At 68.9% G+C, this 56,431-nt stretch carries 54 protein-coding genes; 18 read left to right on the top strand and 36 right to left on the bottom strand.

Annotation, left to right across the window (positions count from 1 at the left end):
* Positions 1-4: 4 nt before the first annotated feature.
* The 6 genes from ACFULV_RS22930 to ACFULV_RS22905 all read right to left on the bottom strand — a co-directional run bounded on the left by ACFULV_RS22930 (position 5) and on the right by ACFULV_RS22905 (position 6,399).
* Positions 5-820 (bottom strand): ABC transporter permease, encoded by an 816-nt coding sequence (locus ACFULV_RS22930; RefSeq protein WP_378631293.1) that lies wholly within the window; start codon positions 818-820, stop codon positions 5-7.
* A gap of 29 nt (positions 821-849) precedes the next feature.
* Positions 850-1,803: an ATP-binding cassette domain-containing protein gene (locus ACFULV_RS22925; protein WP_378659820.1), complete on the bottom strand. Its 954-nt coding sequence runs from the start codon at positions 1,801-1,803 to the stop codon at positions 850-852.
* Positions 1,800-3,056 (bottom strand): glycosyltransferase, encoded by a 1,257-nt coding sequence (locus ACFULV_RS22920; protein ID WP_378659817.1) that lies wholly within the window; start codon positions 3,054-3,056, stop codon positions 1,800-1,802. The genes ACFULV_RS22925 and ACFULV_RS22920 overlap by 4 nt, the downstream gene beginning before the upstream one ends.
* 2 nt (positions 3,057-3,058) lie before the next feature.
* Positions 3,059-4,477 carry a condensation domain-containing protein gene (locus ACFULV_RS22915; RefSeq protein ID WP_378659815.1) on the bottom strand — a complete coding sequence of 473 codons (1,419 nt, stop codon included), beginning with the start codon at positions 4,475-4,477 and terminating at the stop codon, positions 3,059-3,061.
* A gap of 255 nt (positions 4,478-4,732) precedes the next feature.
* On the bottom strand, positions 4,733-5,671 hold the full coding sequence (locus tag ACFULV_RS22910; protein ID WP_378659812.1) for a hypothetical protein: 939 nt from the start codon (positions 5,669-5,671) through the stop codon (positions 4,733-4,735).
* Positions 5,672-5,724: 53 nt separating this feature from the next.
* On the bottom strand, positions 5,725-6,399 hold the full coding sequence (locus tag ACFULV_RS22905) for a TVP38/TMEM64 family protein (RefSeq protein ID WP_378659810.1): 675 nt from the start codon (positions 6,397-6,399) through the stop codon (positions 5,725-5,727).
* A 173-nt stretch (positions 6,400-6,572) separates the two neighbouring features.
* Here ACFULV_RS22905 and ACFULV_RS22900 point away from each other — a divergent pair, with 173 nt between their 5' ends.
* The 4 genes from ACFULV_RS22900 (at position 6,573) to ACFULV_RS22885 (ending at position 12,399) form a co-directional block, all read left to right on the top strand.
* Positions 6,573-8,444: a methylmalonyl-CoA mutase family protein gene (locus tag ACFULV_RS22900; RefSeq protein ID WP_378659808.1), complete on the top strand. Its 1,872-nt coding sequence runs from the start codon at positions 6,573-6,575 to the stop codon at positions 8,442-8,444.
* Positions 8,444-10,708, top strand: coding sequence for a methylmalonyl-CoA mutase (scpA, locus tag ACFULV_RS22895; RefSeq protein ID WP_378659805.1), 2,265 nt, complete (start codon positions 8,444-8,446; stop codon positions 10,706-10,708). Before ACFULV_RS22900 ends, scpA begins: the two co-directional genes overlap by 1 nt.
* 70 nt (positions 10,709-10,778) lie before the next feature.
* The gene (meaB, locus tag ACFULV_RS22890; protein WP_378659803.1) at positions 10,779-11,876 is read left to right on the top strand and encodes a methylmalonyl Co-A mutase-associated GTPase MeaB; all 1,098 of its coding nucleotides are present in this window, start codon (positions 10,779-10,781) and stop codon (positions 11,874-11,876) included.
* 226 nt (positions 11,877-12,102) lie between these two features.
* Entirely contained in the window at positions 12,103-12,399 is a 297-nt protein-coding gene (locus tag ACFULV_RS22885) for a hypothetical protein (protein WP_378659800.1), read from the top strand.
* 13 nt (positions 12,400-12,412) lie between these two features.
* On the opposite strand, the gene ACFULV_RS22880 is transcribed toward ACFULV_RS22885, so the two are convergent.
* The 8 genes from ACFULV_RS22880 to ACFULV_RS22845 all read right to left on the bottom strand — a co-directional run bounded on the left by ACFULV_RS22880 (position 12,413) and on the right by ACFULV_RS22845 (position 20,365).
* A complete protein-coding gene (locus ACFULV_RS22880) occupies positions 12,413-13,540 on the bottom strand; it encodes a magnesium and cobalt transport protein CorA (RefSeq protein ID WP_378659797.1) in 1,128 nt (375 codons plus the stop codon).
* 110 nt (positions 13,541-13,650) lie between these two features.
* On the bottom strand, positions 13,651-15,192 hold the full coding sequence (locus tag ACFULV_RS22875; protein WP_378659794.1) for a molybdopterin-dependent oxidoreductase: 1,542 nt from the start codon (positions 15,190-15,192) through the stop codon (positions 13,651-13,653).
* Between the two features lie 48 nt (positions 15,193-15,240).
* The gene (locus ACFULV_RS22870) at positions 15,241-15,972 is read right to left on the bottom strand and encodes an anti-sigma factor domain-containing protein (RefSeq protein ID WP_378659791.1); all 732 of its coding nucleotides are present in this window, start codon (positions 15,970-15,972) and stop codon (positions 15,241-15,243) included.
* Entirely contained in the window at positions 15,969-16,616 is a 648-nt protein-coding gene (gene sigK / locus ACFULV_RS22865; RefSeq protein ID WP_378631317.1) for an ECF RNA polymerase sigma factor SigK, read from the bottom strand. The genes ACFULV_RS22870 and sigK overlap by 4 nt, the downstream gene beginning before the upstream one ends.
* Positions 16,617-16,729: 113 nt before the next feature.
* Positions 16,730-17,377: a fasciclin domain-containing protein gene (locus ACFULV_RS22860; RefSeq protein ID WP_378631319.1), complete on the bottom strand. Its 648-nt coding sequence runs from the start codon at positions 17,375-17,377 to the stop codon at positions 16,730-16,732.
* 120 nt (positions 17,378-17,497) lie between these two features.
* The gene (locus ACFULV_RS22855; RefSeq protein ID WP_378659788.1) at positions 17,498-18,403 is read right to left on the bottom strand and encodes an alpha/beta fold hydrolase; all 906 of its coding nucleotides are present in this window, start codon (positions 18,401-18,403) and stop codon (positions 17,498-17,500) included.
* 61 nt (positions 18,404-18,464) lie between these two features.
* On the bottom strand, positions 18,465-19,775 hold the full coding sequence (locus ACFULV_RS22850; RefSeq protein WP_378659786.1) for a cryptochrome/photolyase family protein: 1,311 nt from the start codon (positions 19,773-19,775) through the stop codon (positions 18,465-18,467).
* A complete protein-coding gene (locus tag ACFULV_RS22845) occupies positions 19,772-20,365 on the bottom strand; it encodes a lipocalin family protein (RefSeq protein ID WP_378659783.1) in 594 nt (197 codons plus the stop codon). The genes ACFULV_RS22850 and ACFULV_RS22845 overlap by 4 nt, the downstream gene beginning before the upstream one ends.
* A gap of 172 nt (positions 20,366-20,537) precedes the next feature.
* Here ACFULV_RS22845 and ACFULV_RS22840 point away from each other — a divergent pair, with 172 nt between their 5' ends.
* Positions 20,538-21,374 carry a MerR family transcriptional regulator gene (locus ACFULV_RS22840; protein ID WP_378631325.1) on the top strand — a complete coding sequence of 279 codons (837 nt, stop codon included), beginning with the start codon at positions 20,538-20,540 and terminating at the stop codon, positions 21,372-21,374.
* 194 nt (positions 21,375-21,568) lie between these two features.
* On the opposite strand, the gene ACFULV_RS22835 is transcribed toward ACFULV_RS22840, so the two are convergent.
* Positions 21,569-22,921 (bottom strand): TIGR01777 family oxidoreductase, encoded by a 1,353-nt coding sequence (locus ACFULV_RS22835; RefSeq protein WP_378631326.1) that lies wholly within the window; start codon positions 22,919-22,921, stop codon positions 21,569-21,571.
* A gap of 13 nt (positions 22,922-22,934) precedes the next feature.
* A complete protein-coding gene (locus tag ACFULV_RS22830) occupies positions 22,935-24,437 on the bottom strand; it encodes a multicopper oxidase family protein (RefSeq protein ID WP_378659780.1) in 1,503 nt (500 codons plus the stop codon).
* A 250-nt stretch (positions 24,438-24,687) separates the two neighbouring features.
* On the opposite strand from ACFULV_RS22830, the gene ACFULV_RS22825 reads away from it, so the two are divergent.
* The 3 genes from ACFULV_RS22825 (at position 24,688) to ACFULV_RS22815 (ending at position 27,725) form a co-directional block, all read left to right on the top strand.
* On the top strand, positions 24,688-25,842 hold the full coding sequence (locus ACFULV_RS22825; protein ID WP_378659777.1) for a sensor histidine kinase: 1,155 nt from the start codon (positions 24,688-24,690) through the stop codon (positions 25,840-25,842).
* Entirely contained in the window at positions 25,839-26,471 is a 633-nt protein-coding gene (locus tag ACFULV_RS22820) for a response regulator (RefSeq protein ID WP_378659775.1), read from the top strand. Before ACFULV_RS22825 ends, ACFULV_RS22820 begins: the two co-directional genes overlap by 4 nt.
* 204 nt (positions 26,472-26,675) lie before the next feature.
* Entirely contained in the window at positions 26,676-27,725 is a 1,050-nt protein-coding gene (locus ACFULV_RS22815; RefSeq protein ID WP_378659772.1) for an alpha/beta hydrolase, read from the top strand.
* Here the strand turns inward: ACFULV_RS22815 and ACFULV_RS22810 are convergent, their stop codons facing one another.
* From ACFULV_RS22810 to ACFULV_RS22800, 3 genes are read right to left on the bottom strand one after another with little or no spacing between them, the layout of a single operon-like run.
* A complete protein-coding gene (locus tag ACFULV_RS22810) occupies positions 27,726-28,607 on the bottom strand; it encodes an amidohydrolase family protein (RefSeq protein WP_378659770.1) in 882 nt (293 codons plus the stop codon).
* Entirely contained in the window at positions 28,604-29,644 is a 1,041-nt protein-coding gene (locus tag ACFULV_RS22805) for a nucleoside hydrolase (protein ID WP_378659768.1), read from the bottom strand. The genes ACFULV_RS22810 and ACFULV_RS22805 overlap by 4 nt, the downstream gene beginning before the upstream one ends.
* A 54-nt stretch (positions 29,645-29,698) precedes the next feature.
* The gene (locus ACFULV_RS22800) at positions 29,699-30,913 is read right to left on the bottom strand and encodes an FAD-dependent monooxygenase (RefSeq protein ID WP_378659766.1); all 1,215 of its coding nucleotides are present in this window, start codon (positions 30,911-30,913) and stop codon (positions 29,699-29,701) included.
* A gap of 105 nt (positions 30,914-31,018) precedes the next feature.
* On the opposite strand from ACFULV_RS22800, the gene ACFULV_RS22795 reads away from it, so the two are divergent.
* On the top strand, positions 31,019-31,588 hold the full coding sequence (locus ACFULV_RS22795) for a TetR family transcriptional regulator (RefSeq protein WP_378659763.1): 570 nt from the start codon (positions 31,019-31,021) through the stop codon (positions 31,586-31,588).
* Positions 31,589-31,597: 9 nt separating this feature from the next.
* Here ACFULV_RS22795 and ACFULV_RS22790 read toward each other — a convergent pair whose 3' ends face one another.
* On the bottom strand, positions 31,598-32,974 hold the full coding sequence (locus ACFULV_RS22790; protein ID WP_378659761.1) for a CoA transferase: 1,377 nt from the start codon (positions 32,972-32,974) through the stop codon (positions 31,598-31,600).
* A 42-nt stretch (positions 32,975-33,016) separates the two neighbouring features.
* Here ACFULV_RS22790 and ACFULV_RS22785 point away from each other — a divergent pair, with 42 nt between their 5' ends.
* Positions 33,017-33,769: a thioesterase II family protein gene (locus ACFULV_RS22785; protein WP_378659758.1), complete on the top strand. Its 753-nt coding sequence runs from the start codon at positions 33,017-33,019 to the stop codon at positions 33,767-33,769.
* On the opposite strand, the gene ACFULV_RS22780 is transcribed toward ACFULV_RS22785, so the two are convergent.
* Together ACFULV_RS22780 and ACFULV_RS22775 are read right to left on the bottom strand one after the other, a co-directional pair.
* Complete coding sequence (locus tag ACFULV_RS22780) at positions 33,750-34,124, bottom strand: DUF2784 domain-containing protein (protein ID WP_378659756.1); 375 nt, start codon at positions 34,122-34,124, stop codon at positions 33,750-33,752. The two genes, ACFULV_RS22785 and ACFULV_RS22780, sit on opposite strands and share 20 nt — an antisense overlap.
* Before the next feature lie 69 nt (positions 34,125-34,193).
* Complete coding sequence (locus tag ACFULV_RS22775; RefSeq protein ID WP_378659753.1) at positions 34,194-35,624, bottom strand: SDR family NAD(P)-dependent oxidoreductase; 1,431 nt, start codon at positions 35,622-35,624, stop codon at positions 34,194-34,196.
* Between the two features lie 235 nt (positions 35,625-35,859).
* Here ACFULV_RS22775 and ACFULV_RS22770 point away from each other — a divergent pair, with 235 nt between their 5' ends.
* Positions 35,860-36,429, top strand: coding sequence for a TetR/AcrR family transcriptional regulator (locus ACFULV_RS22770; RefSeq protein ID WP_378631343.1), 570 nt, complete (start codon positions 35,860-35,862; stop codon positions 36,427-36,429).
* Here the strand turns inward: ACFULV_RS22770 and ACFULV_RS22765 are convergent.
* The gene (locus ACFULV_RS22765) at positions 36,426-36,779 is read right to left on the bottom strand and encodes a hypothetical protein (RefSeq protein ID WP_378659750.1); all 354 of its coding nucleotides are present in this window, start codon (positions 36,777-36,779) and stop codon (positions 36,426-36,428) included. The genes ACFULV_RS22770 and ACFULV_RS22765 overlap by 4 nt on opposite strands.
* A 256-nt stretch (positions 36,780-37,035) precedes the next feature.
* On the opposite strand from ACFULV_RS22765, the gene ACFULV_RS22760 reads away from it, so the two are divergent.
* Positions 37,036-37,749: a hypothetical protein gene (locus ACFULV_RS22760; RefSeq protein ID WP_378659748.1), complete on the top strand. Its 714-nt coding sequence runs from the start codon at positions 37,036-37,038 to the stop codon at positions 37,747-37,749.
* 4 nt (positions 37,750-37,753) lie between these two features.
* Here the strand turns inward: ACFULV_RS22760 and ligD are convergent, their stop codons facing one another.
* The 3 genes from ligD to ACFULV_RS22745 form a co-directional block, all read right to left on the bottom strand.
* Positions 37,754-38,752: a non-homologous end-joining DNA ligase gene (gene ligD / locus ACFULV_RS22755; RefSeq protein WP_378631346.1), complete on the bottom strand. Its 999-nt coding sequence runs from the start codon at positions 38,750-38,752 to the stop codon at positions 37,754-37,756.
* Entirely contained in the window at positions 38,749-39,828 is a 1,080-nt protein-coding gene (locus ACFULV_RS22750) for an ATP-dependent DNA ligase (RefSeq protein ID WP_378659746.1), read from the bottom strand. The genes ligD and ACFULV_RS22750 overlap by 4 nt, the downstream gene beginning before the upstream one ends.
* Before the next feature lie 183 nt (positions 39,829-40,011).
* Entirely contained in the window at positions 40,012-40,398 is a 387-nt protein-coding gene (locus tag ACFULV_RS22745) for a cold shock domain-containing protein (RefSeq protein ID WP_378631467.1), read from the bottom strand.
* Between the two features lie 286 nt (positions 40,399-40,684).
* Between ACFULV_RS22745 and ACFULV_RS22740 the strand changes: the two genes are divergently transcribed.
* Positions 40,685-42,133 (top strand): condensation domain-containing protein, encoded by a 1,449-nt coding sequence (locus ACFULV_RS22740; protein WP_378659743.1) that lies wholly within the window; start codon positions 40,685-40,687, stop codon positions 42,131-42,133.
* On the opposite strand, the gene ACFULV_RS22735 is transcribed toward ACFULV_RS22740, so the two are convergent.
* The 6 genes from ACFULV_RS22735 to ACFULV_RS22710 all read right to left on the bottom strand — a co-directional run bounded on the left by ACFULV_RS22735 (position 42,134) and on the right by ACFULV_RS22710 (position 48,220).
* Positions 42,134-43,447, bottom strand: coding sequence for a pyridoxal-phosphate dependent enzyme (locus tag ACFULV_RS22735; protein ID WP_378659741.1), 1,314 nt, complete (start codon positions 43,445-43,447; stop codon positions 42,134-42,136).
* Positions 43,447-44,856 carry a decarboxylase gene (locus tag ACFULV_RS22730; RefSeq protein ID WP_378659739.1) on the bottom strand — a complete coding sequence of 470 codons (1,410 nt, stop codon included), beginning with the start codon at positions 44,854-44,856 and terminating at the stop codon, positions 43,447-43,449. The genes ACFULV_RS22735 and ACFULV_RS22730 overlap by 1 nt, the downstream gene beginning before the upstream one ends.
* Positions 44,853-46,106, bottom strand: a complete 1,254-nt coding sequence (locus tag ACFULV_RS22725) for a heavy-metal-associated domain-containing protein (protein WP_378659737.1) — start codon at positions 46,104-46,106, stop codon at positions 44,853-44,855. The genes ACFULV_RS22730 and ACFULV_RS22725 overlap by 4 nt, the downstream gene beginning before the upstream one ends.
* A gap of 39 nt (positions 46,107-46,145) precedes the next feature.
* The gene (locus ACFULV_RS22720; protein ID WP_378659734.1) at positions 46,146-47,423 is read right to left on the bottom strand and encodes an aminotransferase class V-fold PLP-dependent enzyme; all 1,278 of its coding nucleotides are present in this window, start codon (positions 47,421-47,423) and stop codon (positions 46,146-46,148) included.
* An 86-nt stretch (positions 47,424-47,509) separates the two neighbouring features.
* Entirely contained in the window at positions 47,510-47,944 is a 435-nt protein-coding gene (locus ACFULV_RS22715; RefSeq protein ID WP_378631357.1) for a CBS domain-containing protein, read from the bottom strand.
* 87 nt (positions 47,945-48,031) lie between these two features.
* Complete coding sequence (locus ACFULV_RS22710) at positions 48,032-48,220, bottom strand: hypothetical protein (RefSeq protein WP_378631358.1); 189 nt, start codon at positions 48,218-48,220, stop codon at positions 48,032-48,034.
* A gap of 351 nt (positions 48,221-48,571) precedes the next feature.
* On the opposite strand from ACFULV_RS22710, the gene ACFULV_RS22705 reads away from it, so the two are divergent.
* Complete coding sequence (locus tag ACFULV_RS22705; RefSeq protein WP_378659731.1) at positions 48,572-48,805, top strand: DUF397 domain-containing protein; 234 nt, start codon at positions 48,572-48,574, stop codon at positions 48,803-48,805.
* An 18-nt stretch (positions 48,806-48,823) separates the two neighbouring features.
* Complete coding sequence (locus ACFULV_RS22700; RefSeq protein WP_378631360.1) at positions 48,824-49,708, top strand: helix-turn-helix domain-containing protein; 885 nt, start codon at positions 48,824-48,826, stop codon at positions 49,706-49,708.
* A gap of 101 nt (positions 49,709-49,809) precedes the next feature.
* On the opposite strand, the gene ACFULV_RS22695 is transcribed toward ACFULV_RS22700, so the two are convergent.
* From ACFULV_RS22695 to ACFULV_RS22680, 4 genes are all read right to left on the bottom strand, one after another.
* A complete protein-coding gene (locus ACFULV_RS22695; RefSeq protein ID WP_378659728.1) occupies positions 49,810-50,064 on the bottom strand; it encodes a hypothetical protein in 255 nt (84 codons plus the stop codon).
* Positions 50,065-50,418: 354 nt separating this feature from the next.
* Positions 50,419-51,072 carry an SDR family oxidoreductase gene (locus tag ACFULV_RS22690; RefSeq protein ID WP_378659725.1) on the bottom strand — a complete coding sequence of 218 codons (654 nt, stop codon included), beginning with the start codon at positions 51,070-51,072 and terminating at the stop codon, positions 50,419-50,421.
* A 12-nt stretch (positions 51,073-51,084) separates the two neighbouring features.
* Complete coding sequence (locus ACFULV_RS22685; RefSeq protein ID WP_378659722.1) at positions 51,085-51,570, bottom strand: DUF2599 domain-containing protein; 486 nt, start codon at positions 51,568-51,570, stop codon at positions 51,085-51,087.
* Positions 51,571-51,650: 80 nt separating this feature from the next.
* A complete protein-coding gene (locus ACFULV_RS22680) occupies positions 51,651-51,902 on the bottom strand; it encodes a hypothetical protein (protein ID WP_378659719.1) in 252 nt (83 codons plus the stop codon).
* Between the two features lie 274 nt (positions 51,903-52,176).
* Between ACFULV_RS22680 and ACFULV_RS22675 the strand changes: the two genes are divergently transcribed.
* The 3 genes from ACFULV_RS22675 (at position 52,177) to ACFULV_RS22665 (ending at position 56,387) form a co-directional block, all read left to right on the top strand.
* Entirely contained in the window at positions 52,177-53,406 is a 1,230-nt protein-coding gene (locus ACFULV_RS22675) for a lipase family protein (protein ID WP_378659716.1), read from the top strand.
* A 250-nt stretch (positions 53,407-53,656) separates the two neighbouring features.
* Positions 53,657-55,021, top strand: coding sequence for a lipase family protein (locus tag ACFULV_RS22670; RefSeq protein ID WP_378659713.1), 1,365 nt, complete (start codon positions 53,657-53,659; stop codon positions 55,019-55,021).
* Between the two features lie 184 nt (positions 55,022-55,205).
* Positions 55,206-56,387: an esterase/lipase family protein gene (locus tag ACFULV_RS22665; protein ID WP_378659710.1), complete on the top strand. Its 1,182-nt coding sequence runs from the start codon at positions 55,206-55,208 to the stop codon at positions 56,385-56,387.
* Positions 56,388-56,431 lie beyond the last annotated feature (44 nt).

Genomic DNA, 56,431 nt, shown 5'->3' with positions numbered 1-56,431 from the left:
ACTCCTAGCGGGAACGGAGAGTGCGCACGGTCAGCGGCGCGAAAACGGCGACCACGACCACCGAGGCGACCAGCGACCACCAGGCATCGGCGCCGACGGTGCCTTCCGCGGCGAGGGTGCGCACAGCGGAGACCAGGTAGGACACCGGATTCAGGTCCGAGACGTGCCGCATCCAGGTCGGCATGGATTCCTCGGGGACCAGGGCATTGGAGGCGAAGCCGAGAAAGGTGAGCACCAGCATGGACATGCCCTGCACGGCGGCGGGGCGGGCGATGGTGGCGCCGATGAACGCGAACAACCAGCTGATGGCGGTGGTGGCGAACACGACCAGCACCGCGCCCGCCAGGAATCCGGCGGTGTGCGCGGGTTGGTAGCCCATGCAGAAGCCGACGATCACCACGGTGGTCGCGGCGATCAGGTAGCGCACGGCCCCCGCCAGCAATGCCCCGGCAACCGGGGCGGACCGGGCGATCGGCATGGCGACGAAACGGTCGAAGACACCGGAGTGGATGTCCTCGGACAACTGCACACCGGTGGCGACCGAGGAGGTGAGCACGATCTGAACCAGCACGCCCGGGATCATGATCGGCAGATACGCCGCCATGCTGCCGGCGATGGCGGTGCCGAAGATGCTGCCGAACAGCACCGGACCGACGATCGGCAGCAGAATGGCGTCGTAGAGCAGTTGCGGGCTGTGCCGGAAGGTGAGCAGTCCGCGCCAGGCCATCATCAGCGAATGACGCAGGGCGGCAAGCGGACCGACACGGGTCACGCGCGGCGCGCGCACCACCTGGAGCGGTTTCTCGACCGTGTGGGTCATGGTGGTCCTCGAACTTTCGCGAAGGGTGCTCATGCCGCGTCCACGGTGCGCGCGTGCCCGGTCAGCGACAGGAACACCTCGTTGAGATCGGGCCTGTCCACCGCGAATCCACGCAGGGTGATGCCCCCGGCGCGGCAGGCGGCGACGATATCGGCGCCGCGCGTGACATCGTGCAGTGCCACGGTCAACGTCCCCGTGGACGACCCTTCCGGGACGTCGCCGGTGATCTCCTGGATCAGCGCCTCGGCCCGGCGCAGGTCGGCGGTGTCGGGGATGTCCAGGCGCAGCACCTGCTCACCGATCGAGGACTTGAGTTCGGCGGGAGTGCCGTCGGCGACGAGCGAGCCACGGTCGATGACCGCGATCCGGTCGGCGAGTGCGTCGGCCTCCTCCAGGTACTGGGTGGTGAGCAGCACGGTGGCTCCGCGGGCGACCAGTCCGCGCACGATGCCCCACATGCGGTCGCGGGTGTGCGGGTCGAGGCCGGTGGTCGGCTCGTCGAGGAAGATCAGCGGGGGCACCGTGATCAGCGTCGCGGCCAGATCGAGTCGACGTCGCATGCCGCCGGAGAACGCGCTGACGCTGCGGCGCGCGACGGCCGAGAGCTCGAATTCCTCGAGAAGTTCCTCGGCCCGGCCGGCGGCGGCGCGCCGCGACAGGCCGAGCAGCCGTCCGAACAATCGCAAATTCTCACCGGCGGTGAGGGTTTCGTCGACGGAGGCGTACTGGCCGGTGAGCCCGATCATCGAGCGCACCGCGGTCGCCTCGCGCACCACGTCGTAGCCGAATACCTCGGCGCTGCCCCGGTCGGGTCGCAGCAATGTGGCGAGCATGCGGACGGTGGTGGTCTTGCCCGCGCCGTTGGGGCCGAGCATCGCGAACACCGATCCTGCCGCGATGCTGAGGTCGACGCTGCCGACGGCGGTGAAGTCGCCGTAGGACTTACCGAGGCCACTGGTGCGGACGGCGATATCGGTGCTCACTGCGGCCTCCCGGCGTGGATGGACAAACTACTCGGGAATGTCAGGGGGACAAGGGATTCCACCTCGTCGGCAGCGCGTGCGACCCCGGTGCCCGCGAACCGGCTCGCGTACGCGGCCGCTCGCGAGACGACGTTCGGGTCCGCGACGCGGTCGAGCAGGGCGGTGAGCTCGGCCTCGGTGAGCTCGGCGGCGCGCACGGTACCCGCCATCTCGAGCCGTTCCAGTGCCCTGCCCCAATACGGCTGATCGGCTTGGACCGCGCAGATCACCTGCGGGACACCGGCTCTCAGCGCGGCGGCGGTGGTGCCCGCGCCGCCGTGGTGCACGGCGGCGATACAGCGCGGGAACACCGACGCGTGATCGACCTGCTCGACGATCGCCATCTCGGGCGACAGCACAGGTGCGATGCCCGCCCACCCCGCGGCCAGCAGCAGCCTGCGACCACGACGGGCGCAGACCGCGCGCAACATCGCCACCAGCGCGGCCGGGTCGTCGACCGCCATCGAGCCGAAGCCGACATAGATCGGCGCCGAACCGGCGTCGAGCCACGCGGTCAGCGCGGGATCGGCCGCGGCGCTGAGGAATCCGTCGGCATCGACGGCGAAGCCGGTCACCGGGTGCCGATCCGGCAGCTCGGCGGCCAGCCCGGGAAACAGGTCGACGTCATAGGCCTGGATCGCCACCCGATCGGGCAGTTGATGTTCGACGATCCCGAACTCCGACAGCGGCTGCTCCAGCGCGGCGTCGCGTGCCCAGCGCAGCGCCGACCAGATCCGCCGGTTGAGCGCCTTCGGAATCCGGGCGCCCCACGCGGTGGGGACCACCGGGACCGACCGATTCGGATGGATCGGAAAGAAGTGCACCGCGGCCAGCGGCAACCCGACGCGCCGCGCGGCCTTCTCGGCCGCCTCCTCGCCCGCCATCCCGGTCACGAGCACATCGTGACCGGGGGCGAGAACGAGCAGATCGCGCACCGCCTCGACGACGCCGCGCCGTTGCAGATCCAGCACCGCGCGCACCCGCTGTCGCGGATTCGGGCTGCGAAAGCGGTGATCGTCGTGCTGGGTGCGCAGCAGTTCGGCGCTGTCGCGGCCGAAACCCACGGCGGCGACGCCGTGGGCGGTGGCGAAGTCGACGAGATTGGGCGACAGTGCGAGCGTCACCGAGTGCCCGCGAGCCAGCAGCTCGCGGGCGAGGAGGATGCCGGGCTGGGCGTCGCCCCGGCTCCCGGTGAAGGCCAGCAGTGCACGCATTCTCAGCCCGCGCTCAGCGCTGCCGCGGCATCGGTGACCGGTGCGGGTGCGGGCGCCACCATGGTCACCGCGTACATGGCCCTGGCGAACTCGGTGAGGAAGCGTTCCATGACCTCGCCGGGCAGGCCCGCGGGGTGACGGGTGGAGACATAGAGCCCGTCGGGGCCGCGCACGACCCAGAAGTACACCTCGTCGGTGGAGTACGACACCGCCCGCAGGGTGCGTCCGCGCAGGTCGGCGACCAATTCGTAGTCCGGAAGCATGCGGATGTCGAGGAAGGACGCACCGTAGGTCGGACCTTCCACGGCGCCGACCATCGCCAGGGAACGGCCCCAGGACGCGTCGTTGCAGAGGTGGGCGCGCTTGAGCGAGGCGCGGGTGGCCTCCAGCGCGACGGTCATGTCCGCGCCCGGCGGCAGCGTCACGTCGACCGGGACGACATTGACGAACCAGCCCATCGACTCGAGCCAGGTGAGGTCGGGCCTGGTCGCGATCGGCATCACGGTGCGGAACCGGTCGTCGCCGAAGGTTTCCCGGGAGGCCATCGCCAGGGCGGCGAACACGGTCACCGACAGCCGGTGCTTGAGCCGATCGAGCGCCGCCTCGACTTCCTCGAGCTGTTCGATGCTGAGCAGGGTGCGCGAGACGCTGGGCTGGGCGTGTTCACCGTCGAGGACGGCGACCTGATCCGCGGCGAAGCGGGGCATGGGCGAGCCCGGCGCGCCGAGGAACTCGCGCCACACCGCGACGGCGGGGGAGTCGGGATCGAGTTCCTCGGCGGCGGCGCGCTCGATGACGGCGTAGTCGGCCGGGCTGCCGAAGGTGGCCGAGTCGCGGATCTCGCCGCCGGTGGTGACCGCGGTGTAGAGGGTGCGCAGCTCGAGGATGAGCACGGCCTGGGAGTAGGCGTCGAGCACCGAGTGGTCGGCGCCGACCAGGACGGTGAAGTCGTCGGTGTCGTGGGCCACCGTGGCCACCAGCAGGTGCGGCCACATCAGTGCGGACAGGCGCAATTCCAGTGCATCGCAGAGGTATTCGTTGATCTCGTCGCCGTCGCAGAGATCGGCGACCGGGGCGCCGGTGACACGAACGGTGCCGGGGGCGGTGGTCACACGGTGGTAGCCGCCGTCGCCGGTGGGGGCGACGGTGGTGCGGAAGCCCTCGTGGCGGTCGTGCCACAGCCGCAGCGTCGTCGCCCAGGCGTCGGCGTCGAGTGGGGCGTCCATCTCGAAGATCGTGCCGATCCAGCGGCCGCGGCCGGGACGGGCGTCTTCGGGGTCGAGGAACCCGAGGTACTGCTCGTGGACGCTGGCGAGGGGACGCTCGTCGTCGCGCCAGGCGTCGGCGGAAATGAGTTCGGGGGTCCAGATCACCAGGTCACCGGAGCGGATCCGGAATTCGGAGAGATGGGTGTATTCCATGGCGGGTCACCTCATGGGGAGTGCAAGCCGAGAACGGCGCGACGGGGATTCGGTGATCGCGGGCGCGTCACCGGATGTTGCTCTGGATCCCGCACCGGATGTAGCTGGCGAACCCTGGGCTATCCCGAGTCTATAACTCTGAGAGTTTTCTGAAATATTACTTCTTCACAACTGGGCGGTGTGAAGAAGCTCACTTTCAAATTTGTTGCGAATCACAACCTAGACCAGGTGCCCCTGGAGTAATGGGGTTTTAGTTCAGATCGCCGAGCTGAACTCGGTCAGGACCGTGCCGTGCCGGATGAGCCCCGATACCCCTGGCAGTTCGACCTGCGGCGACCACGTGCGGAAGCCGTCGTAACTGTCGCTGAAGTAGTACCGGCCCTCGGTGTAGGCGTCCAGGTAGATGCGGTGCCCGCCGTCGGGAAGCCGGACGATCGACTGTCCCTCCCGTGGCCCGCCCCACCCGGCCCAGTCGCCGGTGGCGACGAAGCTGTACGGCCCGAGCGGCCGGTCGGCGACGGCGAGCTCGATCAGCTTGGAGTCCTCGTTCTTCACGAACGCGAACAGGCGTCCGTCCAGGCGCACCAAGGTGGTGTCGATATGGCCGAGTGAGCCGGGCCCGGCGGGGCCCAGCCCGAGCATCGGCACCGGCGGCGCCCAGACGGTGAGCCCGGCATCGAGCGGGATGAGCAGGTGCGGGGTGAAGCCGTGCCCCCAGGTCAGCGACACGATGATGCCGACCCGCCCCGCCGCGTCGGCGTACCACTCCGGCGCCCACGTGCCTTCGAGCCTGCCCGCCACCAGCATCGGCACAGCGGCGAGGAACGTCCAGGTGATCCGGTCGCGGCTGCGCGCCAAGCCGATCGCGGTGGCGTCACCGGCGATCGTGTATGTGAGGTAGTAGTGCCCGTCGGTGTGCAGCAGCACGCTCGGGTCGCGGACCAGGCCGGCCGGCGGTGTGTACGCGTGCTCACTGACCGGGGTGAAATCGGTGCCGTCCGCGGACTCGTAGACCGCGAGGGTGGTATCGCTGTCGGCGCGAAAGGCCGTCATCGTGTACCGGACCGGAGTGCGGTGGGGGTCGATGCCCACCCCCGGGCCGAGCGAGGACTGCGCGCGGGCCGTGCCCGCTGCCAGTAGTGGGAGTCCCGCCAGAAGTGCGAGTGCCGATCTGCGTCCCACTGTGATCGCCATGACCTGGGATTATCCGCGCGGATCGCGACGGCTCGGGGTAGGCGCGCCGTCGGTCAGGAGGTGGCGGCCTCCGGCTCCGGGGCAGCCGTGTCGACCGGTAGCCGCAGGTCCACGATCAGCCCGATCAGCCCGACCGACAGACAGATGGCCGACACGGTGATCGCGATCGGGTGGCTGTCGCCTGCCAGGGAACCGGCCAGTACCACCGTCGAGATCGTGCCGGGGGCCGAACCGGCCACTGTCGCAGCGAGATACGGGGCCAGGCGGACCGACGACAGGCCGCAGCAGTAGTTGAGGATCGAGAAGGGGACGACGGGGATCAGCCGCAGCGCGGCCACCGCGAGCCAGCCGCGGCGGGCCAGCCGGTCGTCGACCGCCCGCACCGCCGGGTGTGTGAGGTGTTCGGCGACCCGGTCGCGGCCCAGCCTGCGTACCCCGAGCAGCGCCACGGTCGCGCTCACCGCCGTGGCGGCCATGGCGATGACCGAACCGAGGATCGGACCGAATAGAACACCGCTGGTCACGGTGAGTACGGTGCGCGGAACGGGCGCGACGGCGACCACCGCGTAGAAGAGGAAGAACAGCAACGGCAACAGCGGCCCGGCATCGCCTGCCCAGTCCCTGATCTGCTGCGGGCCCGGCAACGGAACCAGCATCGCCACCACGAACAGTGCGGCGAGCCCGGCCAGAGCGATGAGCAGGCGCGGGGAGCGGATCAGTCGAGACACCCGGGTAAGCGTACCGGCCGGTAGGGGATGGCCCGGGTGGCCGGACACCCTGTCACAGATAGCATCATGAGGGAACCGGATACATCCTGGTTCGCTGTGGGCCCGTTTGTGGGATTTCACGGACCGGCAGCACACCGGGGTGCGGTCGTCGAATGGAAGAGAGAACAGCAGCTATGCCGATTGGTTCAGAGTCCGGGGCGGGGCTCGCACCGGATCCGGTGCCCGAGTACGCCGCGTGGCGCAAGGGCGTGGCGGGTGTGCTGGCGAAAGCGCGACGGGTCGAGGCTTCCGAGCTCCCCGCCGAACCGGAACATCTGCTCGACGAGACCACCTATGACGGGCTCACGATCGCCCCGCTCTACACCCGCCGCGACGAGCTGCCCGAGCAGCCGCTGCCCGGCGCCTTCCCCTACGTGCGCGGTGGCGACGCCGCGCGTGACCCGCAGCGCGGCTGGTTCGTCGGCGCGTTCGCCGGTGAGAACGACGCCGAGGCCACCAACCGGGCGATCCTGACCGGTCTGGAGAACGGCGTGAGCGCGATCGCGCTCGGAGTGGGCACCTACGGCGTCGCCGTCGACGACATCCCCCTTGCCCTGCGTGGGCTGCTGTTCGAGCTGGCCCCGCTGACGCTGGTGGCCGGTGCGGCGACCGGCACCGCCGCCGAGCGGGTGTTCGACGTCCTCGACGGGTACTCGATCGCCGATCGCACGCAGATCCGGGTCGGCCTCGGCGCCGCCCCGCTGACGAGCGCCTTCACCGGTGCCGAAGACCTCGACGACGCCGAGACCGTGGCGCTGGCCGTGCGCGCGATCGCCCGGCCCGAGACGGTCCGCGCCATCACGGTGGACGGCATCGCCTTCCACAACGCCGGTGCCGCCGACGCACAGGAAGTGGGCGCCGCCGTCGCAGCCGGTCTGGCCTACCTGCGCCTGCTCACCGGCGCCGGAGTCGACATCGCCGACGCGTTCGGCCAGCTCGAGTTCCGTTTCGCGGCGACCGACGACCAGTTCGCCACCATCGTGAAATTCCGGGCGGCCCGGCGCCTGTGGGCCCGGGTGGCCCAGGTCTCCGGTGCGCCTGCCTTCGGTGCCGCCCCGCAGCACGCGATCACCTCGGCCGCCATGATGACCCAGCGCGACCCCTGGGTGAACCTGTTGCGCACCACGCTCGCCGCGTTCGGCGCCGGCGTCGGCGGTGCCGATTCGGTGACCGTACTGCCCTTCGACGCGGCCCTGCCGGCCGGCGAACTCGGCGTGTCCACGACGTTCTCCCAGCGCCTGGCTCGCAACACCCAGCTGCTGCTGCTCGAGGAATCCCGTCTCGGGCACGTGCAGGACCCGGCCGCCGGTTCCTGGTACGTCGACAAGCTGACCGACGAACTCGCCGCCAAGGCATGGGAGTTCATGCAGGAGCTCGAGTCGGCGGGCGGCTACCTCGCCGCGCTCGACACCGGTGTGCTCGCGGCCCGGATCGCCGAGACCGCCGCCGCGCGCGCGGCCGACGTCGCCCACCGCCGGACCGCGGTCACCGGCGTCAACGAGTTCCCCAACCTCGCCGAGACCCCACTGTCGGAGCAGGCCCGTGAACCGGGTCCGAACGCGCGCTACGGCGCTGCCTTCGAAGCGCTGCGCAACCGCTCCGATGCCTACCTGGCCGCCAACGGCGCCCGCCCGAAGGCACTGATCGTGCCGCTCGGCCCGGTGGCCGAACACAACGCGCGCACCATCTTCACCGCGAACGTGCTGGCGTCCGGCGGTATCGAATCGGTCAACCCCGGCCCGCTCACGATCGACGCCATCGCCGCCGCCGCCACGGAATCCGGTGCGCGTATCGCGGTGCTGTGCGGTGCCGACAAGCGCTACGGCGAACAGGCGGGGGCCGCCACCGATGCCCTGCGCGCCGCCGGGATCGAGACCGTGCTGCTGGCCGGCGCGGAGAAGTCGGTCGAGCAATACAGCGGGACGCAGCGTCCCGACGGGTACCTGGCCCTGCGCATCGACGCGGTCGCGGTCCTGTCGCAGCTGCTGGAGAAGGTGGGAGCCTGATGACCACGTCCGATATCGAGCACGTCATCGGCAGCTTCGCCGAGGTGCCGCTCACCGACCACGCGCCCGCGTCGGCCGACGTCGACGCCGAGCAGGTCCGCGCCTTCGTGGCCGACGCGGCGACGGCGAACCACACCACGCCCGAGCAGCTGGTCTGGTCGACCCCGGAGGGCATCGACGTTCCGCCGGTCTTCACCAAGGCCGATCGGGATGCTGTTGTCGCGCAGGGTTATCCGCTCGACACCGTGCCCGGCGTCGCGCCGTTCCTGCGTGGCCCGTACCCGACCATGTACGTGAATCAGCCGTGGACCATCCGCCAGTACGCGGGCTTCTCCACCGCCGCCGATTCCAACGCCTTCTACCGCCGCAACCTGCAGGCGGGCCAGAAGGGGCTCTCGGTCGCCTTCGACCTCGCCACCCACCGTGGCTACGACTCCGACCACCCCCGCGTCCAAGGTGACGTCGGCATGGCCGGTGTCGCGATCGACTCGATCCTGGACATGCGCCAGCTCTTCGACCAGATCCCCCTGGACCAGGTGTCGGTGTCGATGACCATGAACGGCGCGGTGCTGCCGATCCTGGCGCTCTACGTCGTCGCCGCCGAAGAGCAGGGCGTGACGCCCGAGCAGCTGGCCGGAACCATTCAGAACGACATTCTGAAAGAGTTCATGGTCCGCAACACCTACATCTATCCGCCCAAGCCCTCGATGCGGATCATCTCCGACATCTTCGCCTTCACCAGCGCGAAGATGCCGAAGTTCAACTCGATCTCCATCTCCGGCTACCACATTCAAGAGGCCGGTGCGACCGCCGATCTGGAGCTGGCCTACACCCTCGCCGACGGTGTGGAGTACATCCGCGCCGGCATCGCCGCGGGCATGGATGTCGACAAGTTCGCACCGCGTCTGTCGTTCTTCTGGGCCATCGGCATGAACTTCTTCATGGAGGTCGCCAAGCTGCGTGCGGGGCGTCTGCTGTGGAGTGAGCTGGTGTCGAAGTTCGAACCCAAGAGCGCGAAATCGCTGTCGCTGCGGACCCACTCGCAGACCTCGGGCTGGTCGCTGACCGCGCAGGACGCCTACAACAATGTGGCGCGCACCTGCATCGAGGCGATGGCCGCGACCCAGGGGCATACCCAGTCGCTGCACACCAACGCGCTCGACGAGGCCCTGGCCTTGCCGACGGACTTCTCCGCCCGTATCGCGCGTAACACTCAGCTGCTCATCCAGCAGGAGTCCAACACCACCCGCCCGATCGACCCGTGGGGTGGCTCGTACTACGTCGAGTGGCTCACTCACCAGCTCGCCGAGCGGGCGCGCGCCCACATCGCCGAGGTCGAGGCGCACGGCGGTATGGCACAGGCGATTTCGGAGGGTATTCCGAAGCTGCGCATCGAAGAGGCCGCCGCGCGGACCCAGGCGCGCATCGACACCGGCCAGCAGCCGGTGATCGGCGTCAACAAGTACCAGGTCGAAGAGGACCACGCCGTCGAAGTTCTCAAGGTCGAGAACTCGCGGGTGCGGGCCGAGCAGATCGAGAAGCTGGAACGGCTTCGCGCCGACCGTGATTCGGTCGCGGTGGAGCAGGCGCTGGCCGAATTGACCCGTGCGGCAGCGTCGTCCGAAGGCGGCATGGAGAACAACCTCCTCGCGCTCGCCATCGACGCCGCGCGCGCCAAGGCCACCGTCGGTGAGATCTCCGACGCGCTGGAGAAGGTCTACGGCCGCCATCAGGCCGAAATCCGTACCCTGTCCGGTGTGTACCGTGACGAAGCAGGCAAGGCCACCAACATCGGCGCCGCCATCGCGCTGGTCGAGGAATTCGGCGAGGCCGAGGGGCGCCGTCCCCGCATCCTGGTCGCCAAGATGGGCCAGGACGGACACGATCGCGGCCAGAAGGTGATCGCGACCGCGTTCGCCGACCTCGGCATGGACGTCGACGTGGGCCCGCTGTTCCAGACGCCCGAAGAGGTGGCGCGCCAGGCAGCCGACAACGACGTGCACATCGTCGGTGTGTCTTCGCTGGCCGCTGGTCACCTCACGCTGGTGCCCGCCCTACGGCAGGCACTGGCCGATGTCGGTCGTCCCGACATCATGGTCATCGTGGGCGGTGTGATCCCGCCCGGCGATTTCGACGAGCTCTACGAGGCCGGTGCGGCAGCGATCTTCCCGCCCGGCACCGTCATCGCCGATGCGGCCATCGACCTGCTGAAGAAGCTGGGCGCGGCTCTCGGACACGAGATCGGTGGCGGCGCACAGGCATGAGCGGTCAGCGCCCGGAGGCGGTAGCCGGCGTAACCACGGAGGGCGCCCCAGCATGCCGCAGTGGAACAGTATGAGCGACGCCGCACAGGTAGCCGGGGGTTCCGACGCGCACCCTCGGCTCGGGACCACCGCGGGCGTCGGCTCGCCACGCAACGAGGGGCGCACCGCCGTGGGCGTTCGCCGGACGATCGATGTCGACGCGCTCGCCGAGCAGGTCACAGCGGGGCAGCGTTCGGCGCTGGCCCGCGCGATTACGCTGGTCGAATCCACCCGCTCCGATCACCGGGAACTCGCGCAGCAGTTGCTGCTGCGGGTGGCGGCGGAACCGGGCAGCGTCGTCTCGAACCGGGTCGGCATCACCGGTGTTCCGGGCGTCGGCAAGTCCACGTTCATCGACGCGCTCGGGATGTACTTGCTGGCCAAGGGGCATCGAGTCGCGGTCCTCGCGGTCGACCCGTCCTCGACCCGCACCGGTGGCTCGATCCTCGGTGACAAGACGCGGATGGCGCGGTTGTCGCTGGAGGCGGACGCGTTCATCCGGCCGTCCCCGACGGCGGGCACCCTCGGCGGCGTGGCCAAGGCGACCCGGGAGACGATCGTGCTCCTGGAGGCCGCCGGGTACGACGTGATCCTCGTGGAGACCGTCGGCGTCGGCCAGTCCGAGGTGACCGTCGCCAACATGGTCGACGTGTTCTGCTTCCTCACCCTGGCCCGCACCGGAGACCAGTTGCAGGGCATCAAGAAGGGCGTGCTGGAACTCGCCGAGCTGGTGGCGGTCAACAAGGCCGACGGTAAGCACGAGATCGAAGCCAAGGGCGCCGCGCGCGAACTGGCGGGCGCCCTGCGCCTGATCCACCCGCACGACGCCCTGTGGAAACCGCCGGTGCTCACCATGAGCGGTCTGGAAGGCGTTGGCCTCGACAAGTTCTGGGGCACCGTCCTCGACCACCGCCGGGTCCTCACCGAGGCGGGCGAATTCGCCGAGAAGCGTCGCCGCCAGCAGGTCGACTGGACCTGGACCATGGTCCACGACCAGATCCTGCGCCGACTTGCCGATAACCCGAACGTGAAAGATGTTCGCGCGCAGGTGGAATCGGCTGTCCGCGCCGGAACGCTCACCCCCGCCCTGGCCGCCGAACAGATCCTCACGGCCTTCGACCGGAGTTGAGACACCCGCACGGTGCCCACTGGTAGCTGCTGACGGCGTTATTGAGTCGTATCCAGGGTGATCGCCCGGAATTTTCGGCTTTCACGTCGGGGTTTGTGGATGATATTCCCATTCGGGCTTCTTTGCCAGCTGTTGTCTGTGCCGATTTTCGAGGATCCTCGGAAGTGGACGTCGAGAGCTGACGGCCGAGGAGGTAGTGATGACGATCTTCCGCACGAATCGGACCATGAGCAGTGACAGGACGCCCGAGCGGGCGATTCTCGGGGGCGACGGTCGTTGGCGGCTCACCTGGCTGCCAGAACTCGGCCTGACGTCCGATCAGGCGATATCAGGACTGAGGCTGGACGAAATCCTCAGTGACCCTGCCCTGGTCTATGACCGGATGGCGCTGGCGGAGGCCACCACCTGTGCCGACCGCATCGGCATCATCCTCGAGCTCGCGATGGTGCGACTCTGGAAGCGGATGAGCACCGCCATCGCGCTCTGCGGGCTCGTGGCGACCCGATGGGGTCGAGTCGTCTGACCCGGCCGGACTTTCACAACCAGCGGATACGTCGGAAGGCGACGATCAGGGTGGCGCAGATGGTGGCCATGACGATCAGGGTGGCGGGGTAACCCCAGGTCTGCCGGAGTTCGGGCATGTGATCGAAATTCATGCCGTAGATGCCGGCGATCATGGTGGGGACCGCCAGGATGGCGATGTAGGCGGAGATCTTGCGCATGTCCGTGTTCTGCTGGACGGCGATCTTGGCCACCGCGGCGCCCACGAGAGTGGTGAGGGTTTCGTCCAGGTCGTTGATGCGCTCGGCGACGCCGCTGTGATGATCGGCGACGTCGCGCAGGTAGCGGCGCACCTCCTTGGGCAGGGGAGTGCGCGGCGCGGTGAGGGTCTGCAGCGGGCCCGCGAGCGGGCGAACGGCGCGGCGTAGCTCGACGATCTCGCGTTTGAGCTGGTAGATGGCCTCGATCGGGATCTTGCTCCGCGGGCTGAAGAGCTCTTCCTCCATCGACTCGACGTCGAACTCCGTCGCCTGAGTGACGTCGATGTAGGTGTCGACGACGTGGTCGGCGATCGCGTGCAGCACGACGCCGGGGCCGAGCGCCAGGCGATCGGGTTCGGCTTCGAGCCGGTGCCGCACGGCGGTGAGTTCGTTGTGTTCGCCGTGGCGGACCGCGACCACGAAATCGGCGCCGAGGAAGACCATGATCTCGCCGGTCTGCACGATCTCACTGACGGTGTGCATATCGTGCTCGACGTAGGCGACGGTCCGCATCACGGTGACCATGGTGTCGTCATAGCGTTCGAACTTCGGCCGCTGTCTGCCGGTGACGGCGTCCTCGACGGCGAGTTCGTGCAGCCCGAACGTCGCGGCGATCTCGCCCATCTGGTGCAGGTCCGGTTCGAACAGCCCGATCCACACGAAACCCGTACCACGCCTGCGGATTTCGGTCAGCGCGGTCTCGGGGGTGAAGCGGCCGGGCAGACGCTTGCCGTCGACATAGGCGGCGCAGTCGATGATGGCGCGCGCGGTCGGCACCGAGGGTTTGTGGACGACTTCCACTCGCCGTCGGCTGCGCGACAGGAACGGGGAATCCGCCACCCGGGCTCCGATACCGCGCCGGGTCGCGGTGGGAGCGGGTGTGACGCGAGGGCCGTCGACCATCGTTCACCTCGCTCTCTTCGATCGTGCCGCAGCATCCCACGGCGGCCGACGCGGACGCAACCGACTGGCGCCGGACGCCGTATCTCGCCGGCCACGCCTGAGCGAATCGCTCACCGCACCATGACGACGCGCGAGTGCCTGCCCGTCGCGCCGTCGGGGAACGGGGTCGCCCTGGTGTCGGTCTGCACCGATCCGGTGGCGTCGACCGCGCGCACCCGAAGGGAATGCGTGCCGGGCGAGGCATCCCACGTCCAGGTCCACTGGCGCCAGGTATCGAGGGAGTAGGCGGCGGCGAGTGTGGTCGGTTGCCACGGTCCGTCGTCGACCTGGACTTCCACGGCATCGATCCCGCGGCCCTGGGCCCACGCCACGCCTGCCACGATCACCGGTCCGGCGTCCAGGTGCGCGAACGCCGCCGGGACGTCGATCCGGGATGCGGTTTTGATCGGTACCCGAGTTGCCCAGCCGCGTTGCGTCCAGTAGGCCTGTGCTCGGTCGAATCTGGTGAGTTCCAGATCGACAACCCACTTGGTGGCCGAGACGTAGCCATAGAGGCCGGGCACGATCATCCGCGCCGGGTAGCCGTGAGCGACCGGCAGCGGCTCGCCGTTCATCGCGACGGCGAGCAGAGCGTCGGGGTTGCCCAGCACCGCGGCCGATGGCGTGCTCGCGGTGAATCCGTCGACGCTGCGCGACAGGATCATGTCGGCATCGGGGGAGGGCCCCGCCTCGGCCAGGAGATCGGCCAGGCGGTATCCGGTCCACAGTGCGGTTCCGGCGAGATCCCCGCCGACTTCGTTCGAGACACAGGTGAGCGTGATGAGTGACTCGACCGCACGCCGGGCGCTCAATTCGTCGAAGTCGAGACGGATCTCGCGCTCCACCATCCCGTGGATGCGCAATCGCCACTGCGCGCGAGTCAGCGACGGAAGCTGAAGCGCGGTGTCGACGCGATAGAAATCCGGTGCGGGAGTGATGAATCGGGTGAGGCCGGGCACGACTCGGTCCATCTCGGGGGTGACCGGTGGCACCGGTGCGGCGACCCGAGGGAGCACGAAAGCTGCCCGGTCGGCGGCGATATCGCGCAGACGGCTGCCGATGACCCGGCCCGCCGCCCCGGCCGCCACTGCGCCGGCCGCCACCGCGGTCAGAGCGAGCAGGAACCCGCGCCGCGTCGGCCCGGCTTGCCGGTCGGCCTCGGCGGGCACGAGGAACAGCGCGCACAGCGCCGCCATGCCCGCCAACGATCCGACCACGGCCGGAACGACGAACAGCGGTGTGGCCGTAGGGCGGAGCAGCGCCAAGCCGCCCACGGCGATACCGAGAGCGCCGAGCAGCCCGGCCGCCCATGCTGGGCTGCGGCGGGCCACCAAGCCGATCATCGCGGCAGCCACGGCCATGACCGCGGCCATAGTGACGGCCAGTGCGAGTTTGTCATTGGTGCCGAACCAGCGGATCGCGCTGTCCTTCAACCACTTCGGCGTGTGATCGACCACGGTGGCACCGAGAACGAAGAAGGGGGACGACACCGGATCGATGAACACGGCGACGAGGTGTCCGACCCCGAGCACCAGCGCGGCGGCGGCCGCGGCCGCGGCCGCCCCCGCGAGCCGGCCCGGGCGGCGACGGGTGAAGCTGAAACGGCGGACCATGCTGTCACTCCTGGGGTTTCGAGTGCCGGCACGGCCCGCCGCAGCAGGTCAGCCGACTGTCATGCTGACGATCGGCGAGGTGGTCGGCCCGGGCGAACCACCGGCGGGTTCGACCGTCACCGCGAGCGTGTCGGCGACGTCGACCGTGGTCACGACCGAGGCAGGACCGTCCATCACCGCCACCGAAGTCGGGGTGCCCGCGCGGATCAGCCACAGCTGGTACGCGCGATCGGCAGGCAGCGCGGGCATGTCCTGGAACGACACCGCGGCCGCGCCCAGCGACTTCGACTCGTACACCGTCATCGCGCCGCCACCGGTGACGGCCACCGAGGACTCCCGGCTGTCGGGCTGGTCGAGCACCTGCTGCGCGGTGACCGCACCCGTACCGTCGTTCGCGCGTTCGATCACCACCCCGATACCGACACCGGCGCCGACCGCCACGATCGCCGCGGCGGCGACGGTCAACCATCGAAGGTGCCAGCGCCTGCCGGGCGCGCCGCGCCGTGCGAGCGGAGACGCCTGGGTGTCGTACCGGTCCAGCGCTCGCATCAGTGCGGATTCGAGGCGTGCCGGTGGCGGGACCGAGTCGAACACGGTCAGGTCCGCCATCGTCTCCTGGATGCGGCGGACGGCGGCCTGGAACTCGGCCACCCGGTCGGGGCCTGCGGCGTCGAGCCACTCCTCGAGCGCCTGTCGCTGGGGTGGATCCAGGGCGTCGATGGCGTAGGGGTAGGCCTCGTCCAGCCACGACCAAGGGGTCCGCCGATCGGTCTCGCTCATCGGGTATTCCCTCCGGTCAAACAGTTCTCGAGCCTTTTCAGGCCGTCTTTGATGCGGCTCTTCACCGTCGGCAACGGCACCGCCAAGGTCTCGGAGACCTCGAGGTAGGTGCGCCCGCCGTAGTACGCCAGCGCCACCGCTTGGCGCTGGAGTTCGGTCATGGTCTGCAGACAGTCCAGCACCGACTGCTCGTCGAGTCGCTGGGTGACCTCCTCGGCCACGACGTCGTGGTCGCGGCCGAGATGGGCGTGGCCGAACACGATGTCGCGGCGGGTGGCCGACTGCTCGGCCCGTACCCGGTCGACCGCGCGCCGATGGGTCAGCATCATCAGCCAGCCGATCGGGCTGGCCTTGGTCGCGTCGTACTGTCCCGCCAGCGACCAGACCTGAAGGAACACCTCCTGAGTGATGTCCTCGGCGGCGCCGTGGTTGCGCACCACGCGGAGCGCGAGACCGAACACCCGCGGGCTGGTGGCGCGGTAGAACTCGGCGAACGCTGCCCGATCGCCTGCCGCGACGTCGTCGAGCAGGTCGACCAGCCGCTCCTGGACGGCATGGTCGCGGCGGTCGCCCGTCGGGCAGGCCGGAGCGGGCTCGGTGACCGATCGCAGGTTGATCGGTGCGGAGCCGCGCCGGGCCGTCATCGGATGGTCCCTGCTTGCATCAGCATGAGAGGGATTTCGGCCTGCCTTCGGGTTCGGATGGGCGCCGCCGAGAAATTTCCGCGGCGACGCCGGAAAAAGCGCCGTCGCCGTCATCACGCCGCGGGCGGCATGAGCACGCTGTCGATCATGTACACGGTGGCGTTCGCGGTGCGCACGCCACCGCAGATCACGTTCGCGGCGCCGACCTTCAACGTGTCACCGGAGCCGCTGACCGTCACGTCGGCGCCCTGGACTGTCTTGTGCGTGCCCGCGATGCTCTGCGGCGAGATCTGGCCCGGCACCACGTGATAGGTGAGAATCGAGGTGAGCGTAGCCGAGTCGGTCTTCAACGAGTCGATCGTGGCCGGATCGATCTTCGCGAACGCCGAGTCGACGGGCGCGAAGACGGTGAACTGGCCACCGTTGAGGGTGTCGACGAGATTGACGTCGGGATTGAGTTTGCCCGAGACCGCCGAGGTCAACGTGGTGAGCATCGGGTTGTTGGACGCGGCGACGGCGACCGGCTCCTGGGCCATCCCGCTGACCGAGCCGGGTCCACTGGGCACCTGGGCGGCGTATTCCGCGCAGCCGGGCCCGACGAGGTCGGCGGCGGCGGACGCGCCGGTGGTCATCGGCGCCGTGGTCATCGGCGCGGAGGAGGTCGCGGCGGTGGTGCTCGAGTCGTCGTCGGAACAGGCCGAGAGGCCGAGTGCCGAGCCGAGGAGCAACGCCGCAACAAGGGTTTTCGGCAAGGATCGCATGGTGTTTCCGTCACTTCCGTCGAGGCGGCGAGGTGCCGCGTAGATGTTGGATGCAACGGAGTTCGGCTGGCTCGGTGGTTCGGATTGCCGACCATGGCCGTCGATATTTTCGACACGGTGCTAGCGCCCGGGCGTCGAACCGGACGACCCGTCCTCGGGTACCGGTTTCGCGTGGAGGACCAGCATGGCGGCGAGCAGTCGATCCCACGTGACGTCGGGAAGTTCGTGGCCGATGCCGGTCAGCGCGAGCAGATCGGCGCCGGGGATCTCGCGAGCCATGGCCTCGCCGTTGCCGTAGGGAAAGAACGGGTCATCGGTGCCGTGCGCGACCAGGGTCGGCACGGCGATCTCGCCCAGACGTTCCCGCCACCGGTCGCCGGCCTCGACATATGCCAGGTTGAGCACGCTGGAGGCCATGTCGGTGGTGCGGTCGACCATGTGGGTCGCGTGCCGGCGCGCCCGCAGTTCGTCGAATCCGTGTGTGCCCGCGCGTACCCGGGCCTGTTCCACGCCGTAATCGATCACCGCCGCCCGGTCGGACCAGTCAGGGTGGGGTCTGTCGGTGAAGAACGCCATGATCCGGTCCGAGTGCTCGGGCAGATCAGGGTCCGCCGGGCCGGGGGCGGTCGGACGGGTGTTGATCAGAGTCAGGGCGGACACCCGATCGGGGTGGTCGAGGGCAGCGAGCTGACAGATCCATCCGGCCACCGAGAAACCCACCAGGTGGGCTCGCGGAAGTTCGAAGACATCCATCAGCCCGACGAGATCCGCGACCAGATCCCGGAGGCTGTAGCCGGGAGCGCCCGGCGCGGAGGCGGTCGACCGGCCGGTATCGCGAATGTCGTAGCGCAGCACGAACCGGCCCGCGCCGGCGAGCCGGTCGCAGAACCGGTCCTCCCAGAACAGTCTCGACGTGCTCGGCAGCAGCACCGGTGGATGGCGCCGGTCCCCGAAGGTGCTCACACACAGGTCGACGTCACCGACGGCGACCCTGCGCTCGGGCGATCCCTGACCATGAAGCGGCATGGCGACTCCTCTGCGGTTGCGTCTGTGGAGAAGACGACCTGCGCAGCCGGAATTCATCGGTCTAGCTGCCCACGCAGTCGATGATCGGTGCGGGATAGTCCGCCGGGTCGACGGCCGCGCGCCACGGTCGGTGAATGCTCGTGCCGGGCAGGTGCGCCAGTTCGGGCAGCCACCGCCGCACATAGACGCCGTCGGGGTCGTAGCGCTCGGCCTGGCGCAGCGGATTGAGGACCCGGTTGGGCCGGGTGTCGGTGCCGGTGCCCGCGACCCACTGCCAGTTGAGCTGATTGTTGGCGAGGTCGGCGTCGACGAGCCAGCGCAGGAAGTGGGCCGCGCCGACCCGCCAGTCCTGGCGCAGCGACTTGGCGAGAAAGCTCGCCGCGATCAGCCGTGCTCGCCCCGGCATCCAGCCTTCCGCACGGAGCTGCCGCATGCCCGCGTCGACGATCGGGTAGCCGGTGTGCCCGTCTCGCCAGGCCGCGACGGCCTGTTCGTCGTCGGGGCCCGCGGTCACCCGCGTGCGGTAGTCCGACCAGGCGGCATCGGGACGGGCGGCGAGCACCTGATGGTGGAAATCGCGCCAGGCCAGCTGGCGGGCGAAGGCGAGTCCGCCGTCGGTCGCCGTATCGACCCGGCGCACCACCTCGGTGGGGGACACGCACCCGAAGTGGAGGTACGGCGAGAGCCGGGAGGTCGCGTCGGCGGCGAGGTCGTCGTTGTCGCGGGCATAGTCGGTGATCGGGCCGTCGAGCCAGTCGCGCAGCAGCGCACGTCCGGTGGATTCCCCGCCGACCCGCAATTGTGGCGACGGTCGCCCGGAACCGAGATCTGCCGGCTGAGGCAGCGCCGCACTCCGGATCGGTGGCACCGACAGCGAACGGGGCGCGGGCAGCGGAGTGCGGCGGTGGGCCGCGCTCCAGCGCCGGAAATAGGGGGTGAAGACGGCGAAGTGATCGCGTCCGGTCGACGGGACGAGTTCGGCGGAGGTGGCTGTGACGGAACCGGAATGGCAGTGCACGACGGTGTCAGGGTTGCGGCGCAACGCCTGCTCGCGCTGCCTGCTGTAGCGGCTGACATCCTCGGCCAGGTGCACGCTCGTGGCGCCGGTCTCCTCGATCACCTCGTCGAGGACATCGGCCACCGCGCCGCGGCGCACGACGAGCGTGCCGCCGAGCGCGCGCAGTTCCTTGTCGAGTTCGGCGAGTGCGGCGGCGAGGAAGTGCGCGCGATTGGGCGGGCAGCGATCGGGCACCAGTACCTCGTCGACGACGAACAGTGGTACCACCCGGTCGGCCTCGCGAGCCGCAGCGGTGAGCACCGGATTGTCGTGAACGCGCAGGTCACGGGTGAACAGGGCGATCGCGACGCTCATCGTGCGCAGAGGGGCAGGACACCCTCGCGGCCGCCGGTCGTGGGTGAGGTGAGGTAGACGCACGGGTCCTGGCCCGCGATTCTGATCGCCTCGTCGATCCGCTGCCAGGTGCTCTCGTCCAGGGCCGGGGTGCGGGAGAGGACGAAACCTGACAATCTGCTCGGCGAGGTGACCAGGGCCCACGAGTAGTCCGGGCCGAGTGCGGTCACCAGGTAGTTGGTCGGTCCCTCGCGCCCGTCCTGGCCGGCGACACCCGGAAAGCTCACGTGCAGTTGCGCGTTCGTGACCGGGTCGTTCACCGTCGCGGTGCCACGGATCTCGTCGACGCCGCTACTCCAGGTGTGGCAGCGATTGTGGACGGCGATGTCGCCGCGCGCGTCGAGGCTGTAGTTCGCGGAGGTGTCGCGCGCGCAATTGAGGTTGAACACCTGCGGTACTGCCGCGAGCTGGTGCCAATCGCCGAGATAGCGGTCGAGGTCCAGACTCGGCACCGGCGCGGGTGGCGCGGCGGCCGCGGAGCCGGAGCCTGCCACGGTGAGGCCAACGGCGAACAGCAAGGCGGTGGTCCACGGGCCGAATCGGGTGCGCACAGGAAACTCCTCGCGTAGTCGGTGTTCTTCCATGCTAACAGCAATTGATGCACTATTGATGCATGATGCGGACGGTTCAGCGGGTTGTCGGCTCGACGGGCGCGACCGGGCGCCGACGCGCGGAGGCCGGGCCGTGACGCGCCCGTCGAGGCGTTCCGGGCAGAATGAGGCGATGCCCGCCGGTTCTGCTCCTGTCTCCGCCGCGGCCGGTTTCACGGTTCGCGCGGTGGCCGACCGTCTCGGCATCCCGACCGCGACCCTGCGGAGCTGGAATCGCCGCTACGGCATCGGTCCCGCCCAGGACCGGCCCGGCCGCCATCGGCTCTACACCGACACCGATATCGCCGTGCTCGAGCACATGCTCGAGCTGATCGGCGGGGGCGCGAGTCCCGCCGGGGCCGCGGCGGCGGCCCGTGGGCCGGCGCCGGCCCTCGGTGACCGTGCCGGCCTGCTCGACGCGGCGTTCGCGCTGGACACCACCACCGTCTGCGCCCATCTGGACGCCCATGTGCGGGCTCATGGCGTCGTGCAGACCTGGGAGGCCCTGTGCCGCCCCGCGTTCACCGATATCGTCGCGCGCCAGGGCGGCGGTGAGGGATGCATCGACGTCGAACACCTGCTGTCATGGTCCATCGCGGCGGTCATGCAGCAGGTGAAACCGGCGCGGAGCAGCGCGCCCGTGCTGCTCGCGTGCACGAGCGGCGAAACGCATTCGCTGCCCCTCGACGTGCTGCGTGCCGCCTTGGCGCAGGCCGGGGTAGGTGCGCGCATGCTGGGCGCCGACGTGCCGACGGTCGCGTTGTCCGATGCGCTCGCCCGGCATTCGAACGAGGCCTCGGTGCTGCTGTGGTCGCAACGTGAGTCGACTGCGTTGACCTCGGCGGTGCTGGCCTGTGCGGGGTCCGGTGCCCGGGTGCTCGTCGGGGGGCCGGGCTGGGACGCCGCGCTGTTGCCCGACACGGTCGAGCGGATCGGTAGCCTGGCGGCCGCGGTCGACGCGTTGCGCTGAATGCGTTCGGGTACATCATCTTTCCGCCTCGGTGTCGCCGATCAACCGCGTTCCCGGCTGGGCGCCACTGCGAGATCTGACCTGGCCACCATCGAACGATGCGCAGGCGATGCGATGCAGGAAATAGTCGAATCCCACGTCGGCGAACCCGCTGACACGGATCGTCCGCTCGCGAGGACCGGTGCCGGACCGTGTCAGCCCGCCGTCCGCCCCAGCAGGTGCCGCAGCGTCTGCTCCAGATCCTCGCTCCGGAAGACGTGCCCGGCCTTCGTCAGCTGGGTCGGCGTCACCCGCTGACTGGCCTCGGCGAGTTCGCGCGCGCCCTGCTTGCCCAGCAGTACCGCCGGGCCGAAGCTCGGGACCGGCAGCAGCGCCGGGCGATGCAGCACTCGCGCCAGCACGCGGGTGTACTCGCTGTTGCGAACCGGCTGTGGCGCAACGGCATTGACCGGACCGGCCAGCGTGTCGTCCCAGAGGGCGCGATGGTAGACATCGACGAGATCGTCGATACCGATCCATGACAACCACTGTCGGCCGTCCCCGATCCGCCCGCCGAGACCGGCGCTGAACAACGGCCGCAGCAACCGCAGCGTGCCCCCACGCGGAGACTGCACGATGCCGGTACGCACCCGCACCACCCGCACACCGCCCACCGCGGCGGGCTCGCACGCGTCCTCCCACTGTTCGACCACATCGGCCAGGAATCCGTCACCGCGCTCGGACTTCTCGGTCAGCGCCTGCTCGCCACGGTCATAGCCGTAATAACCGATGGCGGAGGCGCTGACGAAGGTTTCGACGCCCGAGGCCGCGGCCAGCTCGGCGAGCCGCCGGGTCGGCTCGATGCGGCTGTCGGCCACCGCACGCCGGTGCGCGGCGGTGAATCGGCCCGCGATCGACGCCCCGGCCAGATGCACCACGGCATCGATGTCGGCGAGCAGGTCGGCGGCGGGCGCGTCGGGGTCCCACTGTCGTTCGTCGGGATGCTGTGCGGGATGGCGGACCAACCGCACCACGCGGTGGCCGCCGGTGCTGAGGAAGGCGCTCAGCGCGGAGCCGACCAGCCCCGACGCGCCGGTCATCGCGATCGTCGTCGGCCCCAGGCCGGCCTGCGCCGCGCGGCGGTGGCTCGCCAGATCGTCGGTGAGCTGGCGATAGCGGTAATCGAACATCGGCCGTAACACCGACTCCGGAATCGGCGTCCGCACCCGATCGATGACACGGGTGTGCGTGGCGTCGACCTCGGCGAACTCGTGGACGTGCTGCCACGGCAACAGCCGGGAGACCGGCAGCGAGGCCGGTCCGCCCGCCGCGACTGCGTCGGCGAACCGCTCGGGCGGCCGGTACTGCTCGGGGTCGTGTTGAGCGATCCAGCGCAGCCCGCCGGGCAGGCCGAGCACCGCTCGCCCGGTGGCCAGCGAATCGGCTTCGGAGATCAGGGTGACCGGCTGCCACGGCGGCGCCAATCGCGTGAACGCACCGCGACGGGCGAACCAGGCGAAAACGTCGGCCCTGGGTGTTGCAACGATGTCAGAACACTCGATGCCCATCCCTCGACTGTAGTCACGATCCGCCGTGATCCATGGCTGCCATGTCCATGTCCATGCGCGCGGGTGCGGCTTGCTGCCCGGGGGCCAGCACCAGGAACTGGCCCATCATGCCCTGGTCTTCGTGGTGGAGCAGGTGGCAGTGGTACATGTAGGGATAGGTGGGGTCGGTGTGGTCGGCGAAATGCATGGCCAGGGTGTAGGTGGCGCCCGGTGCGGTGTAGACGGTGTCCTTCCAGCCGGAAAGGGCTGGAGGAGGCGGTGTTCCGTCGACGGCGACGATCTGGAATTGGACATCGTGGACGTGGAAGTTGTGGGGCCAGTTGTCCTTGTTGCGGACCGTCCAGACTTCGGTGGTGTCGACGGGGATGGTCATGTCGATGCGGTTCATGTCCATGCGGCGGTTGTTGATCATGAACCACTGGAGGTCGAACGAACGGGTCGGTGGGGTGGTCGCGGCGGCGAGGGCGGGCATCGGGATCAGCGTCGTCGGTAGCGCGGCGGAGGGTCGCACAGTGGCGGCGGCACGCAGTGTCAGGATGTCGAAGGTGTCGTCGAAACCGAACTCGCCCGCGCGGTCGATACCCGCGCGCTCGGTGATCGGCAGCGACCGTAACGTGACGTTCTCGTCCGGACCGAGGGCGACCACCAGCTCGACCCGCTCGCCGGGGCTGAGCTGAATCCGGGTCAGCGCAATGGGTTCCGAGAGCAGACCGCCGTCGGTGGCGATGAGCTGGAACGCCCTGCCGTCGCCGAAGGCGAGCTGGTAGAGCCGGCCCGACGAGCCGTTGAGGATCCGCAACCGGACCCGGTCGGTGGTGACGGGCAGGTGGGCGTTCGCGATGCCGTTGGTGACGATCGTGTCGCCGAGCAGGCCGACGTCGGTGGCGTCGGATTCGTCGAGGGCACCGTCGGCGGTGAACCGGCGATCCTGGATCACCAGCGGAATGTCGTCGACGCCATAGTCTTTCGGCAGATCCAAGGCGTCCGACGCGTCGTCGTCGATCAGGAACAAGCCCGAAAGGCCGCGGTGGACATGCTTTTCGGTCGCGCCGTGCGGATGTGGGTGGTACCAGAGCGTCGCGGCCTGCTGCTGCACGGTCCACTGCGGCGCCCACTGCGCACCCGGCCCGATCATCTGATGGGGGCCACCGTCGAACTTCGCGGGCAGGTGCATGCCGTGCCAGTGCACCGACGTGGGTTCGGGCAGGTCGTTGGTGATGGTGAACGCGACCTTCTCGCCGCGTCGAGCCCGCACGGTGGGGCCGAGGACCGAACCGCTGTACCCCCATGTCGGGGTCTGCTTGCCCCGGATCATCTCGGTCGTGCCCGGCTGGGCTCGCAGCGTGAATCGGCGGACGCCGTCCGCGCCGACGGTGGACGCGGCCAGCGGTGGGATCGGTAGCGGCCGGGTCGACCCGGGTGCCGAACCAGGTGCCGAGGGGCGGATCGAGCACCCGGCCGCGTAGGCCACCGGTGCGAGGGCGAGCCCGGTGAGAAATCCTCGTCGCGAGACCACGTGTGCTCCTTCTGTGCGGGAACCTCCAGCTTCGTTCGGCGGCGGCGGCGGGGACTCCGCCGAACGGCCCGACCCGGACCGCCGGATTCCACCCGCGCGGCCCTTGCGCACACGCGGGCCGCCTGGTATCCCGAGCCGATCCAGAACGGCTCGCCGACTGAGCTCCCTCGCGGCTCCCGCCGGTTCCCGCGCGGGCGCGCCGACCGCCTGCTCGCGCGGTCCGAACCACTCGGTCGCTTACCGTGGGGGCGTGATCGACATCCGCGCCCACCGCGACTGGCGAGGGCTACTGCGGTGGCTGCCGCTGGCGCTGATCCCGGTGTTGCTGCTGGCCAGCACCTACCCGGGCCAGTACCGTGTGCCGCCGCACTACTGGCTGCTGGCGATGACCGCTGCCGTGGTGTTTCCGGCCGGGTGGCCGCTCGCGGTGTCGCTCGCACTGTCGGCGCTGGCCGTGCCGATGCTGCGCACCGACGCCTGGGGAGTGTCCGGGCTGGCGCCGTACCTCGGCGCGGTGGCCCTGGTCGATGTGGTGGCGCGCACGCACCGGTGGTCGACCGTCGCGGTGGCGACCGCGGGCTGGGCCGCGGCTGTGACGCTCGGGCGGGTCGGGTTACACGACAGCTCGATCGGGCGGGCGTCGACCCTCGTCGAGGCCGCGGCATATGTGGGTCTTCCGTTGCTGCTCGGGTTGTACCTGCGTGGGCAGCGTGACCTGGCGCAGAATCTGCGCCTGCGCGCCGAGGAGGCGCAAGCGCGTACCCGCCTCGACGAGCGCGCCGCGCTGGCCAGGGAACTCCACGATGTGGTCGCTCACCACATGGCCTCGATCGTGCTGCGGACCTCGGTGGCGGGACATGTTGTGCGCGAAGCCGATCCGCGCGTGACCGCAGTGCTCGACGATGTGCGCGACACCGCGGCCGATGCGCTCGCCGACATTCGCCGCTTGCTCGCTGCTCTGCGCGATCCGGCCCTCGGCGCCGTCGCCCTGGTCGACACCGACGCGGTCACGACCGAGGTCGAGGCGGCGCTCACTCGGGTTCGTGCTGCCGGGTTCACTGTCGTGGCCGAGGTCGACACCGACCTCGGCGGGCTCGACGCGATCAGCAGGCTCACGCTGTTGCGTCTGGTGCAGGAGTCGCTGACCAATGTGATGAAGCACGCGGATCGTGCGGTGCCGGTGCGGTTCGCGATCATCAGGCGCGACGGCGCGATCACCCTCGAAGTCGTCAACAGCGGTCGCGAGCGGGCGACGGCGCCGCCGGGACACGGGATCGTCGGGATGCGCGAGCGCGCTGAACTCGCCGGGGGCAGCCTCGCTGTCGGAACGGGCGCGGACGGTGACGCGAAGTGGACGGTGCGTGCTCGGTTACCGGACACCACGAGGGGAGTGGGGCTGTCGTGATCACCGTCTTGCTGGTCGACGATCAGCGCCTCGTGCGCGCGGGCCTGCGGATGCTCATCGAGGACACCACCGACCTCGCCGTCGTCGGGGAGGCGGCCGACGGTGTCGAGGCGGTGCGGCTCTACGCCGAGCTCGCCCCCGACCTGGTCGTGATGGACCTGCGGATGCCCGGCCTCGACGGTGTCGCGGCGACCCGGCAGATCCTGGCCGCGTCACCATGCGCGAAAGTGCTGGTGCTGACCACTTTCGACGACGACGAACACCTGTTTCCCGCGCTGTCCGCCGGAGCCGCGGGCTATTTCGTCAAGGACACCGAGCCCGCCGTGCTGCTCGATGCGATCCGGCGCACGGTGGAGGGCGATCTGATGTTCTCGCCCGCGCTGCTGCGCCGCCTGGTCGACCGGGCGCTCACGGCGCCGTCGCCGCCGGTCCGCACTCCCGAGCTGACGCCACGCGAGCTCGACGTCCTTCGTCTCGTGGCCCAGGGGTACGGCAACCAGGAGATCGCTGACCAGCTCCACCTGGGCGTCAGCACCGTCAAGACCCACATCGCCAACCTGCTCGGCAAGACCGGCACCGACAACCGCGTTCGCCTCGCCGTCTACGCGGCAGAGGTCATCGGCCGCTGATATCTCGAGAATCTCCATGGTGGGCTTCGCGGTGGCATTGCTCGAGGCGGAGGGGCCCGCGCATCGGCGGGCCCGATTCACCGTCGCAGCACGATGATTCGCCGAATTGGCGTGGTGTTCGGTGACGAATCGGTAAGAAACCGGTAACGACAGTGTGATCCAGCCCGATATTGTGACGAGCCGCACTGAGCGGTCGGTTTTCGCATGGAGGTTGGATCGGTGAGGTGCCGCAGCGCGGTTTCGGCGGTGCTCGTCGTGGTGGGCTCGATGATGGGCGTGAGCGGGGCGCATGCGCAAGAGCCGGAACCGATTGCCGCGGTGGTGAATCAGACCGTCACAATCGACGGTTCGCGGGCCGAGGTGACCGCGATCGACGGTCGGCAGGTGACCGTACGGATCCACTCGGCCGCCATGGGTCGCGAGGTCTCGGTGAAGGTTCAGCGCCCCGCCGACACCTCGGTACCGCGGCCGTCGCTGTATCTGGTGAACGGCGCGGGCGGCGGCGAGGACACTGCCACCTGGGAACAGAACACCGACGTCGTCGACTTCTTGGCGGGCAAGGACGTCAACGTCGTCATGCCGATCGGTGGCGCGTGGAGCTACTACACCGACTGGCGCGAGCCGGATCCGATGCTGGGCGTGAACAAATGGCGGACCTTCTTCCTCGACGAACTGCCCACGCTCGTCGACACGATGTTCGCCACGACGGGCAGGAACGCGATCGCGGCGAACTCGATGACGGCCACCTCCGTGCTACAGCTGGCGATCGCGAAACCGGGACTGTTCCGCTCGGTCGCCGCCTACAGCGGCTGTGCCCAGATCAGCGACCCGGTGGGCAGGCAGTTCGTCAATGTCGTGGTCGGAACCGGCGGCGGCGACGCGTCGAACATGTACGGTCCGCCCGGTGATCCGGCCTGGGCGGCCAACGACCCCGTCGTGAACGCCGAGGGGCTGCGCGGCACCAAGCTCTACGTCTCGAACGGCAACGGCCTGCCCGGCGAGTTCGACAAGCTCGGCGACTCGCACCTGGTGACCTGGGGTCCGGTCGGGTTGGCCAACCAGATCGTCGTCGGCGGCGTCATCGAGGCCACGACCCGCTGGTGCACCAAGAACCTGCAGAATCGCCTGGAAGAACTGGACATTCCCGCGACCTTCGACCTGTCGACCCAGGGCACCCACTCGTGGGGCTACTGGCAGAAGGCCTTCAAGAACTCCTGGCCGCTGCTGGCCGAGGGGATGGAGATCCCCGCCTGATCAGTCGAGCTCGAACAACCGCGCCGCGTTGTCGTGGCAGACCTTGCGCAGCCACTCCGGACCGAGGTCCAGGCGTTCCACTGCGGCGACGGACTCGGCGTAGGGATACGGGATATTGGGGAAGTCGCTGCCGAACAGAATGCGATCGGCGAAGCGGCGCAGGCGTTCTCGTTCGGCGGGCGGGAAGGGTGCATCGCCTTCGCTGAAATCGGTCCACACCATGGTGGTGTCGAGGTAGAGCCGCGGGTACTGCTCGGCCAGGTCGAGGAACTCGCTGTACTCGGGGGTCCCCATGTGCGCGATGATCAAGCGCAGGGTCGGGAAGCGCCGCAGGAGTTCGGCGATGGGCGCGGGTCCGGTGAATTCGCCGGGGGCGGGACCCGATCCGCAGTGGATCAGAACGGGCGTGCCGGTTTCGGCGAGGATCGCCCACACCGGGTCGAGCAGCGGATCCAAGGGCGAGAACGCGCCGACCTGGATGTGTACCTTGAACACTCGCGCGCCACGGTCGATGGCCTCGCGGACGTAGCGCGGCGCGTCCGGCTCGGGGTAGAAGGTGGCGGTGTGCAGGCAATCGGGGGTGCGTGCGGCGAACTCGGCGGTCCAGTCGTTGAGCCAGGCGCCCATCTCCGGCTTGTGCGGGTACACCAGGGAGGTGAACGCCCGAATGCCGAAGTCGCGCAGGGTCTTCAGGCGCACCTGTTCGTCGTCGCGATAGGTGATCGGCCACGGACGGCCCGTCAGCGGCCCCGCGGTGTCGAAGTAGGCCCAGACCTTGCGCATCACCTGGTCGGGCATGAAGTGGGTGTGGACGTCGATGATCGCGGGCAGCTGGTAGCGCGCGCGGAAGTCGGCGAGGTAGGCGACAGTGTCTACGGTCATGACTGCTCCGGGTAGAGGCGGCGGGCCAGGGCGCCGACGCGGGTGACGAGGCGTTCGAAGAAAACGGCGGGGTCGGTGCCGATCACGATGTCGGCGTTGGGTTCCCGGCCCCACATGCCCGCCCAGTCGGCGACCGTGGTGGCACGGGTGATGGTGCCGGCCAGCTCCACGTCGACGGTGGCCGGGCGGGTGGTCACCGAGGCCGGGTCGAGCGCGACCGCGGCCGCGAACGGGTCGTGCATGTGGGCCAGATATCCCAGGTCGTACTGGTGGTGGAAGTCGAAATAGAACCGCACCGCGTCGGTGAGATAGCGGATGATCGGATTGCCGGCCGCCGAACGGAATTCGGGGGGATCACCCGCACCGACATGCTCGATCGGAGCGCTGTGTGCCGCCTGTGCGAGCAGAACGAGATGTTCGGGCAGCATCTCGATGGACTCGGTGATATCCAGTGCGCACACCAGCGGCCTGCGCTCCGGGGGCGCCGCCGAGAAGGCGTCGAACACTTCCTTGGCCGCTTCGGGGTCGACGTGGATGTTCCACTCGTTGGTCGGAGTCGTATTGCCGGGATGGTTGAACGCGCCGCCCATGATGACGAGACGATTCAGCAGACGCGGCAGCTCGGGCTCGATGCGCAGGGCCAGTGCGAGATTGGTCAGCGGGCCAGTGCACAAGCCGATCACCTCGCCCGGGGCGGCACGGACCAGGTCCACCCAGAGCTGGGCCGCCGATCGGGACGACAGCGCACGCGAGGACACGGGCAGCTCGGCGTAGCCGAGTCCCTGCGGACCGTGGGTGTCCTCGGTGGTACGCAAGGGGACGGCGAGCGGCTCGGCCGCACCGAGCGCCACCTCGATCTCGGGGGCCCGGCCCAGGTCGAGTATCGCCAGGGTGTTCGCCGCGACCTGGGCGCCGTCCACGTTGCCGGCGGTGGCCGCGATGCCGATGATCTCGGCCTCGTCGCAGGCCAGCAGATACAGGATGGCCAGGGAGTCGTCGATTCCGGTATCGACGTCGAGGATGATCTTCTGCGGCACGTCATCGAGAGTAGCCGCGGACCTGTCGAGGTCCGCGGCCAGTCGGCGGGTGGGTCAGTAGGTCGGGAGGGCGAATTCCTCGGTGTGGCCGAAGAAGATCTTCTTGGTGAGCGGACGCATCGGGCGCGACATCATCAGCCGCACGTTCGTCTTGGCGAGCCGCGTCAACAGCGGGGACTTCGGGATCATCATCGCCATGCCGCCACCGGGGATCTCCTTGGCCTTGTCGAGGAACGGCGAGATCTTGTCCTGGTAGCGCTGCTGCGCGGCGGCCAGATCGGCCGGGGTGGCCGCGATCTCGGCGGCTAGGATGTAGGCGCCCACGATGGCCATCGCGGTGCCCATGCCGGTCAGCGGTGAGCCGCAGTAGCCCGCGTCGCCGATCAGTGTCACGCGACCGACGGACAATTCGGGAACGTCGACGCGGGCGACTTCGTCGAAGTAGAAGTCGGGGGTGGACTCCATCGCCGCGAGGACGGCGGGGGCATGCCAGCCCGCGTCGCCGATCGTCTTCCTGATCAGCGCGCGCTGAGCGTCGACGTCACGGCGCAGCGCCGGGTCCGGCTCGGTGCGCATGGTGATGATCGCCTTGGCGGTGCTCGGGTCGGCGTCGGGACGGATGCCGAGCATGGCGCCGGGCACCAGGCGCATGCTGAACCAGCCGGGCTCCACATCGGCGGGCTTGGGCATGGTGAAGAAGGCGCCGTAGCCGCCGAGGTTGGTGCTGAACTTCTCCTCGGGCCCGAAGACCAGTCGTCGCATCGCCGAGTGGATGCCGTCGGCGCCGATCACCAGGTCGAACCGCTCGGTGGCCCCGGAGGCGAACGTGACGTCCACGCCGGTGTCGTCCTGGACGACCTGGTCGATCCACTCGCCGTAGCGGTAGTCCAGCTGACCGTTGTCGGCGGTGGCCAGCGCGTCGAGGAGCACGTGATTGAGGTCGCCCCGGGTGATCTCGATTTCGGCGACGGCGCCCTGTCCGTCGAAGTCCTCCATCGCCATCCTGGCGTAGATCTTGCCGTCGCCGTCGATGTAGGACATGCCGCGCTCGTCGAGCTGGTACTTGGCGATGCCCTCCATCAGGCCCATCCGCTCCGCGGCTTCCTTGCTCGGGCCGCGCAGGTCGACGGCCTGGCCGCCGGGGCGGGGGACCGCGGCGCGCTCGACAACGGTGGTGCGAATGCCGTTGCGCAGCAACTGGAGTGCGACCGCGTTGCCGGCGATGCCGCCGCCGGAGACGAGAACGTGGAGGGTGCTGGTGATGCTCATGATGTGTTTCCCGTCTGATGTACGAATGTCTTAGACATATGTCTAACAGAGATTTGCACGTATGTCTAGAACAAACGTCTGAGACGATCGGGTAGGCTGCTGAGCATGGGAAACAGAGAAGATCTCCTGGCGGGGGCGCGCAAAGTGATTCTCGAGCGCGGCGTCGCGAAGGCGACCGCACGTGATATCGCCGCCGCGGCGGGGGTGAGCCTGGCCGCGATCGGCTACCACTTTGGGTCGAAGGATCGCCTCGTCACCGAGGCATTGAGTGAGGCGCTCGGCACCGGGATGGGCGATGCGATGGACGAGCTGATCGCCGCAGGCACCGGAAAGTCACCGCTGGAGGGGCTCGCGCTGCTGTGGAACGGGATGCCCGAGGTGTTCGCAGGCAATCACGAGGCGATGCTGGCCAGCCTGGAGAACATCGTGCGGATCGTGCGCTCCGACGACGCGCGGGCGCAGCTGGGCGACCAGCTGTCCGGGGCGTTCGCCGACCTCGGCGCCCATGTGCAGGCGGCCCACCCCGAGCTCGACGCGGCACAGGCCGCGGCGATCGGGCGGATGTATTTCGTGATCGCCCAGGGGCTCGGGTTGCTGTGGCTGCTGGACCCGGGTGAGGTGGCTGTCGATGGTGATCAGCTCACGGTGGCGATCCGGGCGCTCGCGGGGAAGTGAGCCGCCTGGTCACGGGCGGTGGTAGTGATCGGGCGCTTCGACCCAGAACGGCTGCGCTGATCCGTAGGGTGGTGCGGGCCAGCGATAGTCGTCGTAGTCGGCGAATGCCGGTGCGGCCGTGATCAGTTCGCTGTGCGTGACGGTCGACGCCGGCTCCGGCGGGGTCGGCGCGGGGTGGTCGGGGCAGCGGTCGTCCGCGGCCAGGAGCCAGGATGCGGTGCGTGCCAGGGAAACTCGGACGTTGCGGCCGAACCCGTCGTCGGCGCGAGCCAGCAGGGCATCCATGACGGCGGCGGCCAGCAGGTAGCCCGACCCGTGGTCGAGTGCCTGCGCGGGCAGTGCGCCGGGCCGATCCGGCGCTCCCTCGAGCAACGAAATGCCGGACACCGCTTGGACGATGCTGTCGAAACCTCGACGCGCGCCCCACGGTCCGCTCGTACCCCAGGCGGAGACCGAGGCCTCGATCAAGCCGGGACGTCGGGCAGCGCGGACACCGGCCGCGGCGAGGGCACCCGGGCGGTAGCCGGTGACCAGTACATCGGCCTCGTCGAGGAGGATCTCGAAGGTCGCCAGGTCGGTGCGCAGGTCGAGCAAGGTCGAGCGTTTGCCCTGGCCGTTGTCGGAGAACTGCCAGTCGATCTCGGGCAGGTGCGGTGGGTCGATTCGCAGCACGTCGGCGCCGAGCAAGGCCAGCGTCCGGGTGGCCACCGGGCCCGCGAGGACGCGGGTGAGGTCGAGCACGCGAAGGCCGCTCAGTGGTCGCTCGATGGTCGCCACGCGCTCGCCCGCACCTGGCCACGGCGTGGTGGGCGTGCGCGCGTCGCGCGCATCGACGGCGGCCAAGGGCCCGAGGGCGGCCGCGCGGCCCATCGGGCTGTCGGCCCATTCGCCCTCGGTGCGCACTCGTGCCGCGATGGCGCCCACGGCAGCGGCGGCGTCTTCGATCTCGGCGCCCTTCATCGCGGAAAACCGGGCGGTGAGCTGGGTGGCGTCTCCGGGGTCCGGGAGGTCGAGCGCGCGCAGCAATCGTTGCCGGTGATGTGGGTAGTTCGCGTGGGTGCGCACCCATCCGTCGGCGGTGGGAAAGAAGCCCGACAGCTCGGCGAAGAACGCGGGCGCGCTACCGCCTCGCCGGAACAGCCGTTCACTGCTGAACGCCGCGGTCACCCGGTCGGCATCGAGGCGAACGGGGCGCGCGGGCAAGCCGTGCGCGACTCTGACCCGGTTGGCGGCCGCGCTCACTGCCGCGACCGAACCCGCCGCGAGCGCCCACACCGGTAGGGTGGCCGCCAACCGCGCACCGGGATCCGGCACGTCGGCATCGCTCGACGGCGGGAGTCCCAGTCCCGCCTCGTAGGCGTGGACGAGCTGCTGCGCGGTGGTCACATCGACCAGCCTAGTTGCGGTGAAGAGGGTGAGGAGCGTGATGTGGGCGTGAATACAGCTGCGACGGAGTGGGTTCGGATCCTGCGATCGGACGCTGCGGCACGCGGGCGTTTGACGTGTTTTCCGCCCGGTGGGGGATCGGCGACCTTCTATCGGGAGTTGGCGCGACACGTCGGCGCCGGTGTGGAAGTGACGGCGGTGCAGTATCCGGGCAGACAGGACCGGCTCGACGATCCGACGATCACCGACCTGCATCTGCTCGCCGACCGGATCGCCGCGGACATCGCGCGTCAGGCGGGACCGGCTCGCGCGCTGTTCGGGCACAGCATGGGCGCGACCGTGGCCTACGAGACCGCGCTGCGACTCGCCGCCGGCGGACAACCGCCCCGCGTCCTCATCGTCTCCGGGCGTCCCGCACCGGAATTCGTCGAAACCGGACAGCTACACACAGGGTCGGACACCGCGCTCATCGACGAGCTGGAGCGGCTGGCGAACGATCCCGCACCGGTGCGGCTGCTGCGCACCGAACCGGGCCTGGCCGATCTCGTGCTGCCCGCCGTGCGCGCCGACTACCAGGCGGTCGAGACCTATCGGCATCGCCCGGGAGCACAGCTGAGCTGCCCAGTCGTCGCCTTGGTGAGTACCGAGGATCCGACGACCACGGTGGCCCAGGCTGAACAGTGGCGTGCGGTCACCGACGGGCCGTTCAGCCTGCGCACGTTCGGTGGCGGGCACTTCTACCTCGATGAGCAGCACGCCGCGGTGGCGCAGGAGATCACACGGCACGTGAACTGAGCCGGCGCTGGTACAGGCGCGCGTAGCCCAGCCACGACACGAGCACCGCCAGTGCCGCCAGTGCGCGCACCAAGCCGAGCGCGCTGTCGGGGTAGATCACCCCGGTGAGGTAGTGGTCGATGAAGCCGGCAGCGGGCAGCTCGCCCACCCCCGCTTGCCTGCGCGCCCAGTTCTCGGCGTAGGTGAGCGGGCAGTCGAAGCCGATCAGGATGGTGCCGAAGCCCCATGCCACGGCGAGTGCGTGCAGGCCGATCGTGCGGGGCCATCGCCACGCCAGGAAGCCGCCGGCGACCACGTACGCGATGAACGCGACGTGGGTGACGGCGAGAACGTCGGCCAGCACCCGGAACGGCACCTATTCAGGATATGTACCGTGCTCCCCGGGCGGCATCATGATCATCATTCCGGTTCGGCATCGCTTGCGTCACCAGGGTGAAGGCCGGTAATCCTTGAGGAAGCAGCCGTAGAGGTCCACGCCGTCCTCGCCCTGCACGATCGGGTCGTAGACGCGGGCGGCGCCGTCGACGAGATCGAGCGGGGCGTGGAAGCCCTCCTCGGCGAGGCGGACCTTGGTGAAGTGCGGGCGTTCGTCGGTGATCCAGCCGGTGTCGACCGCGGTCATCAGGATCGAGTCGGCCTCGAACATCTCGAGCGCGCTGGTGCGGGTGAGCATGTTGAGCGCGGCCTTGGCCATGTTCGTGTGCGGGTGCCCCGGGCCCTTGTAGCCGCGCCCGAACTGGCCTTCCATCGCCGAGACGTTGACCACGTACTTGCGCCGACCGGCCGCGGCGGCCAGGGCAGGCCGCAACCGTGACACCAGGATGAACGGCGCGACCGAATTGCACAGCTGTACCTCGAGCAACTCGGTGGCCTCCACCTCGCCGACGGTCTGCACCCAGCTGTTGGTGTGCGCCAGATCGGGCACCAGACCACCGGCGTCGATGGCCACGCCCGCCGCGATCCGCTCCGGGGTGGCCGAACCGGCGACCAGCGCGAGTTCGGCGACATCGGTGGCCGACAGCGACGGCGTGAGCGAGGCGGTGAGTGCGGTCGGGTGGGCCTGCATGGTCTTGCCGAACGTGACCATCTCCGGCAGGACGCCCGCGGGCAGCGGCGCGGTCTCGGCGTCGACCAGGGCGCTGTAGGCGCCGGCCGATCGACGCACCGTCTGGGCCGCGTTGTTGATCAGGATGTCGAGGGGGCCCTGGGCGGCGACGTCGTCGGCCAGCGCCACGACCTGCGCGGGGTCACGCAGATCGATGCCGACGATGCGCAGCCGGTGCAGCCAGTCGGCGCTGTCCTCCATGGCGGCGAAGCGGCGGATCGCGTCGTTGGGGAAGCGGGTGGTGATGGTGGTGTGCGCACCGTCGCGCAGCAGCCGCAACGCGATGTACATGCCGATCTTGGCGCGACCGCCGGTGAGCAGGGCGCGTTTGCCGGACAGGTCGGTGCGGGCGTCGCGCTTGGTGTGGCTCGCGGCCGCGCACTCGGGGCACAGCTGATGGTAGAAGGCGTCGACCTGGGTGTACTTCTGCTTGCAGATGTAGCAGGGACGCGCCTTGAGCAGGGTGCCCGCGCTGGCGCTCGAGGTGGACGAGCTGATCGGGATGCCCGCGGTCTCGTCGTCGATGCGCTGCGGGGACCCCGTCGCGGTCGCGGCGATGACGGCGCGGTCGTTCGAGGAGATCTGCTCCCTGGCCTCGATGCGACGGCGGTGCTTGAGCTTTTTGAACATGTGCCCGACGGCGCGCTGCACGGCGATGGAGTCGGGGTGTTCCTTCTCCAGCTGCCCGGCGCGTTCCAGTACCCGCAGACAGGTCGCCAACTCATCCGGATCGATCATGTTCTCGGTCATCGGGGAGTGCGACATTCCTTCGTGCGGGAGCGGTGGACGACATCTATTGTCGCATTGGCCGCGCGAGCGACCCGCTGGGTATCGTGATGGGCCGTCGCCGCAACCGCGCGACGGCTCTCGAACTCGACGGAGAACCGCGATTTCCCCGCTGGACACCGACACCGCAGACGCGCCGCGCAGGCGCAGGCTCGAACCCGACGAGCGACGAGCGCAGATCCTGGCGTGTGCCATCGACATGTTCGGTGAGCGGCCCTACGCGGCGGTGTCGACCGCGGAACTGGCCCAGCGCGCGGGGGTGGCCCGTGGCCTGATCAACCACTACTTCGGCAACAAGCGCGACCTTTATCTGGCGGTGGTGCGTCGCATGGTGACCCTGCCGCGTCAGGACAAGGTGTCCATTCCCGACGGCACACCGGGTGAGCGGGTCGACGCGATCGTGGGCTGGCTGCTCGACACCATCGCCGAGCACGGCACCACCTGGGTGAAGGTGACCAGCCACGAGGGTGTCGGCGACGACCCCGAGGTGCAGCAGATCCTCGATCAGGCCGACGATGCCGCCGCCGAACGCATGCTGGTGATGATCGGGCGCGCCGATCTGGCAGACAGTGCGCCTTTGCGCGCACTGGTCCTGGCCTACGCGGGTCTGGTGAAAGTCGCCGGGCGCGAATGGATCACCCGCGGCACCCTCACCAGAGCGCAGGTGCATCAACTGCTGGCCGACACCTTGCTCACGATGATCACCGTGACGATTCCCAGCGTGCTGATCACCGAGCCGGAACCGACCGGGGAATCGGGCGGGCGCTAGGAATCGAGCGCGCGACCCGAGCGCCGCATCGCGATCGCGGCGGCACTGTAGCGCTGGGGTCCGGCATGGCCGGGCGCGTGCCCGGTGCGGCCGAGCATCTGCTCGATCTTCTTCTCCCGGTGATGCTCGAACATCAGCGCACCGACACCGCCGCCGAGGAAAAGTAACGTCATGAACCCGGCCAGCACGGCCCATCCGGTGTGCTCGGTACCCGCCGCGACGAGGGTGCACGCGAGCCCGACCACCCCGATCGCGCACATGATGATGCCGGGAACGTTGTAATCGTCGGCCAGCAGATCACCGGCCTGGGCATGCCAGGCGCGGTCTGCCGACGGCGTGCTGTCGGGCATGAGTCCTCCTCGCGTGCTCAGGGGTGCGCGCAATGGTGTACCTGATGACCAGCATGAACCTGTTCCGTCCGCCGGGGTAAGGGTGTTAGCCGGTTCGTTACCAGGGGGCTCGCGCGAGTTGACACGTTATGTCACTGTGACCCTATTTCGCGTTTGAGCTGTGCTACCGGGCTTTTACTCCTTATTCTCGTCGCAAACCCGGCGCCGCACCTGTTTCGTTGTGCGCTCGGGGAGATCGGAGAGGGACCCGGGGTTGATGGCACGGTACGAGGAATGGGATGACGACCCCGAGCAGGAGTCCGACGATCGGCGTTGGGACGGCCAGCGCTGGCCGCAGGTGAGCGCGGACAGTGCGACCGGCGGTCGCCGCGGCGACCAACCGCGCGTGAATCCTTACTCCATGGTGGCGCTGGCCGCCGCGCTGGTGCTGCTGTTCCCGATCGCGATCGTGTTCGGGCTGCTGTCGTTCGGGCATCCGCGCGGGAGGGGGATCGCGGTGCTGGCACTGCTGCTCGGTATCTCCGAGGTGGCGGTCGCCGCAGCGATCGGGCTCGCCGTTGTCGGTGGGTTGGACGTGTCGATGCCGGCACTCGCCCAGTCGGCGGCGACCACCACGCCGACGCCGGTGTCGGTGACCTCGCACACGGCACCGACGGTGACCGAGGCCGTCCCGGTGACGAGCCCCGCGGGCGGCGGCGAGAAGAGCGGCGTGGTCGAGAAGGGCACGGAGTGCACCGCGGAGAAGGCCGGTCTGCTCGGCGTCGCGGCAGACGGTGCGACATTGCTGTGTCTGCGCGGACCGAGTGGTCATACCTGGTCAGGGCCGTTCAAGGTATCGGGGTCCTACTACACCGCGGGGGCTAAATGCGATCCCTCGGTGGACAAATCGGGCCGTACCTCCGACAACCACGCGCTCGTGTGCGAGGGCAAGGGCAGCGCCGCGGTCTGGTCGCCGTGGACCACGGAATAGGTTCTCACTCCTTCTTGGCCCGGCTCGGTTGCACGCGCGGCGGCTCATTGGGCATCTTCGGATACTGAGGTGGCCACGGTGCGTCCATCAGCCCCGCTGCCATGTCGCGCTCCGACATCGTCAGCAGCGGTTCGATCGATTGCGGTGCCCGGTTCGCCCAGGGATCACCCGACTCGGCGAGGCGGGCGGGCACGGTGGCCAGGGTGAGCTCATCGGGGACGACGGTGTCGAGTTCGGCCCAGGTGATCGGTGTCGACACCTGACCGCCGACCTTCGGCCGCACCGACCAGGCGCCGAACACGGTCTTGTGCGGGGCGTTCTGGTTGAAATCGATGAACACCCGCGAGCCGCGTTCCTCCTTCCACCACTGCGCGGTGATCTGCTCGGGATGCCTGCGCTCGAGCTCCCTGGCCAGCGCCACCGCGGCGGCCCGCACCTCGTAGCCGTCCCAGCGCGGTTCCAGCGCCGCGTAGATGTGCAGGCCGCGTGAGCCCGAGGTCTTGATGGACGAGTCGACGCCGAGTTCGGCCAGCAGTTCGCGGGTGAGCACCGCAGCCCGGCGCAGATCATCGAAACCGATCCCGGGCGAGGGATCGAGGTCGATGCGTAGTTCGTCGGCGATCCGCAGATCCGGAACGTGATTGGGCCACACGTGAAAACCGAGACAGCCCTGATTCACCGCCCACAGGATGTGCGCGAGATCGTGGGCCACCAGCGCGTCGCTGGTGGTGCCGTTGGGGGTCGACACCTCCACGGTCTGCAACCAGTCCGGCGCGGACTTCGGTACCCGCTTCTGGAACCACGATTTGCCCGACGCGCCGTCGGGATAGCGTTCCAGCAGTAGCGGTCGGCCGCCGATCACGCCGAGCAGCGGTTCGGCCACAGCGCGGTAGTAGTTGACCAGATCGAGCTTGGTCTCGCCGCGTTTGGTGAAGTAGACCTTGTCGGGATTGCTGATGGTCAGCGTCCGGCCGTCGATGTCGAGTTCCACCGCGGCGCTCATCGGCCGACTCCGAAGATCGCGTCGAGCTCGGCGGGCGCCACTTCGTCGAGCTGGGCGTAAGTGCACGAATCGGGGGTCCGGTCGGCGCGGAACCGCGCCAGCCGCCCGCCGTGGCGGAACCGTCCCGACTGCACGTGCTCGTAGCGCACTTCGGCGACCAGCTCGGGCCGCAGCGGCTCCCACGACAGATCCTTGCCCCCGCTCCAGCGGCTCTGCCCGCCGGGCATCTTGCCGTCGGCGTTCGCCTGCGCGGCGGCGTCGGCCCAGTTGCGCCACGGATGCTCGTCGAGCGCGTTCTCGCGCAACGGCGCCAGCTCGCCGAGCAACTCGCGGCGCCGGGCCGCGGTGAAACTCGACGCCACCCCGACATGGTGCAGATTGCCCTCGTCGTCGAACAGGCCGAGCAGCAGCGAACCGACGCCTTCGCCGTCCTTGTGCATCCGGTAACCGGCGACCACGCAGTCGGCGGTGCGCTCGTGCTTGATCTTGAGCATCACGCGCTTGTCCTGCAGGTAGGCCAGCTCGTCGGACTTGGCCATCACGCCGTCGAAGCCCGCGCCTTCGAAGCGGGTGAACCAGTCCTGAGCCACGTCGGGATCCTGGGTGATCGGCGTGAGATGGATCCGGCCGGGCGCGGCGTCGAGCAACGACTCGAGCTCGCGGCGCCGCTGCGCGAACGGTGCGGTGGTCAGATCGCGATCGCCGAGGGCGAGCAGATCGAAGGCGACGAAACTGGCCGGTGTCTCCGCTGCGAGCTTGGTGACCCGCGACGCGGCCGGATGCAACCGCTGCTGCAAGGTGTCGAAATCGAGGCCGTGATCGGTGACGACCACGATCTCCCCGTCGATGACGCAGCGTTGCGGCAGCGCCTCCTTCAGCAGCTCGGCCAGCTCGGGGAAGTACCGGGTGAGCGGGCGGTCGTTGCGGGAGCCGAGTTCGATCTCGTCACCGTCGCGGAACACGACGCAGCGGAAGCCGTCCCACTTCGGCTCATAGCTGAGTCCTGGTTCGCGCGGCAGCGACGGCGTCGACTTGGCCAGCATGGGGCGCACTGGCGGCATCACCGGTAGATCCATCCGATCCTCCTCGCGGGTGTGTTCACCCGTGTCGACGATGCGAGCACGCCCGATTCATCGGTGTGTGAGGCGATCGTAGGACGGGGGACCGACACGTGCGCGGACATCGAGTGCGTGCCTGTCGCGCTCGCCGAGTCCGCGCCGGAGTTCATCGGCGGGCGCGACAGCGGCCCGGGAACGAGATCAGCTGTCGAGCCAGCCGTGCTCGTCGGCGAAGGTGGTGAACCGGTCGCGGATGGTGATGATCTCGGCCGCGGTGAGCGCGGGGGACGCTTCCAGCAGCAATTCGGTGATCTGCTGACGCAGTTCGTCGGGACCGAGCCGGTCGCCGCCCTTGCGCGTCTTCGGAGCGGCGGGGGGCTGTCCGACCCCGGTCAGGTTGATCGCCTTGGGACCCCGATCGCCTTCGGTCACATCGAATTCGAACAGGCGACCCTGGCGCAGCTCGTCCTCGTCGAGACCGATGTCGTTGACGTGGACGAATACATCGGGCCCGCCGTCATCGGGCCGGATGAATCCGAAACCCCGTGAACCGTCGAACGACACCAATTTCCCGATGGACACCAACAGACTCCTCGCTCCGCTTCCCGTCGCTACTCTAACGCGGCTTTTGGGCGATTTCGCCCGGAAAGTGGATAGTCGGCGAAATCTTGGGATTCGCGATGCGGGCGGCCTGACCGAGCATGGTCACGATCCGGTAACTGCGTGTTCACATCGGCTCATTAGCGTTGCTCACCTGTCGAAACGGTGTGGAGGTTGTGGACGCGTGTCGGACCCCGGTGTGGGGAGCAGATCGGGGGGATACGGCGCCGGTAGTGGCGTTTTGTCGGCGACGGCGCGCACCGGGAGCGACCCGGTGTGTGCGCGCCCCGCCGCGTCACCGGTGCTCGGCCCGCGACCGTGTCCGGCCCATGTGCCGCTGGCGCCCGCGCAGGAGCGGATGTGGCATGCCGCGCGACTCGGCCGGTCGGCGGACTGGAATGTCGCGCGGGCGATGCGCTTGCGTGGCGCGTCGGTCGACGTGGCAGCACTGCGGGCGGCGCTGAAACTTCTTGTCGGTCGCCATGTTCCGCTGCGGACCCGGTTTCCGGCGACCGAGCTCGGTCCGGCTCAGTGCGTCGTCGACCCCGACGATGTCGTCCTCGATGTGGCCGAATGCGGCGTCGGCGAAGCCGAACTCGCCCCCGCCGTCGCCGCGCTGGCCGGGCAGCCCTTCGACCTCGCCCGCGACCTGCCGGTGCGGGCGCGGCTGTTCGTGCTCGGGCCCGACGATGTGGTGCTCGCCCTTGTCGTGCACCACATCTCGGTCGACGGCCGCTCGATGGGCCCGCTGATCCGCGACCTCGTCACCGCCTACCTGGCCTGTCGCGCCGGTACCACCCCGCACTGGCCGCCGCTGCCGATCAGCTACATCGACTACACCCTGTGGAAGCACGAGCAGCTCGGCGAGTTCACCGACGAGTGGAGCCGGGCCACCCATCAGCTGCGGTACTGGGCCAATGCGCTGGCCGGCCGCCCCGCCCTGCTCGACCTGCCCGTGCGTGAGCTCCCCGCGGCCCCGATCGACCCGGTCGCCGGTGCGCTGCTGCCGATTTCGTTCGACGCCGCGACCCACGCCGGGCTGCTGCGGATGGCGCAGGAGGGGCGGGCGAGCCTGTTCATGGTGTTGCAGACCGCGTTCGCGCTCACCGTCGGCGCGTTCGCGCGCAGCGCCGATGTCACGGTCGCCACGGCGGTTTCGGGTCGCGATCACCGCCTGCTCGACGATCTCGTCGGCAACTTCTCCGCTGACGTGCTGATGCGCGTGCGCCTCGACCGTGCCGCCGATGTCGGCGAACTCCTCGATCAGGTGCGCCGGGTCGCGCTTGCCGCGTACGCCCACCCCGACACCCCCAACCCACGCCTCAAGCGCTGCCTGCCGCAGGACGCAGCGCTGCCACTGTTCCAGGCCACCCTCATCCTGCAGCGAGCGGGGGCGCCGCGCACGCCCGTCGAAAGCACTCCCGCACAGGGGCTTTCGATCACCGAGGTGCCGACCGGGGTGGTCAGGGCCAAGCACGACCTCGAGTTCGGGCTCACCGACCACTACGATCCGCTCGGAGCGCCCGCCGGGGTCGACGGGTCGTTCATCTACCCGATCGCCCGGTTCGACGAGGCGACCGCGCAGCAGTTCGTGGCGCGCTTCCGCGCGGTCGTCGGGCTGCTCGCCGACGGGTATCGCGGACCGCTCACGGTGCTGCTGGCGACCACCGGCCGCGGTTGTGCGCTGAGCACCGCGCGCCGCGCCACCCGGGTGCTCGTCTGATCAGCCGCCGCGCTCCATCGCGTATCCGGCGTCGCGCCACGCGACGATGCCGCCCGCGAGGCTGAACGCCTCGTAACCCGCGCGGTGGGCCACCGCGGCGAAACGCAGCGAGGTTTCCCCGACCGGGCACACGAACACCACCGGCCGGGACCGCGGAAACGGCACGCCCTGGGCGAGCATCTCGTCGAGCTGGTCGTCGCGGATGTTGAGCGCGCCCGGGACATGCCCGACGCGGTAGGCCATCGCGCCGCGGGTATCGACGACGGTGGGTCTGGCGGTGCGGTCGAGTTCGGCCAGCTCGGCGGGGGACAGCGTCGGCGCGGTGTCGTCGGGGCTCGGGGGTGCGGGCCCGGTGGGCTTGCCGAACAGCTCCGGCCTGCGTTTGGCGAGATAGGACAGATACGGTTCGATCCGGTCGCACACAATCAGCACGGCCACCAGTGCTCTGCCCTCTGGGCGTGGTGCCGCGGCCAGGGTGCGAAGGGCGGCGCAATAGCCCGCGCCGCTGGTGGGTCCGGCGAGCACGCCGTAGCCGCGCATCAGGTCGAGGGTCGACTCGATGGCCGCGGCGGAGTCGACGGTGACGATCTCGTCGTAGAAATCGGGCCGGAACAGGCCGACGTCCCACATCTCGCGCTCGGAGCGGATACCGGGGATGAAATCGAAGCGGTCCGACACCACCCCCACGGTGCGCAGGCCCGGATGGTGGGCGAGCAGGGCGGTGGCGGTGCCTCGGGTGGAGCCGGTCGTGCCGAGTCCGCCGATCAGGTAGTCCAGGTGGTCGATGCCCGCGTCCGCGAGGTCGGTGGCGATCTCGGTGCCGGTGCCGTCGTGATGGGCGGCGATATTGCGCTCGTTCGTGTATTGCGAGGGGTGATACCAGTGGTCGGGCGCCTGACCGATGGTCTGCTCGATGACCGCCGAAACATCATCGGCGGCATGGGGATCAGGGCATTCGGACAGGCCGGGAAGTTCCACGATCTCGGTCCCGAGCAGTTGCAGCAGTTGGCGGACCTCGCTCACCCGGATCCGGTTGGTGACCGCGCGCAACGGGATGCCGTGCAGTGCGCCGAGTACCCGTAGCGCTTTGGCGGTGTTACCGCTCGACGCCTCGATGAACGACTGCCCGCCCGCGCGGACACGCTCGAGGTCGTCGCGGATCATCGCCCAGGCGACGCGGTCCTTCACCGAACCGAAGGGGTTGTGCGACTCCAGTTTCGCGTACAGCTCGACCTCGGGCAGCCCGTGGACGGCGGGGTCCAGGCGCAGCAGGGGAGTGTTGCCGATCAGCTCGGTGATGTGGGTGTAGACCATCACCGGCCCCCGGGCCGATAGTCGGCGTCAGGGCACAGCACGAACTGTCCGTCTCGGTGCAGCACAGCGACTTTCGCGGGTGTCGGGTGCATGCCGGCCTGCGCGGCCGACAGGTCCGTGTGGTAGGCGGCGGTATTGGGGAACACCACCGGATCGCCGGGGGACGGTAGCTGCTGAACTCGCACCTGCCGCTGGGTGATCAGATCGCGCTCGAGACACCGGTGCCCGGCGAAATACACCCCGGCCGGGCGCGGCTCGGCTACGTCGGCCAGCACGATCGGATCGATGAGCACCTCCTGGTCGGCGGCGGTGACGGTGTCGCGGCTGAGATCCAGATGGACCAGCGTCGCGCCGTTGCCTGCCTGTTTGACGAACTCGACCTGGGCCACGGTGATGCCTGCCTGGTCGACCAGCGCTTTGCCCGGTTCGAGCCACAGGTCGAGGAGATTGTCGGTGAGGACCGCCGCCAGCGCCCGTCCACCGTGCCCGGGCAGCGGCGCGGCGAGCAGTTCGGCGAGGATGTCGGCGGCGGGTTCGGTATTGGCGTACTTGTGGAACACCGGTGCGCCGTGCACCATTCCTTCGGCGACGTGATAACCGAAAGTGTTGTTGCCCCAGTGCATCGCGGGGCCACGCCCGAGCAGGCCCGCCCGCAGTGCGTGGTCGTAGGCGTCGTACCCCCCGGCATCGGCGGTGAAGACCTGGCGCAGGCCGCCGCCGATATCGAGCACCGTCGGCGTCAGGCCGTGCGCGTAGGCCCGTTCGATCAGTTCCAGACAGTCGCCCACGGCGTTGACCCGTTCCGCGGTGGCAGCGGTATCGAGGTGAAAGGCGAATCCCAGCAGCCGCAGCCGGTCTCGGTGGCGTACCAGCAGCTCCAGCGCCGTGGCTACGTCGGCGAGGTCGATACCGAACCGGCTCGGTGAGCTGCCGGAGAATCCCGAAATACGCAGCAACACCGGGACAGCCGCCGCCGGGGACGCCAGCTCGGCCAGGGTCGCGAGTTCCCAGAGGTTGTCGACATTGACCGTCGCCGCGGCCGTCAACGTGGCCCGCAGCAGCGTGGCGCCCTTGGGCCCGGTCACCTCGATGCGATCGGCGGGGAATCCGGCGGACAGCGCGGAACGCAGTTCCCCCGTGGACGCCACATCGACGGCGATTCCCGCGTGCGCGGCCGTGTGGGCGAACGCCGCCGAGCGATTCACTTTGTGCGCGTAGCAGATTCGATGCCGGACCGCTGCGTTGTCGAGCACGGCGCGCAGTGCGGCGAGGTTGGCGGTGAAGATCTGCGGGAACACCAGATGCACGGGGGAGCCGTAGCGGCGCAGCGCGGCGCGCACGCCGTCGCGATCGGTGAGGAACGCGGCGACGAGCGGATGCAGCGCGGCGGGAACGGCGGGCGGGATCATCCCACCGACGCGCCGGGCACCTGCGCCGGCACGTCGTCGACCGGGTTGTAACCGCCATCGCGTAATGCCTCGAAGACACGGAACCTGTTGCGCGGACTGCGGATCCGCGCGATCACCCGCTTGGACTCCAGATCGATCTCGACGACCGGGATCTCCATCGACTCGAGCAGAGCGGTGATCGTGCGGACACAATGTCGGCAGCTCATATCGGGAACGTAGAAGACACCGTCGTCGCCGGTGGGTGCAGTGCCCGGCTGTTCCTCGGTCAGATCCTCGAGTACCTCCACCGAACCCGTCAGCGCGGCGAACGTCTCGACGAACCGATCGACGACCGTGGCGAGGACGTGCACACCGGCGCCGTCGACGTCGTGTTGGGTCGCCGCGAGACAGGTGGGTCGCGTGTCGGCGGGCAGCAGCGCGTATTGCCGTGAGATCAGGTCGAGGTCGTCGTGGTATTTCGCGACGGCCGCTTCGGTCTCGAGGCCCTCCTCGCTGGTCGCGCGCAGCATCACCGCGTGCGCGTCGGCGATGGTGGCGTCTTTCATCGCGCGCAGGACGGCGATCGAGTCGGCGGTGTAGCGCACGGACCCGTCGGGCTGGGTGACAAAGCGCACCGGGATCATGCCGCGCCGGAAGGTTGATGCCTGCAATTCCCAGAACCAGCGGGTGGCGACGGCGGTGAAGATGCCGCAATCACGCATCCCGGTGGCGAATTCGACGAGCCCGCGATAGGGGGTGTCGGCGGCGATCAGCCCGTGCTGGACCAGTGCGCGCCCTGTTGCCTCGATACCGACCCGGAAGATCTCGTGCGGATCGTGATCGGTGGTGGTCGCTAAAAGAACGCCGTGATCGTGGGCGGGGAGGGCCGCGGCGCGCGCCGGGAGTCCGGATGCCGCCAGCGAATGCCACAGCGCGAGGACTGTTTCCCGCGCGAGCACCGCGAGTTCGGGGCCCGCGCCCGCGGTGTGGAAGTACCCGGTGTTGGGAATGCCCGCGCTGTCGGCCCACGTGAGGCGGTGGGTCGCGCTGGTCACCTGATCCGGGCGGCACGGGCGCATGAACCGTTCCAGGTACATCCGCTGGGACTGTGTGAGCGAGGCACCCGATTCAGGCTGTAATGCCCTGGCCCGGTAGGTGATTCGAGCCACAGGCGCCGGTTCGGTGGCGGCGAACAGTCCGGGAGCGGCCAGGCGGGCCAGTACCCGGGACGCGGCGCGACGATCGTAGTGCTGCACGGTGGGCGAGCCCATCGTTCCTCCTCGGCGTCGGGGGCTTGAAGGACAGGTCGTTCAGCGCCCGTGGCCGGCGATGCCGGACACGCAGGCGACGAATCGGTCGATCTCGTCGAGGGTGTTGTAGAGGTGGGTACTCACCCGCACCGAACCGTTCCCGGCATCGGCCGAGGGCACGCAATGCGCTCCGGTTCGCACCAGGAAGCCGGCATCGGCCAGGACGAACCCGAGGTCGGCCGCGCTGACCGTGTCGAGGGTGAACGAGACGATCCCATAGCCGACGGCGCACGTGGCGTGTGCGGGCCCGGGAAGGAAGTCGAGCCCGGGGACCTCGCGCAGGCCGTCGATGAGCCGCAGGGTGAGCACCCGGTTGTGCTCGGCGACAGCGAAGCGATCGAGCTCGTCGAGGAGGTCGAAAGCCGGTGCCAGGGAAAGGATCCCGGGGATGTTGTGGGTACCGCCCTCGAGCAGCTCGGGCATTCCGGTGCCGACGAGACCGGTTTCGGTGATCCTGACCCCGGTGTTCCCGCCGGGCAGGAAGGGCCGCAGCCTGTCGTGCACCCGGCGGTGGCAGTACAGCAGGCCGATCCCGGGCGCACCGAACATCTTGTGTCCCGCGAAGACCGCGAAGTCGGCACGCAGCGCGGTCACGTCGACCGGGAGGTGCCCTCCGCTCTGCGAGCAGTCGAAGCACAGCAGGATCTCGGGGTCGATCCGGCCGCGCAATTCCTCGAGGGTGGTGAGCCCGCCGTACACGTGATGGAGATGGCTGGTGGTGATCAGACGGGTGCGCGGACCGACCCGTGCGAGGATGTCCTCGATGTCGGCTTCGCCGGTCGCGGTGCTGCGATAGGGCCGCAACACGATTCGGCGGCCGAACCTGGCGAGGGTGTCGCGCAGGTGGTGCCACGGCAGCACATTGGCGGCGTGATCGGCCGGGTTGTAGAGGATCTCGTCGCCGTCGTCGAGCTCGGCCAGGCCCCAACTGTGCGCGATCGCGCCGAGTGCGGCGGTGGCTCCGCTGGTGAACACGATCTCGTCGACGTGGTGCGCGCCGAGGAAACCGGCCGCCCGGGTCCGGACGGCGGCGATCCGCGCCGACAGCGCGGTGGCCCAGCCGTAGGTGCCGCGGCCCGCGTTGGCGGTGTGCTCGCGGTGGTAATCGGTGACGGCCGCGATGACGGTGTCGGGCTTCTGCGTCGTCGCGGCACTGTCGAGATAGACCACCGCGGGATCGGCCAGGGCCGGAAACCGCGTGCGAATCGAGGCGGGCACCGGGGTGGGCGCGTGCCGGATCACCGAGGCGGCGGCAAGCTCGGGCCGGACGGGGTGCACCCGCTCAACGATACGCACGTTTCTGGTACGGCTCGCGAAGAATTCTCAGGCGCAAGGCTTTTCGGTGTCGCCGGTCGGCGTCGGGCTCAGTAGTTGCCTTGCAGGTACTCGACGAGGTGTTCACGTTCGGCGGCCAGTTCGGTGATTTCACTCTTGACCACGTCACCGATGCTGACGATGCCGACGAGCCGGTCGGACTTCACCACCGGCATGTGCCGGATCCGGTGCTCGGTCATCACATCGCGCAGCGAGGACACGTCCTCATCGGGCCCACAGGTGCGAACCCGGGCGGTCATGATGTCGGTGACCGGCCGGTCCAGCAGCGCGGCGCCGTGGACGTGCAGATGACGCACCACATCGCGTTCGGAGACGATGCCCGTGATCACGGCGCCATCGGGGGAAACGACCACCGCGCCGATATTGTGGTCGGCCAGTGCCGCGAGCAGGTCGCGCACGGTGGTCTGCGGCGGCACGGTCGTGACCGCCCTGCCCTTGTTGCGCAGGATCTCCGCTATCCGCATACGCGCACCACCTGTCCGGATCGATCGTCGCCCACCAGCATGACCTGTCGGAACCGGTCTGACCAGCACGAAGACGTTACGACCGCGCTATTCGTCGTCCAGCCCCGCGGACAGGTATGCGGCAGCGGCCAGCCACTGACGGCACTGCGGACCATGGATGTCGTGTTGGCTCAGCATCTCGCGCGCCTGACGGTAGGTGAGCCCGTTCGGCTCGTCGCTACACGCCGTGGGCGGTACACCTGCGGCACTGAGGTGTCGCTGAAACGGACTGCTCATCGAGTCCCCTCCCATTCGGCGACGGGAGGCCCGCCCGGCTGGGGAGCCGAGGTACCTCCCGGTGATCTTGCGGCCTGAGTCTACGGGCGGTTCATTTTCGAATGCAAGCACATCTGCACGCTCGTTGCGGCCGTGTCGGCTCGCGATGGGGTTGCGGCGCTTACGAATTCAGGGGGCTGGACGAGACGGTCGGCGCCTGGCCGCGGTCATGACGCCGGGTAAGTACCGACCGGTGCGCGGTGGCGTTTCGCGTGTTAATGTCCCCATCGCGCAAGGCAGATGCAAGAACGTTTGTGCGTGCATCTGCAATTTTCGTACCGGTGGGCATCATTCGACAACGAGGAGTGCGGTATGTCCGGAATGCAGCATGATCAGCGTGAACGCCCCGGAGACGGCGCGTGGCGCAAAAGCACCTACAGCAACCCCAGTGGCAACTGTGTCGAGGTCGCCGAAGCCGCCGACGGCTCGGTCGCCGTACGCAACTCGCGCGACCCGCACGGGTCGGTGATCTTCTACACCCGGCCCGAGATCGACGCATTCATCCGCGGCGCGAAGGCCGGAGAGTTCGACTACCTCACCGGGTAATCGGTAGGATCTGGGTCCATGACGGCTGAACCCGACGAGATCGGTCGCGTACAACCTGTTGTCGACCGTGGCCCCACCGTGTTGCGTATCGCGCTCGGTGGCCAGTTGCGCAAGCTACGCGAGGGCAAAGGCATCACCCGCGAGGCCGCGGGCGATGCGATCCGCGGCTCGCACGCCAAGATCAGCCGGCTCGAGCTGGGCCGCACCGGTTTCAAGGAACGCGACATCCGGGATCTGCTCACGCTCTACGGCGTGCACGACCCGGTGGAACGCACCTCGTTCTTCGAGTTGGCCAGGCAGGCAAGCGAACCCGGCTGGTGGCATCGCTACAGCGACCTGCTGCCGTCGTGGTTCAGCACCTACCTCGGGCTCGAGCAGGCGGCCAGCCAGATCCGTACCTACGAAGCACAGCTGGTACCCGGGCTGCTCCAGACGCCGGAGTACACCAGGGCGATCGTCACCCTCGGTTTCGACGACGCCGAAACCGATCGCCGGGTCCAGGTTCGGCAGTTACGCCAGGATGTCCTGCGCCGGGTCGACCCGCCGGTGGTGTGGGCGGTGATCGACGAAGCCGTGCTGCATCGTCCGATCGGCGGGCGTGAGGTGCACCGGGCCCAGCTCCGCTACCTCGCCGAGCTCTCGGAACTGCCGAACGTGACGGTGCAGGTGCTGCCGTACTCGGCGGGCGGGCACGCGGCGGCGGGTAGTTCGTTCAGCATTCTGCGCTTCGGCGAGCCGGAACTGCCCGATATCGTCTACCTCGAGCAACTCACCAGCGCGCTCTACCTCGAGCGCCGCCAGGACCTCGCGATGTATCTGTCGGTGATGGATCAGCTCAGCGTTCAAGCCGAACGGCCGGATCGCTCACGCGAGATACTGCTGTCCTACGCCGAGCGGGACTGACAGCCGAGCGGAGCTGATCGGTCGGGCGGGCTCGGACACGGAGAGCTGATCGGACTGCGCGCGAGGGGCGGGGCAGTCGATCGGTGGGTACCGATTCGCGGTCAGTACCGGATACAGCCGGCGGCGATACGCCAGAAAGTATCGGGAGTCAGCGTTTGCAGATCCCAGTCATCGGCCAGTTCGTGCGCGGTGGTCACGATCCGGTCGATATCGAAATCGTTGCGGGTCGCCGCGCCGGTGGATTCCACGGCGTCGATGACGAAGGCGACCGCGCTTTCCCTCGACCATCGAGCGGAGCCGGGGTGATCGGCCGCCGCGCGATCGGCGAGGCCGAAACGGCCCGTGGTGTTGTTCATATGAATGCCCCTGTGCTTCTCAGGCAGTGGCAAACCCAAGGCAATCCTGGCCCCGGGTGTGCCGCTCGCGGCCTCCCCTGACTATCCCCTGAATTGTGTTGCGGCCCTGAGTTTAGGACGGAGAGACTTTCAGATGCAAGCACATCTGCACGATCGATTCCGTCTCGATGCGGTGCATTTCCCGGCTTCTGAGCGGCGAATCCAGGGTGGCGCCACCACCTCCGTCAAATGTGGCGCTCGGATAGTGGCGTGACCGGCGGCTGGTTGTGTTCATCAGGTGGCGACAATGCGGCACGAGTTGACGACAATCGCGCTCAGCGGGCGAAATATGTTGTGATAGTTAATTTGTGGCTATCAAATGGCCGCGACGGCTGACTCGATCGTCTCCGATCCGGAGACCAGCTCCAGTGTGCGCCGAAAAGTGTTGTCCGCGACCAAGATCGACGCGAGTGTCGCGGCGACGTCGGCGCGTGGCACCGAATCGCGCGGAATCGGCGGTGGTCCGAGCGTGATCAGACCGTTGCCTTCGGTGTCGGTGAGCCGGCCCGGTCGCAGGATCGTCCACGCCAGCGCGCGAGTCCGCAGGTCCTCCTCGGCGCGGGTCTTGGCGTCGATATAGGCGGCCCACACCTCATCGGTCCCCGGGGCGGGCGGGCTGCCCGCGCCCATCGTCGAGATCTGGACGAACCGCGCGACGCCCGTGTGCTCGGCGGCGTCGGCCAGCTGTACCGAACCGTTGAGGTCGACCGTGTACTTGCGCGCGGCACCGCTGCCCGCGCCCGCACCCGCGGCGAACACCACCGCGTCCGAACCTGCGACCGCCGCCGCGAGGTCGGCGGGGCTGTCGCGTTCCATGTCGTAGATGACCGGCACGCCGCCGGTCGCGGCGATATCGGCGGCTTGGCCGGGTTCACGGATGAGCGCGTGGACGTGATCGCCGCGCTGGGTCAGTACCTGGGCGAGCAGGAGAGCGATTTTGCCGTGTCCACCGGCGATGACGATGCGCATGGGATGCTCCTATCAGCGTTCGGGGCCGCCGGGATTGCAGTTCGCCGCCACCGTGGCCTGATATCCGACGGCGGGGCGCCACGGTTCGAGATTCCAGCTCGGCTTGTCGGGCGCTACCATCCTGGCCCAGACCCAGTGGCACACGAACTGGTCGCGCATCCCCGGCGCGTCGGCGTCGGCGTCGAGGGCACGTACTTCCTGCCACGCGAGTTCGTCGGTGCCGGGCGCGGCGGTTTTGCGGCCCGCCTGGGTGGGGAAGACGAGCAGGCGGGGGCCGTCGACGTTCTCGGTCCAGGTCACGTGATCGATCAGGGGCAGGCCCGCGTAGGGGTCGACAGTGGTGGTGGGCGGCGCGATGGTGGCGGGCACCCGCTTCGTGGTGGTCGTCGTCGGGGCGGTGGTGCTGGGTGCGGTGGCGACCTCGGTGGTCTCGGCCGAGCCGCAGCCGGTGAGGACGGCCGCCGCGGCCAGTGCGAGCGAGAACTGCCACCGTGTCACGAATGCCCTTTCTGTCACCGCGGGCCGAGCAGCGCCCGCCGTGCCAGCTTAGTGCGGCCGGCGAGGCCGCGCCGCGAGCGTCAGTGCCACAGCGACCGGCAGGGCAACCGGCGCAGGCCGGGGCCGACATTGCCGTCCACGGTCACCAGCAGGCCGGAATATACGGCCGCCGAGGTGAACTCCCACGCCTCGGCCTGGGTCGCGGCGTATTGCAGGACCAGTGCGTCCTCGGGGGTGGGGCCGTCGAAGTAGACCGTGATCCGCCGGGTCGGTATCTCGTTCGGGTCGATGCGGTGGAGGGTGGCGGCGATGTTCTCGTCGGTGGGAATCATGGCGTGCTCCTTTCGCCCCGGCACTGGTGAGCGCCTTCCTGCTCGACGGTAGGTCTTGCACCATCGAGAGGAACACGTTCCGATTTCGCTTGGAGATCTCACAATCCACCTGTCGCCGCGGCGGTGCGCCCGCATATCGGCGTCCTGCCTCCGGTCACAACCGCACCCAGGTGAGGTTGTGAGCTCCGCCGATGTTCGCGGCGACCCGTCGACGAGGAGCCACGGTACCGGCGAAGATCGGTCTCGACAGCAGCGACACGGGAGGGACAGCCGCATGATCTGGGATGCCGCGGCACGACACAGCAGGCCGGGCCGAACGCTATTGGTCTGCCTGGCGGCAGCGGTGCTCACCGTGGTCCCCGCCGCGGCAGGCCACACCACACCGCTGTACCCGACTGCCGACCCCGACCCCTTCTACAGCCAGCCGGCCGACCTGGCCGAGCACAAGCCCGGCGACGTACTCGGCGTACGGCAGATGCCGGGGCTGGCCATGTTCCCCGACACCACTATCACCCTGATCCAGTTCCGCTCCACCAATTCCGCGGGCGACCCGATCGCCGCGACGACGACGGTGCTGCAGCCGAACAATCACCGCACCGACGCCCCCGTGCTGTCCTACCAGCACATCATCAACGGGCTCGGCACGCGCTGCTCGGTCTCCAAGGTCCTCTACACCGACGATCCGGATCTGATGGTGCGCGAGGCGGTGGCCTGGAACTACGCGCTCAAGCGCGGCTGGACGATGGCCGTGCCCGACCACCTCGGACCGAATTTCGCCTACGGGGCAGCGAAATTGGGCGGCCAGGTGACCCTCGACGGTATCCGCGCGGTGCGCCAGGTCGAGCAGTTGCGGGTCGGCGGCAGCCGGGTCGCGATGGCGGGGTACTCCGGTGGCGGCATGGCGACGGCGTGGGCGGCGGCACTGCAGCCCGAGTACGCGCCCGAGCTCGAGATCGCGGGGGCGGCGATGGGCGGGGTGCCGATGAACCTGGTATCGATGCTCGAGGGGCTCGGCTTCGGTTCGCATCCGGTGTTCGGTCTCGCGCTGGCCGCGGGGATCGGGCTCGAACGGGAATACCCCCAACGGTTCCCGATCAGCGATCAGATGAATGCCAGCGGTTTGGCCGCCCGCGCGTCGATCCGTGACGCCTGCACCAACGACATCCTCGGGGCGGGAGCCGGGCGCGGCATCCTCGACTTCGCGGCTACCACCTCACTGGTGGAGGATCCCGAAGCTCGCGCCGTGGTGGAGGAGAACAGCCTCGAGCTGTATCCGGGCGCGCCGACAATGCCCGTCTTCGAATGGCATTCGCCGATCGACGGCCTCATCCCGGTCGACGCGATCACCTCCACCACCCATCGCTGGTGTGCCGCGGGCGCCAAGGTTGTCAGTCAGCAGACACCGACCCCGGACCATCTGACCGCAGCTGTGCTCGGACTGCCTTCCGCGCTGAGTTGGCTCGATGCCCGGCTGCAGGGGGAACCGGCGCCCAGCACCTGCTGAGCCGGTTCGATCGGCCCGGATCCGCTCGCCCCGAAGCGGATCCGGGCCGATTCGCGTCGTCACGGACGATTCGTGTTGCGATACAGCGGCATTGCGCACACGACTCGGGCACAACGCCGAAGTCGGTTCGCCCCGCCCCGTACCGTGAAGGATCTGACGACGGCGCGGTGGGGGAGTTTCGGCGGGGGTCGGAGCACCGCATAGTGGCACGTCATCGACGAATCCGTTGCCACCCGAAGGCGTGTGTGCCATGAGATCTGTTCGAGTACTTGTCGGTTCGATGCTGCTGCTCGGCTCCTTCGCGGCAGGCACGGCGGCCGCCGAGCCGCCGCCGACCCAGGAATTCCCGGTGCCGCAGGTGGGGACACCCGGTTTCCTGCCCGATCTGCAGCGCTGGATCGACCAGGTGATTCCGTCGCCGATCCCGGCGAACGACGCCGATCCGGCGGCCGAACTCGCGGCACTGCACGCGGCGGTGCTCCCGTCGGCGGTCGGCGATCCGATCTTCGACCAGTGGCCGACCGGGCTCGACGAGTTGTCGCCCGGCGATCTGATCGAATCCCGCGACGTCACCGCGACCGCGGCCTGGTTGACCCTGGTCCCCATCCGCTCGGCGACGCTGCTGAAATTCCGCACCGACGACGCCCACGGCAGACCGTCCTACGCCACCGCGACCCTGATCGTGCCCGCCACCGAGTGGACCGGGCCGGGGGATCGCCCTGTGCTGGTGAACAACCTGCCCATCGACGCGCTGGGCCGCAAGTGCACTCCCGGCTACTCGCTGGCGCACGGCCTGACATCGCAGTCGAGCTCCACAGAGTTCATTCCGCCGACGACGCAGCTGGCGGTCCTGCGCGGGTACGCGGTCCTGGTGCCCGACCACGAGGGCCCGTGGATGGCGTACGCCGAACCGTATGTCGCCGGGCACGCGGTGCTCGACGCGATCCGGGCGGTGCGCGGTGTCGACCCGGCGGCCTACGGCGACAGCCGATTCGCGATGACCGGCTATTCCGGTGGCGCCATCGCCACCCACGGTGCGGCCAAGCTGATCGATTCCTACGCACCGGAACTGGGCGACGTCATCGTCGGCGCGGCGCTGGGCGGGGTGCCCGCCGACTTCGAAATCCTTTCGCGCAGTATGAATGCCAACCTCGCATCCGGAATATTTATGGCCGCGACCTTCGCGATCGGCCGGGAGCGACCCGAAATCCTCGCCGCGATGAACAATCTCGGGCGCTGGGTCACGACCTCGATTATGAAAGATACGTGCGCCAGCGTGTTCGCGGTGCCGGGAATCTTGCACCTGCCGATCGATGTGGGCGCCAACATCGCCGATCCGCTGCGTTCGGAACTGGCCACCGAGATCTACGAGATCACCCGGATGCAAGGAATGCGGTCGTCGACTCCGCTCTACATCTACAACGGTGACCAAGAGTGGTGGATTCCCGCCGAGGGTGCGCGCAATCTCTACGATGAGCAGTGCGAACTCGGGGCGAACGCGGTGTATCGCGGCGTGCTCGGTGAGCACATCATCGGCGCGGCGACCGGCTATCCGGAGGCGGTGCTGTGGCTCGACGAGCGACTTCTCGGAGTCGCGGCGCGCAGCGAGTGCTGAACATTTTCCTGTGCCCTGTCATGGCACTTTTCGAGGGGCTGTGGTGACCTACCCAGACCGCGCGTGACAATCGTCTCGTAAGTAATTCTGCGGCTTATGTTTTGGGCGGTTTCGACAAGCCATTCGTTCTCCCGGAAGAAAAGGGCGACGAATATTCGAATCGCACAGGAAGACAAGTCAACACATGAAATCTCCCAGTCGCAGGCGCACGCTGCACACGGCGGTATTCGCCGGAGTCGGCGCCCTCTCCATGGTGTTCACCGGGCCGGGGGCGAGCGCGGCTCCCGCCTCGGCGCCGACCGAGCAGGATCTTGCCGGCATCATCTCCGAAGGCCGGCAGGTCGCCGGCTCCGGGTCGGCGTGCACCTCCGGCAGTGGCGCCGGATCCGGTAACGGGTCCGGTGACTGCTACGGCGGTTCGGGCTCCAGCTCGGGTTCCTCGGGTGGCTATTCCTCCGATCCCGGTGCGTACGGACCGGAGTCGACGGCGTTCCTCGCCGCGTTCGCCTACGGCCTCGGCAACCCCGATGCGGCCGCGCCCGGGACGAACGACTGGAACTGCAAGCCGACCGCCGCGCACCCTCGCCCGGTCGTGCTGCTGCACGGCACCTGGATGAACGCCTACAACGGTTACGCCTACATGGGCCAGCCCATCAAGGACGCCGGCTACTGCACGTTCACGTTCAACTACGGTCGCTCCAACATCATGGAGGGCGGCGGCCTCGGTTCGTTCCTGCCCGGCGTGATGGGCACCGGCTACATCGAGGATTCGGCCAAGCAGACCGCGGCGTTCGTCGATCGCGTGCTCGCCGCGACCGGTTCCGACGAGGTCGACATCATCGCGCACTCGCAAGGTGGGTCGATGGCGAACTACTACACGAAGTTCGAGGGCGGGGCCGCCAAGGTCAACAAGCTGATCACCTTCGGCGCCACCCACCACGGCACCAGCCTCGACGGTATCGGCGCCCTGGGCCGCATGATCAACAACCTGGGCATCGACATCCTGGGTCCGATCGAGATCTTCGTCGGGCACGCGGGCATCCAGCAGACCATCGGCTCGGATTTCGTCAACAACCTCAATGCCGGCGGTGACACCGTCGCCGGCGTCGACTACACCATCGTCGGCACCCGCTACGACGAGGTGACCAACCCCTACGAACTGACCTTCATGAAGGCCGGTCCGGGGGCGACGGTCCACAACATCACCCTGCAGGACGGCTGCGAGCAGGACATCTCCGATCACCTGACGATGATGTACTCACCGCGTGCCCTCTCGATCGCGCTTCGCGCGCTCGACCCGGTGCAGAACCCGCAGCTGACCTGCGCGTTCAACCCGTGGCTGGTCGGTGGCGGCGGCTCGCTGTGACCCGCTCGCACTGAGAACGACGAAGGCGCTGCCCACCATGGTGG

It is taken from the genome of Nocardia sp. NPDC057272 (assembly GCF_042668615.1).
GTDB lineage: Bacteria > Actinomycetota > Actinomycetes > Mycobacteriales > Mycobacteriaceae > Nocardia.
The sequence above is the reverse complement of the archived record's forward strand: the minus strand, read 5'-3'. Positions and strand labels throughout refer to the sequence as shown.

Excerpts from the sequence above, each read along its gene's own strand:
- ACFULV_RS22930 (WP_378631293.1), bottom strand. The coding sequence starts at position 820 with ATGACCCACACGGTCGAGAAACCGCTCCAGGTGGTGCGCGCGCCGCGC.
- ACFULV_RS22920 (WP_378659817.1), bottom strand. The coding sequence starts at position 3,056 with ATGCGTGCACTGCTGGCCTTCACCGGGAGCCGGGGCGACGCCCAGCCC.
- ACFULV_RS22915 (WP_378659815.1), bottom strand. The coding sequence starts at position 4,477 with ATGGAATACACCCATCTCTCCGAATTCCGGATCCGCTCCGGTGACCTG.
- ACFULV_RS22910 (WP_378659812.1), bottom strand. The coding sequence starts at position 5,671 with ATGGCGATCACAGTGGGACGCAGATCGGCACTCGCACTTCTGGCGGGA.
- ACFULV_RS22900 (WP_378659808.1), top strand. The coding sequence starts at position 6,573 with ATGCCGATTGGTTCAGAGTCCGGGGCGGGGCTCGCACCGGATCCGGTG.
- scpA (WP_378659805.1), top strand. The coding sequence starts at position 8,444 with ATGACCACGTCCGATATCGAGCACGTCATCGGCAGCTTCGCCGAGGTG.
- meaB (WP_378659803.1), top strand. The coding sequence starts at position 10,779 with ATGAGCGACGCCGCACAGGTAGCCGGGGGTTCCGACGCGCACCCTCGG.
- ACFULV_RS22885 (WP_378659800.1), top strand. The coding sequence starts at position 12,103 with ATGAGCAGTGACAGGACGCCCGAGCGGGCGATTCTCGGGGGCGACGGT.
- ACFULV_RS22880 (WP_378659797.1), bottom strand. The coding sequence starts at position 13,540 with ATGGTCGACGGCCCTCGCGTCACACCCGCTCCCACCGCGACCCGGCGC.
- ACFULV_RS22875 (WP_378659794.1), bottom strand. The coding sequence starts at position 15,192 with ATGGTCCGCCGTTTCAGCTTCACCCGTCGCCGCCCGGGCCGGCTCGCG.
- ACFULV_RS22870 (WP_378659791.1), bottom strand. The coding sequence starts at position 15,972 with ATGAGCGAGACCGATCGGCGGACCCCTTGGTCGTGGCTGGACGAGGCC.
- sigK (WP_378631317.1), bottom strand. The coding sequence starts at position 16,616 with ATGACGGCCCGGCGCGGCTCCGCACCGATCAACCTGCGATCGGTCACC.
- ACFULV_RS22860 (WP_378631319.1), bottom strand. The coding sequence starts at position 17,377 with ATGCGATCCTTGCCGAAAACCCTTGTTGCGGCGTTGCTCCTCGGCTCG.
- ACFULV_RS22855 (WP_378659788.1), bottom strand. The coding sequence starts at position 18,403 with ATGCCGCTTCATGGTCAGGGATCGCCCGAGCGCAGGGTCGCCGTCGGT.
- ACFULV_RS22850 (WP_378659786.1), bottom strand. The coding sequence starts at position 19,775 with ATGAGCGTCGCGATCGCCCTGTTCACCCGTGACCTGCGCGTTCACGAC.
- ACFULV_RS22840 (WP_378631325.1), top strand. The coding sequence starts at position 20,538 with ATGCCCGCCGGTTCTGCTCCTGTCTCCGCCGCGGCCGGTTTCACGGTT.
- ACFULV_RS22835 (WP_378631326.1), bottom strand. The coding sequence starts at position 22,921 with ATGGGCATCGAGTGTTCTGACATCGTTGCAACACCCAGGGCCGACGTT.
- ACFULV_RS22815 (WP_378659772.1), top strand. The coding sequence starts at position 26,676 with ATGGAGGTTGGATCGGTGAGGTGCCGCAGCGCGGTTTCGGCGGTGCTC.
- ACFULV_RS22810 (WP_378659770.1), bottom strand. The coding sequence starts at position 28,607 with ATGACCGTAGACACTGTCGCCTACCTCGCCGACTTCCGCGCGCGCTAC.
- ACFULV_RS22800 (WP_378659766.1), bottom strand. The coding sequence starts at position 30,913 with ATGAGCATCACCAGCACCCTCCACGTTCTCGTCTCCGGCGGCGGCATC.
- ACFULV_RS22795 (WP_378659763.1), top strand. The coding sequence starts at position 31,019 with ATGGGAAACAGAGAAGATCTCCTGGCGGGGGCGCGCAAAGTGATTCTC.
- ACFULV_RS22775 (WP_378659753.1), bottom strand. The coding sequence starts at position 35,624 with ATGACCGAGAACATGATCGATCCGGATGAGTTGGCGACCTGTCTGCGG.
- ACFULV_RS22770 (WP_378631343.1), top strand. The coding sequence starts at position 35,860 with ATGTTCGGTGAGCGGCCCTACGCGGCGGTGTCGACCGCGGAACTGGCC.
- ACFULV_RS22765 (WP_378659750.1), bottom strand. The coding sequence starts at position 36,779 with ATGCCCGACAGCACGCCGTCGGCAGACCGCGCCTGGCATGCCCAGGCC.
- ACFULV_RS22760 (WP_378659748.1), top strand. The coding sequence starts at position 37,036 with ATGGCACGGTACGAGGAATGGGATGACGACCCCGAGCAGGAGTCCGAC.
- ligD (WP_378631346.1), bottom strand. The coding sequence starts at position 38,752 with ATGAGCGCCGCGGTGGAACTCGACATCGACGGCCGGACGCTGACCATC.
- ACFULV_RS22750 (WP_378659746.1), bottom strand. The coding sequence starts at position 39,828 with ATGGATCTACCGGTGATGCCGCCAGTGCGCCCCATGCTGGCCAAGTCG.
- ACFULV_RS22735 (WP_378659741.1), bottom strand. The coding sequence starts at position 43,447 with ATGGTCTACACCCACATCACCGAGCTGATCGGCAACACTCCCCTGCTG.
- ACFULV_RS22730 (WP_378659739.1), bottom strand. The coding sequence starts at position 44,856 with ATGATCCCGCCCGCCGTTCCCGCCGCGCTGCATCCGCTCGTCGCCGCG.
- ACFULV_RS22725 (WP_378659737.1), bottom strand. The coding sequence starts at position 46,106 with ATGGGCTCGCCCACCGTGCAGCACTACGATCGTCGCGCCGCGTCCCGG.
- ACFULV_RS22715 (WP_378631357.1), bottom strand. The coding sequence starts at position 47,944 with ATGCGGATAGCGGAGATCCTGCGCAACAAGGGCAGGGCGGTCACGACC.
- ACFULV_RS22710 (WP_378631358.1), bottom strand. The coding sequence starts at position 48,220 with ATGAGCAGTCCGTTTCAGCGACACCTCAGTGCCGCAGGTGTACCGCCC.
- ACFULV_RS22705 (WP_378659731.1), top strand. The coding sequence starts at position 48,572 with ATGTCCGGAATGCAGCATGATCAGCGTGAACGCCCCGGAGACGGCGCG.
- ACFULV_RS22700 (WP_378631360.1), top strand. The coding sequence starts at position 48,824 with ATGACGGCTGAACCCGACGAGATCGGTCGCGTACAACCTGTTGTCGAC.
- ACFULV_RS22695 (WP_378659728.1), bottom strand. The coding sequence starts at position 50,064 with ATGAACAACACCACGGGCCGTTTCGGCCTCGCCGATCGCGCGGCGGCC.
- ACFULV_RS22690 (WP_378659725.1), bottom strand. The coding sequence starts at position 51,072 with ATGCGCATCGTCATCGCCGGTGGACACGGCAAAATCGCTCTCCTGCTC.
- ACFULV_RS22680 (WP_378659719.1), bottom strand. The coding sequence starts at position 51,902 with ATGATTCCCACCGACGAGAACATCGCCGCCACCCTCCACCGCATCGAC.
- ACFULV_RS22675 (WP_378659716.1), top strand. The coding sequence starts at position 52,177 with ATGATCTGGGATGCCGCGGCACGACACAGCAGGCCGGGCCGAACGCTA.
- ACFULV_RS22670 (WP_378659713.1), top strand. The coding sequence starts at position 53,657 with ATGAGATCTGTTCGAGTACTTGTCGGTTCGATGCTGCTGCTCGGCTCC.
- ACFULV_RS22665 (WP_378659710.1), top strand. The coding sequence starts at position 55,206 with ATGAAATCTCCCAGTCGCAGGCGCACGCTGCACACGGCGGTATTCGCC.